This is a genomic window from Burkholderia lata, from assembly GCF_902499335.1.
GTDB lineage: Bacteria > Pseudomonadota > Gammaproteobacteria > Burkholderiales > Burkholderiaceae > Burkholderia > Burkholderia lata_B.
This window is the reverse complement of sequence record NZ_CABVQK010000025.1, coordinates 1-55,700: the sequence shown is the minus strand read 5'-3', so window position 1 is coordinate 55,700 and position 55,700 is coordinate 1. Positions and strand designations below refer to the sequence as shown.

Here is a 55,700-nt window from a genome sequence, read left to right as displayed (position 1 = left end):
TCCATGCCATCCCGCCCGTACGGCAGCGTACCGACTTCAGACGCTCGCACGAGCAGGCTGACACATGACGCACAGACTGCAGATCGGCCGCAGACTTCATCGAGATGTAAACGCCGTGATCGAAGTGGGCCGTCGCGATCCGTATCGCTTGCGCAGTTTTATCTCGACTCGGGCGGCGCGAGCCAATCAATGACGAAACTGGGGTTGTGGAGGGAGCATGTTGATGAACGATTACCCGAAATGGGAAAAAAATGTGAAGGACGAGCAACAAGAACAGGCGGAGGCACGCGCGACCGACGATGGAATGCCCGTGGTTCACCCGGAGCGGCAGAGAAGCCATGCCCATTCGTGGAAAGCCGTTACACCCAAGCAACGTATTTCCGATGCAAGGAAACGTCTGGGCATGGGTTTTCTGCCGAACCTATAGCGCATGTGTAGCAAAACTCCTCGCTCTCAAACAGAACGTGGAGCCGCCCCAGCAAGGCGGAACTCGAAGCCGGCCAAGCGCCGGCTTTTTACTTTGGCGCGTCGCTTGTGACGACAAACGGCGCATGCATCACTTTCTCGCATCGGTGAAGCGACGCAACCCGGGCAGATGAATTCGCTGAGTCGCGTTCGGCAGCTACGCCAAGACAAGTTCGTGGCAGGAGGACCGCAACGCTGGGTGGCCAATTCCTTCCGTACACTCGGCCACCAACGCTTCGCGGCTCATATGGCGCGATTTCGCCACTGCATCGATCTTTTCGACGAGCTGCTTGGGGAGGCATAGCAAGACCAGCACCGAACACGACGTCGGCCGGGCGATATCAATGAACCTCCAGATTCCCTCGCCGTCGTCGATGCACGACGCATGCAATGCCGCCATGTCCGTTGTCGGGGACGGAATTAGGCGCGCACATTGGTCATACAGTTCATTGACCCGGTCGTTTGCGGTGTTTGCCAACTCGCTGTATGTGTGGCCCTCCACGTGCGCGCCGGGAAAATCCGGCAGCCATCCGCGATAGCCTGAGCCTTCCTGTCGGGTGATAAAGATGGGGTATTCCACGATCAACTCCGGATTCCTGTGTGACGTCGATCATTGTCGCTCCCAGGGGTGGGTGTGTCGGTACGCTAGAGAACGATCTCCAGGGATCCGATCTCATGCAGGTAGGTTCGGATCCGGGTATGGGGTGGGCACGCCGGACGACTGGCTCGAACGCCACGTCTATGCTCGCTATCCGAGTCTCGGCGTCGGGCTGTCCGGGCTGCCCGGCGTGTCGGCGTGGGCGATCCAGATGATGTGGATTCCGTTCTGGGCCGGCGGCGTGGTCAATGGTGGCGGCCACTTCGGCGGTTATCGGAATATCGCCACGTCCGATGCGAGCACCAACTTCTTCCCGCTGGGCATCCTGATCGGCGGAGAAGAGTTGCATAACAATCACCACGCGTACGTGACGTCCGCTAGGCTGTCGAACCGATGGTTCGAGTTCGACATCGGCTGGCTGTACATTCGCCTGCTGGCAGCATTGAGATTGGCGACCATTCGGCGGGTAGCAACGAAGCCGCGCCTGCTCTCGAACAAGGCTGTGGTCGACGACGCGACGCTGCAAGCGATCATCCGCAACCGACATGAAGTCATGGCCGCCTATGCGCGCATGTTCGAGCGCGCCTGCCGGTGGGAGCTGCGCCGCATCAAGGACATGAGCCGCGACGACAAGCGCGCGTTCGTGCTTGGTATGAAACGGTGGCTGCGCCAGGCCTGGGGCTATCGGGACAAGCCCGACCAGCAGGCGCTGACGAGCCGCAATGCCAGCCGGCGAATACGCGTGTACGTGGAGCGGTATGAGGCTTTGCTCGAGCTATGGGCGTGGTCACACGCATCGCGCGAACAATTGCTGGTCCAGTTGCAAAATTGGTGCCGCTACGCGGAGCAAAACGATGTCACCGCGATCGCCGATTTTTCGATACGCCTGCGGCGGTATACCTGATCCCGGAACGTCCGCGACGCGTCATGCGGGATCGGCGCGCAACAACGCGAGGGGCGAGCGCCATCCTCTGGCGGTATCGGGAGCAACGCTGCACCACTACTTCACCTGACGGTCGGAATCGGAATAGCGCCACTTGCTCGCATTGGAATCGATGCCGGCATAGTCGCGGGTACGCTTTTCGGCCCGTTCGATATCGGCTCGGGCCAGATCGTCGCGGTCCTTTTGTCGGGTCACCTGGTCGTGTCGATCGGGTAATGTGCTTGGATAATATTTCATAGATCCTCCGAAGTGAGGTGTGCTCGCGTAGCGAGGGGCCGCATCGAGTCGGATCGCTCGAACAGGATCGCGGTCAGATATCGCGGTCAGATGCACGGGTGTTGAGTACAGGATGGGCGAGTGGGAAGGGGAAGTCGGTACGTTGCCGTGCAGTGGCTGCTAGAGCCGTTTCGGTCAATCAAGTGGTGATGCGCCTAAAGGCTGCTTCCAAATGTCGAGCGGCCACCCAAAAGCCTGCTGCGCTACGACGCATGGACGACGCTCGGACCGGATCCCGAAGCAGTAGCCCACAACGCAACCTGCGGGTCATGAGCTCCGGATCAGCAGATGGCCAACCCATCGGGCTGTAGAACGGCGCGAGATTGTGGCGCAGATCACGCAGATCCAGGAAGTGATCGATACTTCTCGACAGGTGTTCACGAGGGGCGTGACTATAGCGGTTGATTTACCGCTCGGCATGAGGCTGCCATAACCATGCCCACCCGGGTTGATCGATCGAAGATGTGCGTACCTCCAGTCACGCTGCCATCGACGATTTTTCGGACTGAATGCCTTCGCAAACAGACCTCGTTTCGAATAGGCCGCTGAGCTCGCCGTCCGCAAGGAATGCGCAGGTTGGTGCAGTCAGAGAGCAGCAAGTAACCGGAGTTGATGTTCGCTTTCGGCCCCGCGAACCAGTGCATAGGCCCGCATCTCCGTGCGCTCAAGGAGCGAAATGGATTCCGAGCCGGAAAAGTCGCTCCATGCGTCGTCCGCGATCGAGGTCGGCGCGCCGCGGGCTCTCGCGAACGCTCGCAGGAGAGGGCTTGCCTCGCGGCGCAGCACGTGGCGGTCAGCGTTCAGAACATACGGTGGACAGTCAGTCCGTAAGACAAGGTAGTACGGAATCGCATTGCGATCACTTTGCATGGTGGCGATACCGGTGAGGAAGAATGCGTGCGTTCAGCTTCTCGCGTCGTCGTGGCCGACCGCTGCGTTTGACCGAACTACATGTCGATGACCGAAGCTCCACTCACCTTTCCGTCGATGATGTCCTTTCCCTGCTGCCGGGCGGCACGCCTTGCTATACCAAAGTCGGAGTATGCATGCGATTGGTCCAGCCTGAAAATACGGCTCGCGGCGGAGGTTGCTATCGCGCCCGGGCGGCATATCCGTACCGCGATGTCATACCCTTCGGCGTAACGGGAATGTCCGTCAAAGCGACTGAATGTACGGGCGAAGACGAGGGGATGAAGTTCGTACCCCTTGTAGAGAAGAAGCAGGTGTGTCGACATGTTGGCCACTCCACAGGGGGCGACTCGCTATACGCTCGAACGCGCTTTTCATTTCCGCTGCCGCAGCCGGCTTAGCAGCTCAAGCGCCACCGTGTCAGCGTCGTTGTTGATCATTTCCGCTTGCAACAACAGGCCGCCAACACGGACGGCTGCATCCCAACCATCTTCTGTCATTGCCCGATGGTTGCGTGCAAGCTGCTCGGCAAGAGCCAGGAGCGCCGCCATCCTTGCTGACTCGCCGGAAGTCCGGCGCTCCTCCCTCCCGGCAATGAGCCGGAACAGGCCCAGGACCGACTCGGCGGTAACGGAGGGGATAGTCATTCGGACTTTATACGCCCTTTCGGTCCGCCCCGCCCATATCTTCACGCTGGCCCCCGAGCCTGCCTAGTACCGCCTCGCATACCCCTCGCGATACAGCGAGGCGCCGATCGACGTCAGAACTGCGATCTCATCCTCATTCAATCGACTCCATGCCTCCGCCAACCAGCCAGCGAATCCGGCACAAGCATGGTCCAGATCGGCGGCCGCCTTTCCCTCTGCGTTCATCCGCTCGAAGATCATCATCACGTCATGTGGCGTCATAGTCCGCTCCTCGTGAGCTTCCAGCATAGGCGATCGGTGGCGTCCGCCCCTACTCCTTCGCACGCTCGATGTTCGCTCTCTGGCGTGCCCGCAGCCACAAGCCGAAGCCGGCCAGTAGCGGGTCGACCTGGTGTCCTGTTCCGTTGACGTCAACATACTACGCACATATGGATCGGTTAAGGCCTACGCGAGCCATGTCATTGCCCGCATCGCCGATGCATCCCGTGAACCGCGTCGGTCAGTTACAGCCATGGGCCGTCGCTGGTCAGCTTCGCTCCAATATCGTCTGAGTGTATGGTCATATCAATTCGTATTCCTATGTGATCGGTCGGTCATGAACGGACGGAATGTCCTTTGACTGACGGAATCGGCCGATCGAATGTCATGGTGACGTAGGCAGCCAACGACTGCTGATGGCCAGCTGTTGCCTGCCGCAGCGACGCACGGCATTTGATTCGACGAATGAGCGCTTCGGTCACGACTCTCATGGTCGCAACGGGACTACACTGAAGACGCTATAGCAGGAGGAGACAGCGATGACAAACTCTGACCCCCAAAGTACCTTCCAGGGGCTGCCGTTAACCGCGGAGCAGGACGCGGAAGTGAAACACTACATAAAGGTCCGAACCAGGCGTGGCCTGCCATGGGACACGCCGGAGCTGAGCGCGATGCTCAAGGACATGCTGCTACCCCCGGGTGACGGCAACAGCGATGTCGACTCCCCGGAGGACGAAACTAAAGCGGCCGCCGAGCGTGCAACGGCGTCGGTTGACGAAGCGATGGACCCTGTCGAGGCGAGCGAGGAGCGGAATGCAGCCATGGAGTCGGAAAGCATGAAAGGACCCAGACGATAAAACCGCAGGCGATGACGCTTGCTTCCCGGTGGCGCCGTATGTGGGGGATCGTAAGGTATTCCGCATGAGTTGGGTGTGTATGATTTCAACGCTCGAACGCGTGCCGTCGGCCCCGTGACATCGAGCCGCGCGACATCTCCGCTGAACACGAGGGGGCCGGATATGCGGCTGATCGAACCGGATGAACACAGAGACTTTCTGGCGACCTTGGAGTGCCGTGGCTTGGCAGAGGGCGATTTCGATCTTCAGGAAACGGATACGACCGACCCGAAGGGTGATGAGAACCTCGGTCTACAGGGCTATGTCACCATCACCAGGCTCTCGACGCAGATTACGAAGGAATACGTGATCGGCGACGAAAGCGACTGGCTACAGCATTTCAGGAAAGATCTCGAAGCGGGTGCCTTCGACCGACTGGAATGATATCCCGACGCGACGCGCCGCACTTGGGAGGAAGTTCGGCTCACGAGAGTCGCGGACTTCGAGGATGCGGAACGCATGCGGCCCGATCTGGCGGTGATGAGCCCGTTGGAGGGAGTGCTTGCTGCCTTGGTCTGTGGCCCTCCAAGGATGGCCATTCTCTCGACCGACCTTCGACACCGCGTCAGCCTGCTTTGGCAGCAGCATGTATTGCCGTCGGCCTCGATCCCGGCGACGCCCTGATTGCTCGGGCGGCTGGCGTGCCACCCGAATTTCAATTCATCGACGCGGGGAGATCGTCGACCAAATTCGCGTCGAGCCATTCGAGCGCCCAGTTTTTCGCAAAGGCAATCGCATCCTCGCGCACGTCGAAGCCAGCCAGATCTCCGCTCAGTTGAACGTCGCACTCACTGCCGTCTGCACGATCGATGCTGATCCGCGCGTGTGCCATGTATTCCCCGTCGGCCCTGCGCGGTGTCGGGTCGATATGGAATCGGGTTGAGTCGAGTTGCATTTTCCTTCCTCCTTCAGTTGCTGCGGGGCCCGTGGCCACCGCGAAGCGTATCGTCGCGACCAGAACAGTCAAAGCTTGAGGAGTGCCATGATCTGGCCTGCTTCCTGGTCCGATTCGTAGCTCGCCATTCCGCCTTTGCGCAACAGCGCGCGGATCGAGAAAAACATCAGGAAGGCATCCTCATCGATTTCATGACGACGATCGAGAATGACGCCGTCCATCTCGGCACGAGCGTCATACGGCAGGAACTGTTCGATGACACCAGAACCATCGCGTCGAATCCATTTCAACAGGTCTTTCCTGTTCATATCCAGCCTCCCGACGTTGCCGGCGCGCCATGCGCCAGGCGTGTTTGAGTCTGTGGCGGCGCCGCGGACGCAGAAACAGGATGGACCGAGGAAGAGATCAGGACGCGTTATCCAACACGCTCGTGTCCTGTAGACATGCATCGATCAGGCGCTTCGCATACGCAGCCGATACGCGGCGCGCTCGTCCGCATTGCGCGGTTTCGATGAGAGGCCCGATCACGTTCGGAGGGGGGCGCCTTGAGTGGCGCGGGAATCGGTAGCGAGTCAGTCAACAAATCCATCCTACGCCCATTGGCGAACTTGTACAGCGAAAGTTCTGCGCGAACCGCCGCATGGCATGCCGCCCCGATTGGGCGCGGCACGGACCGGCTCAGCCGCGTGTGAACAATCGCCGATACGCGGGGAGATGGTGCCCTGACGGTATCGTCGAAATTTCAATTAGACATTCGAAGCAAATCAAAACCGAGGAGCCAAGGGTATACAACCGGGGCGAGCCTCGCCGATCGCGGCGTGTTCTTGCGATGCCACCCGAAATGCTCCGACCGAAACAGCTTGACAGGGTGTTTGGTCCCCCGTAGGGTGGGTGTCTGAAGCCTTCAAGAAGCGCGATTGCTGGTCATCACTGACCGCGGAACGCGGTATTCGTTGTCCTCTCCCTCCTTGATCCTTTTTCGTGCCCCCCTATCGGGGCGCATACATTTGTCCAATATCAGGAGAATTTCCGTGGATACCGGTACCGTCAAGTGGTTCAACGACAACAAGGGTTTTGGCTTCATCACGCCTGACAGCGGCGGCGACGATCTGTTCGCGCACTTCTCGGAGATTCGCGGCGATGGCTTCAAGACGCTGGCCGAAGGTCAAAAGGTCAGCTACGAGACGAAGCCCGGGCCCAAGGGCCTGCAGGCGTCGAACATCATTCCTCAGTAATCCACATCATTCGTCGGTCCTGCGTGCAGGATCGGCCACGCAGTCATCGTCGGGGATCTTTCGCATCTGCCGCAGGCGCCCACAGTCCTGCTGCGGCTACCGTTTCGCCTCAAGACGTACACCCCAAGGAAGAAAGTGGGGGATGCCGCGCATCCGGCGGCGAACAATCGGGCGCTCATTCATCGTGAGTTCGCGATCGACGCATATGGAGGTGACTTCGACCATGAGTCAGTTGCGCAACAAGAAGTCACTCGCGAGACCACGGCGCTCCAAGGATTTGCCGGTGCTCGGCGCGGCGCTGAACTGGGTGCCACCGAAGGCACCCTCTGCGCCCGCCAAATCGAGCGGGAAGAAGCGCTCCACCGAGACGCGATAACGAGACACGTTAACGCCGGACGAGGTGCGGCCCGCATGTCGCGTTGGTACGCGCCCCCCACGCATGGGCGTTTTCGATATTTGCACTGAAACCGCTCCCTGTCGGGGACCGGATATCCGCACGCCGCTGTGATTGCGGCGCGTCACATTGATTGGAGAAATTGATTTGGCAAAGGAAGAATTGCCGGAATTGGACGGCGTCGTGGATGAGGTGCTCCCGGACAGCAGGTTTCGCGTTACCCTGGAAAACGGCGCGGTCGTTGCGGCGTACGCATCGGGCCGCATGCGCAAACACCGCATCCGTATTCTCGCCGGCGACCGGGTTAGGCTGGAATTGTCGGTCTATGACCTTACCAAAGGGCGTATCAATTTCCGGCACAAAGACGAACGGGCTTCGCCCGGTGTGCCTTGAAACCGATTTGTTCGACGCTAACCATGTAGCGCCGATACAGGATTGATTGCACTCGTCTACGCAATTCGTAGCCATCAATCACCAGGAGTTCATCATGAGTATGCGTACCTATCGCGGATTCGAAATATATCCGCTGATTTATCCTCACTTTCACACAGGCGCTGGCCGTACTCACAACCACGAAGCCGGTTTCGACGCGGCGGTCAAGGTTTGCCTGCGCGGTACTGACACCACGCTGACCCGGAGCCAGACCTTCAAGCTTGTAGACGGTTCGCCGTTTGCCAGTGCCGGTGACGCACGCCGGGCTTCGCAACGTTACGCAGAAGACATCGTCGATCAGAACCGAGGCGAACATTGGATGTTCGACGCAGTTCTTTGATACGGCTCTCTGTTGAACAGCAGCGCGCGTCAATCGGAGACGCGCGTCCCGATCTGAAATTGCGCGAGCCGACGCCATGCTGCCGGTCAACGGGAAACTCGCGTCGTAACACCGACATTCCTTTCTGTCCCGTGCTCTCAAGGCAGATCAACGGACGAGCGGCCGCATTGTGCGACTGGCGCGCTACGCGCTGATGGACGTCGCGTTGCCGATCGACGTTGCGTAACGACCAGGCCGCCGACGCAGATTCAATCGATGCCTTGCGCCTTTTCGTGCCCTTGGATTTGCTCTTCGAGCAATCTGCGCGCGAGCGTTCGCGCGGCGTCACGGGCCTCCACGTCCGATGCAAAATCCCCTTCGGTATCGTATTGCTCAGAGGTGCCGGGATCCTCTCCGATGCGGTGCAAGTGGACGATTCCGCGATAGCGCTCAGACGTGGTCTGCATCACGCGAGGGCGTGCCACGTGCGTGTGGGTTGTACACACTTCATCATCCATGATGTCTTCCTTGCCACGCCCCCTGGTGAGACAACCAAATGGTCGACTTCATGCGCCCGCCTGCATCGGTGCGTTTGGTCCCCGGTAAACTTCGGCAAGGCGGGGTTATCGCCGCCAGCGCGGAGATGTCAATGTTTGCGGTGTATCCACCCCAAGTGATGGGAATCCAACCACTGAACGACTTCCATACTTGAATGTTCGCTCTGGTAACGGCGCGCCAACGCGACTGCAACCACCGCGACCACCGCAAAACCAACCACCCAACCAATCATCGACTGAGTCATGACAGTCTCCTTGCGGAATGCAGCCATGACTGAATTCTAGGCGTCTTGGGGGAAGGATTCACAAGTCCTGCGCCACGCCGCGCGGACGAAGCGCCTCCACATGCACGATCGTGGGGAAGGTACGCTCGACCTCCACCTGATCGGTCGCGCCCCATATCCAAGGATCTGGGGCGCAAGCGATTAAGCAGGTCATACACTGGAAAATGGTCGCGTCGGAAAGCGAACCTCTGCTGTCTCGGCACCAGGATGTCGGCAAACGCGCGCTCATGCGTCGTGCGACAGGCTGCGTTTGATCAGCCGCCGGGCCAACAGGCGCCATCCGATCGCTTCAACGCCGCCGACATCCAGAACGGATCGCTGCTCTCAGGTCGCCCGGGCGATAGGGGCGCATGCTCGGTCGAATCCGAGATATCTGTCGCCATGCGTCTCAGGGGTCGAGGCGGAAATCCTGTTGACGTACGAGCCGCGGTGAGGCCTGACCGTCACGCGGCCCACACATCAAATGATCATAGAACTGTACTCATTGCGTGAAGCGCTCGAAGCCAAGGCGGCGAGCCTGGCAGCGCAGCATGCGTATCTGCTCGATACAGACGCCGTTCGCGACGCCGTCCCAATTGTGCGCTACACCCGATGTTGAGGTCCGCAAACTACCGTTCGTTGTGTGCGAGCGGGTGCGAAATACACACTTTCGCGCGGACATACGGACGAACGGGAGCGAAAAAGAAAATGCCCGCTCATCAAGCGGGCATTTGAAGAGGTGGGGCGAGAACATGCCGCGGAACCACGTCCAAGCCGGTAAGCCCCGCTCCCTGTTTTCTTTCGCCGAACATAGCTGGCTACGACGTGAGAGTAGCCGCTATTTTGCAGACCCGCAACGGGTGTACCCGACCCTATCCGGCCGCACCGGCCTCGAGCGATGTAACGTAACGCAGCAGGTCTTCAGTGCGCCCTTCTGAAACGAGCTGCTCAGCAGTCTTGTAATCAAAGGTCGGCAACGGTTCATTGCGATACCAGAAGAGCGCCCTCTGAACGTCGCCGGAGATATCGGTAGCCGCTCGGATGATCCGAAGTGCGTCCCGAAGGAACTTCTGCACGCTTTCGGAGCCCGCCAGTCGGCTCAAGGTATTGCGATGGACATGGGCCAGCCGTGAGAGCGTTTGCATATCGATATGCAAGGCGGCCGCGAACCGGCGAGCTGAGACGATCGGCGCGCCGCTATCACGGTCCCTCAACGACTCCATGAACTGGTCGAAACCACCGGATGGCGTTGGGTCGTAGTCGACGTTTGGATCCATAGCAGATTGATCAACGCACACGATATGCACATTTATAGCACATGCCGATCAGCACGATCGGATTCTGATGCGCACTTCTGCGCCGATGCTTGTTGCCAAGCTCCGCCGAGACGCGTAGTCGGAAGTGGGCAGCATCCCGAAGACGACTTTTCTGAGAATTCCCGTGCCCAAGGACACTTTTTCTGAGATGTGCGCCATGCGGTTGTCTCAAAAAAGATGTCCAAGTCCTTGATCTGTCTAGGGGGCCAAAGACACCTTTTCTGAGAGCCCACAGGTTTGTTGAGAGCCCACATTTGGGGCTGTCTCTCGGAAGAGATTTCCCGGTCGGAATATGTTGTCGTTGAAGAAAGGGGAGCGATCACCGGTCTCTGCCAGATGTTCCAGGTCGGAACTTGCACGGTCGCGGCACCCGTGGTGCCTGGCGGCGCGCTGACCGAGATAGAGATACCGGATTTCGCGCCGCACCTAGATGATTCGGTTCCATGAACCGCCTTCCGCTTTCTCAGGCTCGACGAATGCCCAGATCGAGCAGCAGCAGGTGCAGCGACAGTACGTGACAGAACCTGCCGAATCGGCTCCTTCGGAAGCAAAACGAGGCTGAGAAATTTCGGACAGGACGCCGTTTGCAACCGCTGCGTCACGGCGCTGGGTGTATTGCTGATACTCCTGACGTGATACGAAGACTTTGGGCTCGCCGACACCGAGGCAGCGTATGCAGGCCGGAAGCAGACGCGCGATCGCGCCGTTGCTTTGCGCTTCACACCCTCGCTTGAGTTTCAGCAATTCGCCGCGCGGGATTTGTGCATCCACACGCATTCTTTCGCCGTCAAGCCACACGCGCAACTGATGCAGGTCGATATCTCGTTCGCGATAGCGGCGGAGCATGGTCTGAATATCTTGGTCCATTGCGATCACGCACCTGATTTTCGACGGGTATCGTTCGGCTGAAACACCATTGAAGATGTGTTCATGAACGTCAAGAATGCGATACGTCGCGCTTGTTTCAGGAATTCGCTTCCCTGGCCTTGCCGCGCTCGGCCGGTGTCACGCCGAGCCCACTCTGGACGGCCTCGAAGCGCGAACCGACCTTGAGCTTCTCGAAGATGTTCTTCAAATGCCACTTGATGGTCTCGGGCGCGACGCGCAGCGCCCGTCCGATTTCCTTGTTCGACATGCCGCGGGCGATGTGATTGAGGATCTCGATCTCACGCGCGCTGAGCAGGTGTCGGGCGTCGCGCGCGTCGCCGTCGTCCGCCAGAGTGCGGCGCGGGTCGAACGCGGCGAGCAGCCGGTCCATGAAGGCCGGTTGAACGCCGTCGCGATCGGACACTTCGCGGCGCAACTTCGTCAGCAGGCGCAGCATCGGTTCACCTTCATCGACGAAACTGCCGATCATGCCGTTCGGCTGCGCGTAGCGCAGCGCGTCCGTCAGTGCGTCCGACGCTGCTTCATGCGCGTGTTCCTGCTGGAGCGCCACCGCGTACAACAGCGACATCCGTGCTTCCAGGTAGGTCATCCCGGCACGGGAGAGCGTGGTCCTCAACTCGCGCAGCCGTTCGGCGGCGCGATCCGGCCGGCCTGTCGCGACGTCGATCCGTGCCTTGATCTCGCACCCGCTTGCCCACGTCTCGATGAAGCTGCCCATCGGCGTCGGGATCTGCTCGGGCATCAGCGCGTCCAGTGCGTCGGCGGTTTCCTTCGCGCGATCGATCCAGCCCTGCTGCAGACACAACCGCACGATTTCCGCGTCGCACGACGCACGCATGCGCAACCAGTGTCGGGAGGCGGCGATTTCGCTGGCCTGCTTCAGGCACAGCAGCGCGGACGCGATATCGTCGTTGCGCGCATGGAGCCTCGCCGCGGTGCGGCAGTAGCTTGACAGGGAGCCGAGCGGGCACGCTTCCGCCGTGATAGCCGAGCGATCGTTGATCAGTTGCCGCGCGCGGGACAAATCATTCTGCTCGTAGCAGAGTGCCGCCAGGTAGCCCGCCGGAACCGCCGCCGCCGCCGAATGGCGTAACACGTTCGCTTCCGCATGCGAGATCGCGGACTCCATCAGCACCATCGCTTCCGGTAGACGGCCGTTCACCAGCAGGTTCAGCCCGAACATGCATTCGCGGTAGACGTTGGCGTAGATGAAGTCGTGATCGTCGGCCGGGACGGCGGCCGCGCCGTGCCTGAGTCGTTCGACCTCGTCGAAGCGGCTGTCGTAGATCAGGCCGAAGATGTGCGCCGTTTCCCCGAGCCGCCTGACCCACGCGGAGGCGGGCAACGACGAGAGGACGACTTCGCGCCCCAGCTCGAGCGACCGGTAGCTGTCGTCGTCGAAGCCGGAGATGGCCGCGTCGACGGCAATCATTTCGATCGGCAGCGCCGTGTCGGGTTCGCCTTCTGTCCGCGTGCGATCCGCATGATGACGTGCAAAGTCGGATTGCGCGTGTCGCAGCACGTCGCCGGCCTCCGGCATGCGCATCAGGAACGCGAGTGCCCATGCATTCGCCAGTCGCAAGCGCAGCCGCGACTTCACCAGTTGGCGCGGCAGCTTGCCGATCAGGCTCAACAGCGTGTTCACGTCGCTGCGATCCATCAATGCGGTCGCGCAGTTCTCGACCCAGATCGCGGCCTGCAGAGCGTCACCGGCGGCGAGCGCGTGACGCACGGCGTCCGGCCATTGCCGAGCGTTCGCGAACCACTCGCCGGCGCGTTGGTGAAGCCGCGGCAATTCATCGGCCAGTTGGCGAGCGGCCCGCCGCCTCAGCGCGTCGGACAGCAGGGCGTGATAGCGGAACCATTGCCGCTCGTCGTCGAGCGCGCGGATAAACAGGTTGTGACGCTCGAGCCAGTCGAGCTTCTCCCAACTGCGTGCGCCGGCACCCATGATGGCGTCGCAGAGGCCGGGGCTCAGGTGATCGGCGATCGATGTCCGCAGCAGAAACTGATACACGGGACGCGGCAGGTGCGACAGCACGGCGTCGTCGAGATACGCGTCGATGCCGAATCGATTGCCGGCGAGATCGCGCGCGACCTTGGCGGCATCGGTTTCTTCCTTCAGCGATAGCGACGCGAGTTGCAGGCCCGTGATCCATCCTTCGGTCGCGTCATTCAGCATTTCGACGGCGCCGCGGTCGAGCGGTGCGGTGCCGGTGCGCGCGAAGAACGCCTGCGCATCGTCCGCGGAGAAGCGCAGATCCGATTCGTCGATCCGCAGAAGCTGGCCATGCGTGCGGAACTGGGCCAGCGCCAGTCTCGGCTCCCCGCGCGCGCCAAGCAGCACGTGGAAATTGGCGGGCGCGTAGCGCAACAGGCGCGACACCACCGCACATACCGGAGGCGACGTGAGCCGGTCGAAGTCGTCGAGGATCAGAAAGACCGGCTTGCCGCACGCGGCGATCTCGTTGAGCAGCACGGAGATGACGGTCTTGCCGGGCGTCATCGGATCGCCGCGCAGCAGCTTTTCGGCCTGCTGACCGATGCCGCCCGTGCCATGGTTCAACGAAGCGACGAGGTAAGCGCCGAGCTGGTCGGGATTGTCGTCGTCATGGTCGAGGCTCAGCCACGCGACGAGCTGATGGCGGGTGCGGAGCACTTCGCACCATTCGGACAGCGTCGTCGTCTTGCCGAACCCTGCCGGTGCGATCACCAGCGTGACCGCGTGTTCGGCCGCGGCAGCCAGCTTCTTCGACAGCGTCCGCCGCGCGACTCGGAACCGGGGCGGGCGCGGTGGCGCCATTTTCGTCTGTATCAGCGAGAGATTCCAAAGAGGCTCATCGGATTCGGACGGCAAGTTCATGGGGGAAAGTCCGGAATGCACCACATCATGATAATAATAGTCGCCCCCACGACGATGAGGGTTTTCCCACGGTAGGGGGGTGATCGCGTGGTGCCCCCCCGTCGCCAGCCTCCTGCCTCCCCTTTGGAGGGGGGCAAATCCCCCCGGCCTGCTCTTAGTCTTGCATTCAGTCCACGTCGGTCCGGCGCTGCGATACGGTCATCACCGTTTCGCATGAGGTCGTGAACGATGTGCTTCGTCGAATCAAGCCCTACCGGCAGTACGTCAAGGAGTCCTTTGTGCCTACCGCATCGCCGATCGGTCAGACGTCATCGACTTGTACCTGCCTGCTGCCGATCACGCCTGCGGGCCCGACAAGGTTCGCCCCCTGACGCAGGTGCGCCATCGCGAGCGTTGCCGTCAGTCGACGCGATTTGCGCGCGCCATTCCCACCTTCAGCCGCATCGGCCCGTTGTGGCCGCAACCGCGACGTTGACCCGCGCGGGTCGTCGTGGGCAGTGACGGCTCGGTCGCCTCGGTAGCGAATGCCGGATGGCCCGCGACGATTGCCTGTCGTTCGACATTCAATGCCGTCGATGAGGGCCACGTACGTGTCGTCGATCGCGTCGACGCGTGTTCAGTTTCTGCCGGACGTGACGAGTCCGGATCGGGAAGTCTCCGCGCGGTGCGAGAACCGGCCGCGACGGACGTGTTGTGACGTGTAGCGAAAGCGCCGATCGGCATCCCGCCGTGACGCGACATTGAAAATAAAGATCTGGGTTTGGAGGATAGACATGAAATCGACATGGCGTCAGGGAACGCTCGGCCTGGCCATTGCTGCGTCGCTGGGCGCGACGTCCGGCGTGGCGCATGCGCAGAGCAGCGTCACGCTCTACGGGGTGCTCGATGCCGCCGTGCTCTACACGAACAAGTCGCTGAATACGAAGACCGGCGCGAACGACGGCCACACGTTCGCGATGGTCGACGGTGCCGCGGCGGCATCGCGATTCGGCTTGCGGGGCGTGGAGGATCTGGGCGGCGGGATGAAGGCGACGTTCGTCCTCGAGAGCGGCATCGACATCCCGAGCGGCGGGTTCGGCAATTCGAACGGCAACATGTTCGGCCGTCAGGCATGGATCGGGTTGAGCGGCGATTTCGGGTCGGTCAAGGCCGGCCTGCAATACTCGCCGTTCGTGCTGTCGCTGATCGGAACCGACCCGCGCGACGTGGCCTATTTCGGCAGCGGCGCCGTCATCTATGTCGACAGCGTGCTGGTGACCGGGCTGTTCAACCAGAACGCCGTGTCCTACACGAGCCCGGACATCGCCGGCTTCCAGGGCAGCGCGATGTTCGGACTGGGCGGGAAGGCGGGTGATTTCCAGGCGGGGCGGCAGTATTCGGCGAGCCTGAAATACCAGCGAGGCGGGTTCCTCGTTACGGCAGCGCTCTACAACGGCAACGCGGGCGGTACGGCGGGGACGCCGATTCCGAGCACCGTGCCGTTTACCGGCCGCACCATCGGCGCGGCATACAGTTTCGGCAACCTGACCGTCAAGGGTTCCTACGCGCTCTACAAGGTGAGCGGCGGGTTCGACAGCCGCGTGTACGGCGCCGGGGCAAGTTACTTGATCACGCCTGCCGTCGAAGCCGATGCGGGCGCCTGGCTGACGAGCGACGGCAACGACACCGCCAATCGGTCGGTGCTGACGGCGATCGGGTTGAGGTACTTCCTGTCGAAAGCGACGACGGTCTACGGGCAGGTCGGGCTGGTCCACAACCATGGCCTGATGAATACCGGGCTCGCGATCAACGGTGCGCTGCACGAGGGGGCCGGTACGACCGTCGGTACGGTGGTTGGCCTTCGGCACACGTTCTAGCCGGCACGGCACGTATTCCCGAAGACGGGTCATTCGGGATACGTGCTTGCGACACCGTTCCGCGACGGGCGACGTGCGGCCCTTCCGGAAAGGTGCTCCGGTTGATGGTCACGCCCCGTCACGCACCGCCATCGCGAGCGGCATCATCGCCGGCCCGATGGAGGCGAGCAGGCGCTCCTTCGATACCCCGTCGCGGGATTGAACGGAAATGCCGTGCAGCTGCGTCGCATAGAAATCGGCCAGCGCGTTGATGTCGGTGCCCCGCTTGAGTTGCCCCTGCTCGGCTGCGAGCTGCAGGCGCTCGGCGATCGACTGCGTGCGTGCGCGCCGATGGGCGGCCAGCCATTCCATCACACCTTCGTTTTCGGCCGAGTAGTTGGTCGCGGCGGAGACCACCATGCAGCCGTGTGGCTGGCCACGCCGGGTATAGGCGGCGACTGCATCTCGCAGCATCCGTTCGACGGCCGCGCGGACATCGGCTTCCTCGCCGAGCGCACGATCGGCGAAGCCGCCTTCACCTTGCTCGTAGAGCGCAATGGCCTCCTGGAACAGGGCTTCCTTGCTGCCGAAGGCGGCATAGATGCGCGCTGACGCGATGCCCATCGCTTCGACCAGGTCGGACATCGACGTGCCTTCGTAGCCGCGTCGCCAGAACGCAAGCATCGCGCGTTTCAGCGCCATGTCGCGATCAAATTCTCTCGGTCGTCCCGCCATATCCCATTCGTCCGTCGTCACATCGTGCGCCGATTTTATCGCGCGTCGTGTTGACACGCGCCGTTCCGCTATTCTATTCTTTGTCGATCAACAAACAATAGGAGTTGACCATGCGTACCCTCAAGGGCCCCAGTCTTCATCTCGCGCAGTTCGCCGACGATGCGGTGCCGTTCGACAGCTTGCCGAATATCGCGCAATGGGCGGCCGGCGTCGGCTTCAAGGCGCTGCAGATTCCCGCGTGGGACGGCCGGCTGTTCGACGTGGAGACCGCCGCGGAGAGCCAGGCCTATTGCGACGACGTGAAGGGCATGCTGGCTGAGCATGGGCTGGAGATCAGCGAGCTGACGACCCACATCTTCGGGCAACTGGTCGCCGTGCATCCGGCGTACGACGCGATGTGCGACACCTTCGCGCCCGAGGCCGTGCGCGGCAACCCGGCTGCGCGCACCGCATGGGCGCTGGATCGGCTCACGCTGGCGGCACGGGCTTCACGCCGCCTGGGGCTGACCGACATGGGCACCTTCTCGGGCTCGTTCGCGTGGCCTTACCTGTTTCCGTTCCCGCAACGTCCCGCCGGCCTGATCGAGACGGCGTTCGACGAGCTGGCGCGCCGCTGGCGGCCGATTCTCGACGTCTGCGACGAAAACGGCGTCAACCTTTGCTACGAGATCCACCCCAGCGAAGACTTGCACGACGGCGTTAGTTTCGAGCGTTTCCATGCGCTGGTCGGCCAGCACGCGCGCTGCAAGATGCTGTTCGATCCCAGCCATTTCGTGCTGCAGCAACTGGACTATCTGGCATACATCGATATTTACCGCGACTTCATCCGCATGTTCCATGTGAAGGATGCCGAGTTTCTGCCTTCGGGCCGTCAGGGCATTTACGGTGGCTACAGTTCGTGGCTCGAGCGTGCCGGCCGTTTCCGGTCGCTCGGCGACGGTCAGGTCGACTTCAAGGCGATTTTTTCGAAATTTGCTCAGTACGACTACACAGGATGGGCCACCCTCGAATGGGAGTGCTGCCTCAAGGACCAGGAGGACGGCGCGCGCGAAGGCGTCGCGTTCATCAACGACCACATCATCCGGGTGACGGAGCGCATCTTCGACGACTTCGCCGGTGCCGCGGTCGATCAACGGCAAATCCACGACATGCTCGGCATCGCCTGAGCCGGCCCCCCTTACGAGGAACAATCGATATGTCCGCTCAACTTCAGTCGTCGTCAGCCGACGCTCAAAACTTTGCTCATCAATACGTGCGCATCGACGGCCAGCGCGTCCATTGCGTCACGGCCGGCGCAGGCACCCCGGTCCTGCTGATTCCAGGATGGCCGCAAACCTGGTACGCATGGCGTCATGTGATGCAGGCGCTCGCCGCGCACGGCTTCATGGCCGTCGCAGTCGATCCGCCCGGCACCGGCTATTCCGACCGGCCGCATGCGGGTTACGACACGGGCCACACGGCGGCCACGCTGCATCGCGTGATGGCGCAGCTTGGCTTCGATGTGTATCAGGTGGTGGGCCACGATGTCGGCATGTGGGTGGCCTATGCGCTGGCGAGCGATCGGCCCGACGCGGTGAAGTCGCTGGCGCTCACGGAAGCGGTGATTCCCGGGCTGGCGCCCGCGCCGTCGATTTTCGCTCCGCCGGAAGAGAACATCTTCCTGTGGCATTTCATGTTCAACCAGCTGGCCGATCTGCCCGAGACGCTGATTGCCGGACGTGAGCGGGCCTATCTGGAGTTCATGTTCAACCGCTGGTCGTTCCGGCGCGATTGCGTGGCCGTCGATGTCTATATCGACGCCTATGCGGCACCGGGCGGCTTGCGCGGCGGCTTCTCCTATTACCGCGCGATTCCGGAGACGATCCGGCAGAACCAGGAACGGGCGCAGCGCAAGCTGACGATGCCGGTGCTCGCGATCGGTGCCGAACACGCCACCGGTGATGCGCCGCTGGTCACGATGCGCGACAACGCGACGGATCTGCAGGGCGCTGTCGTGCCCGATTGCGGCCACTTCATCATGGAAGAGGCGCCCGACGCGTTCATGGGCCATCTGCTGCCGTTCCTGGAACGGAGCCGCTGAACATGCCGATCGACGACAACATCGCCGCGCTGCTGGCGCGCCTGGCCCTTGCCGAGCCGCCTTCGTCGCTGGATGCGTTGCGCCAGGCGACCGACACGACACTGCGGGGCTGGCATGGACCGCTGGAAGCGGTCGACCGTACGGAAACCTTCGAGGTGCCCACTCGCGACGGGCGGCAGATTCGTGTGCGGGCCTATTGGCCATCGGTCGCTTCGGCGCGCGCGGCACCGCGGCCGGCGATCGTTTATGCGCACGGCGGCGGGTGGTGCCTCGGCACGCTCGAGCTTTACGACAATCCTTGCCGCGCGCTGGCCAACGCGACGCAATGCGTCGTGCTGTCGGTCGATTACCGGCTTGCGCCGGAGCACCGGTTTCCGGTGCCGCTGGAAGATTTCTGCGATGCGCTGGACTGGGTATTCGGCGCGGCGGCCAACCTGGGGCTGGACCCGGCGCGCATCGCCGTCGGCGGCGACAGTGCTGGAGGAAACCTTGCGGCCGCTGCCTGTCTGGTCGCACGGGAGCGGGGCGGGCCGTCGATCGCGCATCAGCTGTTGCTGTACCCGCCGCTGGATGCGTCGATGAGCGCGACGTCCTATCGGACTTTCGGGCAGGGCTACTACCTGACGCAAGAGATCATGCGGGTTTGCTTCGACCTGTACCTGACCGATCCGGCCGACGGCAGCTCACCCTGCGTGTCGCCGCTGCGGGCGGCTTCGCTCGAGGGTTTGCCGCCGGCCAGGTTGCTGGCGTGCGAGTACGATCCGGTGCGCGACGACGCGCAGGCGTATGCGGAGCGATTGCGGGAGGCCGGTGTGCCGGTCGATTGCGTCGTGCTGCCGGGGATGATCCATGCGTGCATCCATATGGTCGGCGTGACGGCGGCAGCCCGTCAGGTATTCGATGTGGCTGGGGCGCAGATGCGCAGGGCCTTTCAGCGGTGAGTGCATGGCCGTGCGTGGATGGTCGTCCGGTCCGGCGGCCGCACGACCTCGGGAAGGCCGGCGCGTTTTCCGTGATGTCGACGGACTTCCTGTGTGACGGGCTACGCAGTCGACGTATTGACGTCGGACAGCAGGTTGACTAGATTCGTCACATGAACGCACTTTTCGTCACGACCACGACTACCACCACGACCGCCAATGGCGGGCCGGGAGGAGGTTGCGCGTCGTAGGTCAGTGTGTCGAACCCACCCCAAGCCCCGCCGGAAACGGACGGGGCTTTTTTCATGCTCCGTCTGGCCGGCATCGAACGTCAGCGGAGAACATGATGGATGATTGCGATCGCCGAGTGTCCGGCGACAGAGTCGACCCGTTTCGCCAGAAGGGCAGCAAGCCGGTCGCATGGCTCACCGGAATCGCGGAAGGCGTGCCGGCGTCGACACGGATCCTGCTGATCTTCCAGTTCCTCGTGAATCTGTCGGTGTTCGGGTCGCTGCCGCTGCTTGCCGCATTCCTCGACATGGAGCGCCATCTGGACGCGAGCAGCGTCGCCAGCGTCCTGACGGTGAATCTGCTGGCGAGCCGGCTGCTGCCGCTGGTGCTGGGTGCGTCGACGGATCGCTTCAGCAGTCGTGTGCTGACCACGCTCGGCCTGCTGTGCCGCGCTGCGGGGTTTGCCGGATTCGCGTTTGCGCTATCGCTGCCGGGCCTGTTGATGTGGGCGTGCCTGTCCGGGCTTGGGGCCGCGCTTTACGAAACGACCGCGTATTCGATTTTCGGTTCGCTCGACGGCGCCGTGCGTCCAAAAGTGTTCGCGCTGAACAACCTGGCGCTCAATCTCGGCGCGTTGATCGGTCCGGCGCTGCTGCTCGTCGTGCCGAACACGAACGGGGCGCTGCCGTTTCTCGTGAGCGGCGCGGTGTTCACGGCGCTCGCGCTGATTGCACCGTGGATCGCGGGGCGAAGAAGGCGCAACGCGGGCGCGGTGCATCCGCTGCGCGGCGTGCTGGTCGCGTTTGGCGACAGGCGGTTTCGCCGGCTCTGCTGGGCGCTTGTCCCGTTCTGGACCGTGTACACGCAGATTTACGTATTCATCCCGTTGACCTTTGCGCATGGCGCCCACGGCTATAGCGGCGTGAGACCGTTCTACATCACGAATGCGCTGATCGGAATCGCTACCGCCTGGCTCGGCATGGGCTGGTTTCAGCGTACGAACTGGCGCTCGATGATGGTGATCGGGCATGCCGCGTTGTGCGGCTGTTTTGCGATTGCGGCACTGCTGTTCGCCCGCGATCGGGGCGCGGATGCGTCGCTCGTGATCCTGATCGTGATCGCGATCGTCTTCACGTTGGGGGAAAGCCTGATTCTTCCCGCGTCGAATATTGCGCTTGCCGACCTGACGACGGATGGCAATGCCGGCAGCTATTTCGGCGCATCGGCGATTTCGTGGGCGATCGGCGGGATGCTCGGCAACTTCATCGGCAGCGTCGCCGCAGGCTGGACGGTGCTCGCGCCGGGGTGGGTCATGTTCATGGGGATTGCGCTGGCCGGCCTGCTGGCATTCTGCGGCGGGCGGCCGGAATAGCCATGGCGATGGTCGATGCCGCGTGAACTACCGGCGCCCCTGAACCCGCGCTTTTGCGCACTTGAACCAAAGCCGCATCGCACCGACACCGCCCGCCACCGGAATCCGCGGCAACAGGAACGGATCGTCGGACGCATCGGCGCAGCCGCGCCGGGTCGTCGTCGCGTTGCGGTAGCCGGCGGCGGCGACCTGGTCGCGGACGCGCGGGTCCAGGTCGCCGTACGGGTAGCAGAACGATTCGACGCGCTGGCCGCACAACGCTTCGAGCCGCCGCTTCGATTCTGAGACTTGAACCTCCGACACGTGCGGCGGCACGTACGACAGCGCGACATGATCGAGCGTATGCGAGCCGATTTCATGGCCGTGATCGCGCCATGCGAGCATGTCCGCGCACGTCATGAGCGGCGAGCGTGCGGTATCGGCACCCGCATCCCAGTCGTTCTCGCCGCCGAACCGGCCGGCGACGAAGTAGCAGGTTGCGGTGAAGCCGAGCTCGTCCAGCACGGGCATCGCATGCGTCAGCACGTTGAGAAAGCCGTCGTCGAACGAAATGCCGAACACCTTCCCGCGGCGCTCGCCGCGCAGGTACGGCTGCAGTTCGCGCACGCTCAGGCCACGGTAGCCGAGCCGCCGGAACAGCGTCATCTGGCGGCGGAACGCATCGGGCGCGACGCTCAGGCCGCGCAGCCGGTCGGGCGGCGGCGGAAGCGTGCGGATCTGGTGATACATCAGGATCGGGTAGCGCGTGGCTGACAGCGGCATGAGCGGGTCGCGAGAACGGGGAATTACGCGGCCTTGCGGAAAATCCGCAGGGTCTTGAAGTCGCCGATTTCGACGAAATCGGCATTCGCGGCCCATTGCTCGATGATCGGCTCGGCCTTCCGGTACGCCGACGAGCCCTTGTAGAACAGCAGGTGGCCGTCGCGCGCGGTATGGCGAGCGAACAGCTCGAGCACTTCGGCGTCGGTCTTCGCGCCGTAGCGGCTGTTCGTCTCGTCGCGGAATTCGCACAGATGGAACAGCGTGACGACGTCGAACGCCGGCAGCAGGTCCGAATTGCTCGTATAGATGTCGCCGAAATAGGCCAGGTAGGTCTTGCTCACCTCCGGCTGCCGCGTGACGAGATCGACATACGACTTGTATTCCTTCGGCGATGCGGTCACGCCGAAGACGGTGTTGTTCAGGTGCGGCCGCGCGCATTCCACGCCGACATGATGGTGGCCGCCGGTGCCGAAGTGATAGATGCGGATGCTGTTGAGGCGCTCGGTTTCCAGCCATTCGACGAAGTGCACGTCACACGGGCACTCCTGCGTGCGCAGGTCCCAGTACTTCTTCCAGATGTTCATTGCCATTAAACGGACCTCAAGGATGTCACCCAACGATTGGGGTTGTGTCGAATGGAGTTCTGATAGACGGACAGCGTCGCGTCCACGAAGCGTTCGAACGAGAACTCGCGCTTGCCTTTCAGCCGTGCGCTGCGCCCCATCGCACGCACGCACGCGGGCTCGCGCACGATCGCGCGCAGGATTTCCCCGATCGCTTCGGGTTCGCGCGGCGGAACGACCCAGCCGTCCACGCCCGGCTCGACGTTCTCGGGCAGCCCGCCCACGCGCGTCACGATCGCGGGGCAGCCGAGCGACATCGCTTCGCGGCACGCGTACGACAGGCTCTCGTGGTACGACAGCACGAACGACACGTCGATGATCGAGAACGGCGTCCGCACGTCGTCGAGTCGTCCGGTGAAAGCGGTGCGCGCGGCCATGCGGTGGTGCGCGATCTGCTCGCGTTGCTCGCCGGTCGGCTCCGCGCCGACCAGCAGCACGCGAAACCGCTCGCGCTCGTGTTCGGGCAGGCGGCCCAGCGCCGCGATCAGGTCCATCCAGCCCTTTTCCGGCGCGGTGCCGGCGCTGCTGCCCAGCACGATCGCGTCTGCGGCGGACGGCCCGAACAGCGCGGCCTTGCGGCGCCGGATTTCGTCGCCAGCCAGGCGTTCCGCGTCCTGCCGGCGCACGCCATGCTTGACGACCGTGACGTTGCCGTACGGCGACCGGAGCGCGAGCATGCCCGCCACGTAGTCGCTCACCGCGATGGTGTGGTCGGTTGCCAGCCGGGCGCGCAGCACGTTGCCGAAACTGTCGGCGCGATAGGTGTTGTGCTTGGTGAGCACGACCGCGGGCCGATACCGGCAGCCGAGCAGCGCGAGCATCACCTGCCGGTGATCGGCGGACCCGTTGACGTGGATGACGTCGAAGCGCTCGGCGACGATCCGCTGGCGCAGCCGGACGATTTCCTGGCACAGCCGGTTCCAGCGCGGCTTGAATTCCATGTCGAAGATCGCCACGTCGGGGCTGTCCTGCAACAGTCGCGACAGGCGGCTGCCTTCCGGCGACGCGACGGTCACGCGATGATGCCGGCTCATCGCGGCGGCGAGATCGCGGACGTAGGTGTCCTGGCCGCCGCCGTAGTCGCCGTGGAAGTTGGTATACAGAATGTTCATCACGATGCCGCCTTTCCTCGATCATTCATTTGAAAGGACTGCTGAGAAAATGAATGCGTCAGCCTGTTGAAAGCAATGACTCGAACCCGGTTCCATGGGTGTTGCCGATGCGCGATTGCGCATCGACGCCCGGGCGTGGCGTCACCGCGAATCATTTCCAAATATTACAGACGCATTACGTACCGTAGTGTCAAGGTCTGCGCATCTTTGTGTGAATGTGTCGTGATCGCTTGCGGTGTCGTCACGCAGTGCGACGCGGCCGGGGAGGACGGGGGAAGATCCGGCGACGCGGTTTCCTGCCGCCTGTGTGTGAACCGGGGCGATCCCGGCGCGAACGGCGATGTGGCCCGATTACCGTCCTGGTCGCGCAGGAAGCGGGCAGGATCGCGACAAATCGCGCCATTTCGGCGGCATCCGGACGCAGATCAACCCCGCCGACTTTCAGAATTGAAAGCAGGGGGGCCATTTGCGTTAGAATGCCCCCCCTGTCCGCCATGGCGACAGCCAAAGGCGGACTTGTCGCACCCAGAGAGACGTGGGTTTCGATTCGTAGCCGGGCGCGAAAGATGTGCCAGCCGTTAGCAACATAAGCTTTGTGATTTGGATTACTAATGAAGAAGAAGCACAACATCACCAAGTACATCGTTGTCGCGATGATTCTTGGTATCGCAGTGGGTTATGCCTGTCATAGCGCGTTTCCCGACCCGAACATGGCGAAGGAGGTTGCCGGCTACGTGTCGTTGCTGTCCGACATTTTCCTGCGCCTGATCAAGATGATCATCGCGCCGCTGGTATTTGCGACGCTGACCGTCGGCATCGCGCAGATGGGTGACGGCAGCGCGGTGGGCCGCGTCGGCGTCAAGGCGTTCGGCTGGTTTTTCATCGCGTCGTTCACGTCGTTGCTGCTCGGCCTGCTGACCGCAACGATCCTGCAACCGGGCAGCCATCTTAGCCTGCCGCTGCCGGCGTCCGATGCGGCCCTCGGCCTGAAGACGGGCGCGTTCACGCTGAAGGACTTCGTGGTCCACCTGGTGCCGAAGTCGATCGCGGAAGCGATGGCGAACAACGAAATCCTGCAGATCGTCGTCTTCTCGATCTTCTTCGGCACCGCGCTGTCCGCGCTCGGCGAGTCGGGCAAGCGCCTGACCGGCGTGATCGACGATCTCGCGCAGGTGATGCTGAAGGTGACGGGCGCGGTGATGTGGTTTGCGCCGGTCGCGGTGTTCGCGGCGCTGGCGTCGACGATCACGACCCAGGGGCTCGGCATCCTGCTCACGTTCGCGAAGTTCATGGCGAGCTTCTATCTGGCGCTGGCGCTGCTGTGGGGCGTGCTGACGCTCGCCGGCGTGACGTTCCTCGGCAAGCGTGCGTTCACGCTGATCCGGCTGATCCGCGAGCCGTTCCTGCTGTCGTTCGCGACGGCGAGCTCCGAAGCCGCGTATCCGAAGCTGCTGGACGCGCTCGACCGCTTCGGCGTGAACCGCAAGATCTCGAGCTTCGTGCTGCCGATCGGCTATTCGTTCAACCTCGACGGCTCGATGATGTACTGCACGTTCGCGGTGCTGTTCATCGCGCAGGTGTACGGCATTCATCTGCCGCTGGGCACGCAGATCACGATGCTGCTGATGCTGATGGTCACGTCGAAGGGGATGGCGGGCGTGCCGCGCGCGTCGCTGGTCGTGATCGCGGCAACGCTCAACCAGTTCAACATGCCCGAAGCCGGGTTGCTGCTGATCATGGGCGTCGACATGTTCCTCGACATGGGCCGCTCGGCCACCAACGCGGTCGGCAACTCGATCGCGGCGGCCGTGGTCGCGAAGTGGGAAGGGCAGCTTGACGACCCGCGCGACGACAACGATCCGGACAACGGACGCGTGATGAAAGTGAAGGTGCCGGAGACCTCGGCATCGGCATGATGGACGGCAGTGCGGCAGCGGAGCGATAGTCGCGCGTCGCCTGCCCCGCGGTAATGGACGATCGCCGGCCTGGATTCGATATGGATTCAGGCCGGCGATTTTGTTTTTGGGACAATGATTCCGTCTTGAATGCGGCGGATTTCCCCGATTCTCTGATTGATACCGGCGCTCGCCGTTTCAATCCGTCGTCGTTGAACACGCGGCGATATTCCCGCAGGCACGAGCCTGATTTTCCCGATCCACGATTCGACGTGTAAGTGACCATTCACTGTCGCGCAGTCGCGCTCGCAGTCAGCACGCATGGGCGCCACCGGCATTGCCATCAAAGCCGAACCCGTGAAAAGCGCAACAGCACGAACGATCCGCAATTTTTTTCGATTTATATAACGCTATTCTCGCGCTGCGCATTATCGAATGCATGCTGCACGTAATACCGACTGCGCCGGATGATTCAGGGGAACAATTTACGCATCGCGGCTTTCAAGCCATCCGGCCGGCCCTTCATGTGAGTGTTCGCACCATTCAGGAGAGCATCCGTCATGGTCGCCAGACAACGGTTTCAGGCTGCGCTTCTCGCCGCAGCGATCGCCGCGATTACCCCTCCCGTTCACGCAAGCAACACCACCGACTGGCTCGCGAACACGTACGGCACGCTCGCGGCCCACGTCGGCAACGTTGCGCGCGCGATGTGGGTCGCACCCGAAGGCGTGATCTATACGGCGTCGATGTGGGACGAGGATGAGGGCGGTGTCGCGATCTACCAGAACGGCAAGAGCGCAGGCTCGATCGGTACGCACTCGGAGTTCCAGGGCAGCGCGATCACGGGCAACGCGACGTCGCTGTTCGTCGCGTTGCAGCCCGGCAAGACGTACGGCAGCGGCGCGGTGGGGCGCTACAACCGCGCGACGAAGTATCGCGACCGCGTCATCCAGGTCAGCGCGGCGACCAACCAGCCGCGCATCGACGTCGTCACCGGGCTCGCGACGGCCGGCTCGCTGCTCTATGCAAGCGACTTCTACGGCAATCGCGTGCGCGTGTTCACCACCGACGGCGTGTGGCAGCGCGACATCAACGTGGCGGGGCCGGGCGCGCTCGCGGTGGACGGTGCGGGCAACGTGTGGGTCGCGCAGAAGAGCGCCGGCTCGATCGTCGGCTTCAGCCCGGCCGGCGCGCTGCTGGACACGATCCGGATGCCGGCCGGGTCGCAGCCGTCGGCGCTGTATTTCGATGCGGCAGCCGGGCAGCTGCTGGCGGGCGACGAAGGCCCCGACCAGAACATCAAGCGCTATACGGTGTCGGGCCGGCCCGCGCTGGCCGGCACGTTCGGCGTACGCGGCGGCTATCTCGACACGACGACGGGTATCAAGGGGCAGGTCGGTGCGCAGCGCTTCACGCGCATCGTCGGGATCGGCAAGGACACCGGGGGCAATCTCTATGTGCTCAACAATCCGTGGGGCGGCAGCTGGGATCTCGGCCGCAACGGCGCGACCGACATTCATGCGTACAGCAGTACCGGCAACCTGCGGTGGACGCTGCAGTCGCTGAACTTCGAAGGGATCGCCGCGCCGGACCCGGTCACCGACGGCGCGCTGTTCTATGGCGGCACGCACGTGTACAGCGGCAGCGCGGGCGGCAAGTTCGTCGCGAACACGGTCGATCCGTTCACGTATCCGGCCGATCCGCGCATCAACATGAGCGACACGCAGCGCGACGAGCATTTCGGGCTGCTCACGTCGGTGGGCGCGAACCGGATTCTCGTCGCGGCGGGCCAGAATCCGCCGGTCTTCTACTTCTTCCATTTCAACGCGGCGAACGGCTACATCGCGATTCCGGACGGCTCGATCCCGGGCCCCGCGTTCAACACGACGCGGCGCGTGACGAGCGGCTTCAGCATCGACAGCAAGGGCGGCGTGTGGGCCGGCCTCGACAAGACCGGCGCGATTACCCATTACCCGCTGACCGGCTTCGACGCGAGCGGCAAGCCGTCGTGGGGGCCGGGCGTCGCGACCCGCGTGCCCGACAGCATCCAGCCGCTCACGCGCATCGTCTATCTTGCGGACAGCGACACGATGGTGCTCGCGCAGGGCGCGATCGGGACCAACGACTGGACGTCGATCGGCACGCGTATCGAGGTGTATCACGGCTGGAGCGCGGGCAACACGACGAAGCCGGACCCGGTGATCACGCTGCCGCACAGCGGCGCGAAATCGATCGACGCGGTGGGCAACCATCTGTTCGTCGGCTACTGGTTCAGCAGCAGCGGGCCGCTGTGGCCGAACGTCGACGCATTCAACCTCACCACCGGCAATCTCGACACCACGCTGGTCAACGCGAGCCCCGCGACCGTGGATACCAGCAGCGCGATCGATGCGATGTACAGCATCCGCGCGTACCGCCGGTCGAACGGCGAGTACGTGGTGATGAAGAACAACGTGAAGGGCAACAGCATCACCGTGTATCGCTGGACGCCTTGACCTTGATGGTGCACGCGCGGCCGCCTCGACCTCGGTCGGCGGCCGGGCTCGCGAAGCCATGATGTGATTCATTGCGATTTCGCGGGATTTCCATCGCGTTTCCACACAATTTCCACATCACGCGTTCGTAATGACCGGCGTGCGCAACGCGCGCCGCACCGCCCGCCGGGCGGCTGTCCCCAACCACACGACGCGAAAAATCGCTTCCGGGCACAATGACAGCGGCACCGGCAGGCACTGCGCGTGCCCATGACGATGAACCGAATCGACTGACTGGTTGCACCGGCGCATTGCCGCGCCGGTGAATTTGCGCGGCAGCCCCATGCCGCGTTTCTTGAGCCGAAGTGACGAAACAATGAAGATGAAAACGACACCGAACCGCCTGTTGCTGATCGCTGCGCTGGCCGGCGCACTGAGCGGGTCTGTCCACGCAGAGACGGCGGCGACCACGGCGACCGTTGCGACGGTCAACGGCACGCCGATCACGCAGGCCGACGTCGATACGCTGCTGCGCGCGTCCGGGCAACCCGACTCGCCGCAGATCCGCCAGGCGATCAAGAATCAGCTGATCACGCGCGTGCTGGTTCAGCAGGCCGCCGAGAAGGCGAACTATGCCGACAAGCCCGAGGTCAAGGCGGCGGTGCAGCAGGCGAAAGCGAATGCCGAAGTGCAGCTTTACCTGCGCGACAACGTGAAGCCCGAGCCGGTGACCGAAGAACAGGTCAAGGCGCGCTACGACGAACTCGTGGCCACGCTCGGCAAGAACGAGTACAAGCCGCGCCTGATCATCGTCCAGGATCCGGTGACGGCCGCGACGGTGCTGAGCGAGTTGAAGGCGGGCAAGTCGTTCGAAGGGCTGGCGCGTCAGTACAGCATGGCGCCGAGCCGCGATGCCGGTGGCGAGCTGCCGTGGGTGAGCTTCCACACGCCGGCGGCGGAAGGCAAGACGTCCGGCTTGCCGTTGCCGGTCGCGCAGGCGCTCGAGAAACTGAAGGTCGGTGCCGCGACGAGCGATTCGATCCCCGTCGATGGCGTGCGGGCAATCGTGAAGCTGGATGCGAAGCGACCGACGCAGGTGCCGGGCTTCGCGACAGCGAAGCCGGGGCTTCAGCAGCAACTGCAGGCGGCTGCGGTGGAGAAGGCGAGTGCGCAGATGATCGGCAACTTGCTGAAGGACGCGAAGATCACGCAGTAATGCGGCGGCGTTGAAACGCCGGACGTCACGCGCGCCAGATCATGCTCGCGCTCGTTTCGGTTTCCGACTCGCTGCGGAAGCCGAGCCGTTCGTAGAGCCGCCGCGCCGGGTTGCCGTGCAGCACGCTGAGCGACACCGGCACGTGCGCGCGTGCCGCGTCGTTCAGCAATGCGTTCAGCACGGCTTCGCCGATGCCCCGGCCCTGGTGCGCGGGGAGGATCTGGATCTGGTGTACGTGCCACTCATCGGTGGCGCGTGTCACCTTCAGCAAGCCGATGGCGTCATCGCCTTCGCAGACGATCATCGCATCGTCGAAATGCGCGCGGACGCGCCGGTCGTGCGTGTCGTCGTCGGTCGGCATTCCAGCGCGTTGCAGGTGTTCGGTCATCGTGAGGCGACGCAGGTTCAACAGGAACGGCAGGTCGGCGGCAGACGCCGGGCGCAGGCGGATTGCGTGTGTCATCGTGCGGACTCGTTCGTTCGGGAATTCGGGATCGTCGACGGGAAGACCGAACCCGGTAGCGAATGATTGCCGATGGCGGGCAGCCGGTCAAAGCCCCGGCAACTGAATCTGCAGGCCGGCCGGACGATGTTCGAGGACATCCGTCACTTCGTATTCGGTTTTTGCTCCGTCCGAGGTTTGCCACTGCTGCATGCGGACATTGCACACGAGCACGTCACCCTTGCTGAAGCTGATCTGACTGTTGTTCACGCGCGACAGGAAGCCGGCATCCGAGATCGCCGCATGAATCGTCGACGTGCCGTCGTACAGCCGCCACTTGTTGTCGTCCTTGAACGCGAGCGACACGATCGAGAACGCCATCTTTCGATGCTCGTCGAGGATGAGCGAGTCGGCGGGTTCCGGCGCGTGAAACCACGCGATTTCGCGACGATCGACCGTTTCGACTATCTCGGTATCGGTGCCGATCGCAAACACCACGATGCCTTCGCGTGCGAGCGGTGCAAGCACTTGCTCGATAGCGTGGCGCACGCTGACGTCGCGCAGCAGGGTGAGGACGGGCAGGTCGATTTCGAGTGTGTCGCCTTCGACGTGCAGGATCGCGGTGTGGTCCTGCATTTGCACCTGCAGGATCTCGCGCCCGCGCAGCCATTTGAGAACGGCGAAGAGCCCCTTTCCCGCCCTGGGCACGGCGATGCCGAGCGCGGTCAGGATCGTGACCGCATTGGCGAGCGCCGTGCCTTCGTTGCCGCTCAGCATGTCGCGCATGCGGCCGAGCAGCGAGGTCGCGAGCGTGAAGTCGATGCCGAAGCTGCCGGTCTTGAAGCTGCCGCGCACGTTCACCTGCGGCCGAACCTGATTGCCGCACAGCGCGCGGGTCGATGCGTCGAGCAGATCCCCGATGGCGAGCAGCGCGGGCGCGAGTTCGCGCACGTCCATCTCGGACGATTCGAGCGCGGGCCCGTCGTATGTGACGCGAAATCGGCTCATGGTGTCGAGGGGGCCGGGATCGGCCGGGCCGGTACTGTTTTCATGGCGTGCGGTCATGTGGAAAGTCGGCTGATGACGTGGACGATACCGGAAGCGCATGCTTTCGGATGCCTTTCATTCTGGATGCGAACCACCGGCTGCGGGCGTTTTTGGCCATCCGGCCAAGACGACGCTCTGACGTGTCCTGACCGTACCCGGCACACACCGAACTTTTCCGATCCTTTCCCGGTCACAACCGCCAGCTTGCGGGCGCGCCGGTGCCCCGCACGCGCGTCCGGCCCCCGGTATTCCCCGGCCCGCCCCGTCCGCATATCATTCGCACATCGCGCACCTGCCGACCGCAGGCGCAGCACACAGGGATTCTCGATGGACACCAAACGATCGCGGCCGGGCCTCGTCGCCGCGCTGCTCTGGGCGGCGCTGTATCTCGCGACCGGCTACATCTCGCACCAGTTCAACGGCCCCGTCCGGCTGACGGGCTACATCTGGCTGCCGGCCGGCGTGACGGTCGGTGCGTTCATGCTGCGGCCGATGCGCGAATGGCTGACGCTGGCAGGCGCGTTCCTGGTCGGGCAGCTCGCGCTGAGCGGCATCGAACACGGCAGCCTGGTCAACGCGGTGCTGTTCACGGTCGACGAGGTCGGCGCGGCCGCGCTCGCGGTGTGGCTCGTCCAGCGCGTGCGCTTCTCGCTCGAAGGGCTGTATTTCCTGCGCTCGGTGATCCTCGCCGGCCTGATCGCGGGCGTGGTCGGCGCGATCGGCGGCGCGGCCTGGTACACGGTGGTCAAGGGCGCGCCGTTCTTCGACGTGTGGTCGGTGTGGGCCGCGTCCGATTTCGTCGGCGTGCTGCTGGTCACGCCGGTGCTCGCGTCATGGTCGCGCTTTCGCGCGCACCGCTCGGGCGATCACGAGCGCTTCGACCTGGTGCTCGGCATGATCTCGTTCGTGCTGGTCGTGGCCGTCGCGCTCGTGATCTTCGACGGCGACACGTCGCAGAGATTCGGCACCGGCGCCGGCTTCGCACTGACGTATATCCCGTTGTTCCTCACCGTCGCGGTGACGCTGCTGCTCGGCGGCCGCGCGGGCTCGTCGTCGGTGCTGGTGCTCGCGCTGATCGTGATCGAGCAGACCGCGCAGGGCGACGGCCCGTTCGCGTCGTTTCACGAGCACTACGGCAGTGCGCTGCTCGAGGCGCAGCTTTATCTGGCGGTCGCGTCGCTGCTGGTGCTGACGGTGAGTACGCTGAAGACCACGCGCGAACGCGTGCACGAGCACGCGGCGGTCCTGCAGAACAACATGGAACTCGCGCTCGCGAGCGCCGGCCAGATCGCGTACGTGCTCGATCCGGAATCGGGGCGGATCGAGTGGAGCGGCGACGTCGAGCGCGTGTTCGGCGTCGGCGTCGCTGCGGCCGAGATCGCAAGCGTGCCGCTCGTCCTCGAACGCGTGCAGCCGGGCGACCGCGCTGCGCTGCGCGACTACTGGGATGCGGAGATCGAGGGCGAGGATCGCGCGTCGCTGTCGCTGCGTATCGTGCAGCGCGACGGCGGCACGCAGACGATCACCGATCACGGCGCGCCGTTGCTCGATTCGAACGTCGACGTGACGGTGGTGGCGGGCGTCTGGCAACTCGAGCGCGTGTGGCCGGCGGCGGACGAATGAGCGGACGCGCGTCATGACAGGCCGCACGGGCGTCCTGCTGATCCACGGGCTCGGCGGCACGCAATACGATCTCGGCTCGCTGCACAAGGCGATGCGGCGCGCGGGCGGCGATACGCACATGATCACGCTGCCGGGGCACGGCACGCGCCCCGAGGATCTGGTCGGCGTGCGCGCGGAGGCGTGGCTCGACGCGGTGACCGAGCAGTATCGCGCGCTGGAAAACGAGTACGACACGCTGCATGTCGTCGGCATGTGCATGGGCGCGCTGGTCGCGCTGCTGCTGTGCCACCGCGTGCAGCATGCGCGCGGCCGGCTTGCGCTGCTGGCCACGCCGGTGTTCATCGACGGGTGGTCGACGCCGTGGTACCGGGCGTTGCGGCACGTGCTGTACCGCGTGCCGGGTGTGGCGGAGCGGATGCGCGTCGAGGAAGGCGATCCGTTCGGCATCAAGAACGCGACGATCCGCGCGATCGTGAAGAAGAAGTTCGAGCGCGAGGACAGTTTCCACTATGCGTGGGTGCCGCTCGCGTGCGTGCGGCAGGTCGACCGGATGCGCGACTGGGCGCTCGAGGCCGCGGCCGGCACGCCGTGTCCGACGCTCGTGCTGCATGCGCGCGAGGACGAACTGACGAGCCTGCGCTCGGCCGATTTCCTGCTGGAAAAGATGCCCGACGCGCGCGGGATCGTGCTGGAAAACAGCTACCACATGATCTGCGCGGACAACGATCGCGACGACGTCGCGCGCCACGTGCTCGAATTCTTCGGGTTCGATCCGGTGCACGCGGTGAGCCCGGCGATGGCGCGCAGGATGGGGCGGCTGGAATCCTGACAACCTGATGGCGGGTCACGCCGCTTCAGGCCGGCGCGCGAGCCGCTCGCGGATCTCGGGCGACGCCAGGCAGGTCGCCACCGCTTCGTAGCCGGGCGCACCGGGGTAAGGCGCCACGCGCGAAGGCGGGCTGTGATTGGCCGGGCACAGCAGGATGGTTTCGTCGGGGCCGACCGCCGTCAGATCGAGGATCGCCGACGAGCGCGTCAGGAGGAACAGCGGACGCATGCCGGCGGCGGCGCGTTCTCGCAGATGGGCAATCAGTGCCTGTTGCGTGGGCCGGTCGAGATCCTGTTCGATCATGTCGACGACGAGCGCGCGCGGGCCTTCGGCTTCGAGGCTGGCGAGCAGCGCGGTCAGCGCCGCCGATGGCTTCGCGCCCCCTTCGGCCAGCAACGCCGATGTTCGGTCGATACGCGACTTCAATGATGGATCGGCGCGTAGCGCGGCAAAGGCATCGGCACGGTCGTTTTCCAGCCGGTCGAGGCCGACGAACACGGCACCGGGCAGTGCGTCGGCGAGCCGCAACGCCAGCCGCGTCTTGCCGCTGCCCAACGAGCCGATGATGTAGTTCAACGGCCGGATATCACGGCACTCGAACCATTCGCCGCCCCACGGCCACGGCAGGCTGAATGCCACGCCGGCGCCGCTGTCGTCGACGAGCCGCGTCAGTTCGCCGTCGGCCGGCATCCGGCCGCGCGCAAGGCCGGCGCGAATCGCGCGCACGCGGTCGACCTTGCGCACGAGATCCTGAATGCCGTGATCGAGCGCCGCTTCGTGAGCGGCCAGCGCGTCGTCCAGGCTGCGCGCGTCACCGTCGAGCACGCTCGCCACCTGCGCGAGACTGAGGCCGAGCGCCCGCAGCGCAGCGATATCGGCCGCGCGGGCGAGATCGTCCGGGCCATACGCGCGGTAGCCGGCCGGCGTGCGTTCCGGCGTGACGAGGCCGTGCCGCTCGTACAGCCGCAGCGCCTTGATCGATACGCCAAGCCGTGCGGCGGCCGCCGATGCGTTCAAACGGGGCGTGGACGTGCCCATCCGTCACCTCTCTGCTGTCGATTCGTTGCGCTCAGCATAAAGGCGATCCCAAGGGCCAGGTCAAGCGCGATCACGCGTGAATCGACGAAGACGCCGGCCGCGCTGCGCGTCAGTCGGCGGCCGCGAACTCCTCTCGCAGCGCCCGATACAGCCGCCGATACCGCGCGAGCCGGCCAGCCAGCAGATCGACCGTGGCGGAATCGGGCCCGACCGTCTCCGTGACGGGCGGCGCGACGCAGACGTCCGCGAGCGTATCGTCCGTTGCGGCCAGGCGCGCAAGCCGCGCGGCGCCGAGTGCCGCACCGACCGCACCGTCCGCATGACGCCGCATCGCGAGCCCGGTCGCATTCGCGCACAGCCGCGCCCAGAATGCGCTCTTCGAGCCGCCGCCGATGAACGACACCGCGTCGAGCGTCGTGCCGGCCGCGCGCAGCGCGTCGTAGCCGTCGGCCATCGCGAACGCGACGCCTTCCATCACTGCATATGCGAGATCGTACGCATCGTGTTCGTTGGACAGCCCGAAGAACACGCCGCGCGCATGCGCGTCGTTGTGCGGGGTGCGCTCGCCACCGAGATACGGCAGGAACAGCGGCGCACGCGCCGGCTCCGCGCGTTCGGCACGCGCGGCCAGCACGCCGGCAGTCGTGCCGTGCGCGCGCGCAAGCCAGTCGAGGCTCGCGGCGGCCGACAGGATCACGCTCATCTGGTGCCAGCGCCCTTCGACGCAGTGGCAGAACGCATGCACGGCGGCATCCGGGTTCGGCGCGAAGCGGTCGTTGCCGGCGAACAGCACGCCCGACGTGCCGAGCGACAGGAAGCCGCTGCCGGCGCCCGTCACGCCCATGCCGATCGCGGAGGCCGCGTTGTCGCCGGCGCCGCCGGCGATCGTCACGGGCCCCGCGATGCCCCATTCGCGCCGCAGCGTGTCGCGCAGCTGCGCGGCGGGGGCATTGCCTTCGACGAGGCGCGGCATCTGCGCGCGCGACAGCTCGGTCGCGGCGAGCATCCGGTCGGACCAGTCGCGGCGCGCGCAGTCGAGCCACAGCGTCCCCGACGCATCGGACATCTCGGACACGAATTCGCCGGACAGGCGCCAGATCAGGTAATCCTTCGGCAGCAGCACCTTGTGCACCGCGCGGAACACGGCGGGCTCGTATTTCGCGAGCCACATCAGCTTCGGCGCGGTGAAGCCGGGCATCGCCATGTTGCCGGTGATCGCGCGCGATTCCGGCACCAGCGCCTCGAGCTCGACGCACTCGGTGCCGGCGCGCGTGTCGTTCCACAGGATCGCGGGGCGCAGCACCTGGTCCGCGCGATCGATCAGCGTCGCGCCGTGCATCTGCCCCGAGAGCGCGATGCCGCGCAGCGCGGCGAAGCCGGCCGGATGCGCGGCGCGCACCGCCGCGATCGCATCGAGCATCGCGTGCCACCACGCCTGCGGGCTCTGTTCCGACCAGTGCGGATGCGGGCGGCTGATCGACAGCGCGGCCGAGCCGGTCGCGAGCGGGACCGAACGGGAATCGGTGAGGAGAACCTTGACCTCGGACGTGCCGAGATCGATGCCGAGAAAAGTCACGTGTGAAGCATCCTGTCTGGGGCGCGCGGCGGCGCACGCCGAAGCGGCGGCGTGTCGTCGCGGCCGTGCGGTTCGTTGAGCCGGTGCAGCGCGCGGAACCTCGACGGCGGCACCTGCTTCATCGCGAGAAACTGACGGTTGAAATTCGACAGGTTGTTGAAGCCAACCCGGTAGCAGATGTCGGTCACCGTCAGGTCGGAAAACATCAGCAGCTCGCACGCCTCGTTGATGCGCAGCCGGTTCAGGTAGCGCACGAACGACGAGCCGGTATGGCGGCGGAAAAAGCGCGTGAAGGTGCTGACGCTCATGCCGGCGAACGCGGCGACATCGGTTTCGCGCAGCATGCCGGGCAGGTTCTGCTGCAGGTACGACAGCACCTGGTTGATGGTCGACGACATGTAGTGCTGCGCGTCGCTGCGGTAGCCGGGGCCCGCGAGCACGCGCCGCTCGCGGCACGACGATAGCCGGTCGAACAGCGACATCAGGATCTCGACGCGCCGGCAGCCGTGCGCGTTCGCGAGTTCGAGCATCAGCGGCGCGACGTCGAGGCCGACGCGGTCGGGAAACTGCACGCCGCGCGCCGCATCGTCGATCAGGTCGATCACCGGCTGCAGCTCGCTGAACGCGCCGACCATCTTCTCGATCGCATCGCGCGAGAACTGCAGCACGACGTCGCGCGACGGCACGCGTTCGCCGTCGGGGAGTTCGCTGACCCAGTTGTGCGGCAGGTTCGGCCCGGTGACGATCAGGTTGCCGGGGCCGAAATCGCCGATGTGATCGCCGACGAACATCTTGCCGTGCGACGACTGGATCAGATGGATCTCGTACTCGGGATGGAAGTGCCACTTCGCGACCGAATGCGGATAGTCGTGGATCCACGCGCGGAACGATTCGTCGCGGTGGGTGGGAACGATCTCGAGATCCGGGTTCATCGTGTGCTCCGTCGGGGGCGTGCCGGCGTGCTACGAACGGGACATCGACCAGCCCGTCGCGGCGGGCGGCGTGGTGCGCGACGCGGCGGCCGGCGGCGCCGCGTGCGCGATCGGGTTCGCGTCCGGCAGCGTGACGTTGCGCTCGGTGCCGGCGTCGAACAGATGCAGGGCTTCTTCGTCGAAGCGGAACGCTACCACGGCCCCCGGCGCCGGGGCCATCGGTGCCGGTACGAGGGCCGCGCACGGCTGGCCGTGCCAGTCCAGCGTGACGAGCGCCTCGGCGCCGAGCAGCTCGACGAGTTCGACCGTGCCGGTCAGCGCGAGCATGCCCGGGGTCGGATCCGGTTCGGTGACGAGCCGCAGGTGGTTCGGGCGGATCGCGGCCTTCACCTGCTGGCCGTCGTGCAGCCGCGCGAAGCGCGGCGACGCGAGCGGCCAGCGCGCGCCGTTGCAGTCGAGCAGCACGTTCGCGCCGAGGCGCTCGATCGTGCCGTCCGCGAAGTTCATCGCCGGGGTGCCGACGAAGCCGGCGGCGAAGAGCGTGTGCGGCTGCCCGTACAGCTCGGCCGGCGCGCCGATCTGCTCGATGTGGCCGCCGCGCATCAGCACGACGCGGTCGGCGAGCGTCATCGCCTCGAGCTGGTCGTGCGTGACGTACAGCGTGGTCGTCTTCAGCCGCTGATGCAGCCGCTTGATGTCGCCGCGCAGTTGCGTGCGCAGCTTCGCGTCGAGGTTCGACAACGGCTCGTCGAACAGGAACACGGCGGGCGTCTTGATCATCGCGCGCGCGATCGCCGCGCGCTGCTGCTGGCCGCCCGACATCGCACGCGGGCGGCGGTCGAGCAGCGCGTCGAGGCTCAGGATGCGCGCGACGTCGCGCACGCGGCGGTCGATCTCGCCGGCCGGCACCTTCAGGCGCCGCAGGCCGAACGCGATGTTGTCGTACACCGTCATGTGCGGGTACAGCGCGTAGTTCTGGAACACCATCGCGACATTGCGCTCGCGCGACGGCAGGTCGTTGACGACCGCATCGCCGATCACGAGCTCGCCGCCGGTGATCGCCTCGAGGCCCGCGATCATCCGCAGCATCGTCGACTTGCCGCAGCCGGACGGGCCGAGCAGCACGATGAATTCGCCGTCGGCGATCTCGAGGTCGAGCGGGTGCAGCACGGCGGGGCCGCCGTCGTAGTGCTTCGACAAAGCCTTGCAGGTGATCTGGGCCATGGCTCAATCCATTTCGATCTGAATCTTGACGTCGCGCGGGTGGCCGCTCGCCGCTTCCTCGAACGCGCGCACGCCTTCGGAAAACGGGAACGTGCGCGAGATGAACGGCTTCACGTCGATCGCGCCGGACGCGATCAGCGCAAGCGCGCGCGGAAAGATGTTCGCGTAGCGGAACACCGATTCGATGCGGCCTTCCTTCGCCTGCAGCGCGACCACGTCGAGCGGCACCGGGGCGACCGGCATCCCGATCAGCACCGCGCAGCCGCCCGGGCACATCAGGTCGACGAGGCCCGCGTACGCGTTCGCGCTGCCGCTGGCCTCGAACACGACGTCCGTGCCCCAGCCGCCGGTGGCTTCCGCCACGGCTTCGGCGAGCGGCTGCGTGCGCACGTCGACGGTGGTGACGGCCGGGTTGTCGGTGAACAGCGCGAGCTTGTCGGGCACGACGTCGGCGAGGATCACGCGCGCGGCGCCGCCGGCGAGCGCGGCAAGCGCCGTCATCGCGCCGATCGTGCCGGCGCCGATCACGACCGCGAGGTCGCCCGGCTTCATCGCCGCCTTCTTCGCGGCCTGCAGGCCGATCGACAGCGGCTCGACGATCGCGCCTTCGGCGAATGACACGTTGTCGGGCAGCCGGTACGTGAACGCGGCCGGATGCACGACGTACGGCGTCAGGCAGCCGTGTATGGGAGGCGTCGCCCAGAAGCGCACGTCGGGATCGAGGTTGTAGAGCCCGCGCAGCGTCGCGGGCGAATCGAAGCGCGGCACGCCGGGCTCCATGCACACGCGGTCGCCGACGCGCAGGTGCGTGACGCCGGCGCCGGTCTCGACGACGGTGCCGGACGCCTCGTGGCCGAGCACCATCGGCGCGTCGACGCGGAACGGGCCGATCCCGCCGTGAACGTAGTAGTGCACGTCGCTGCCGCAGACGCCGACCGTATGCACCTTGATCCGGACGTCGCCGGGGCCGACCGCCTGCGGCAGGTCGATGTCGCGCAGCGCGAGCTCGCGCGTGCGTTCGAGTACGAGCGCTTTCAACACATCCTCCTTATTTTCCCTTGACCATCGAATTGAGCAGGCGGCTCAGCATGCCGACGAACACGAGCGGCGGCAGCGCGAGCAGCACCGTCGACGCATTGATCACGCCCCACGGCACTTCCTGGCCGAGCGACGTGAACGCGGATGCGACCACCGGCAGCGTCGCGCTGCGCGACGACGTCAGCGCGAGCGCGATCATCAGTTCGTTCCACACCAGCACGAAGCTGAACACGATGCCGCCGAGCAGCGTGCTCGCGCACACCGGCAGCGCGATATGCCAGAACACCGCGTACGGGCCGTAGCCGTCGAGCGCGGCGGCTTCCTCGATCTCGCGCGGCAGACGGCGGAACACGGGGATCGACAGCCACGTGATGGTCGACAGCGTGACGAGCAGGTACGTGACGATCATCGACAGCTTCGTGTCGTACAGCCCGAGATCGACCCAGATCGCGATCAGCGGCAGCGCGACCGCGACCGGCGGCAGGAAGCGCAGCGACAGCAGGAAGAACTGGATGTCGCGCTTGCCGCGTATCGGGTACCGTGCGATCGCATACGCGGCCGGCACGCCGAGCACCGCGCCGATCAGCACGGCCGCGCCGACGATCGCGATGCTGTTGCCGAGCCCGATCAGCACCTCGGGGCTCGACAGCACCTGCTCGTAGTTCGCGAGCGTCGGCGTGAAGATGAAGCGCGGCGTGGGCGTGACGATGTCGAGCAGGTGCTTGAGCGAATTGAGCACGGCCCAGAACAGCGGGAACGCGGCGACGAGCAGGATCGCGCCGGCGATCATGACGGTCGACAGGTGCGAAACGGTCGCGGCGGTGCCGCGGCGGGCCATCAGTCGTCCCATTTGTTGACCCTCTTCCAGATGAGCGTGAAGACGAGCGTGGTCGCGACCATCATCAGCACGGCCATGCCCGACGCATAGGACACCTTGCCGGCCAGGCCGATGCCCTGCTGGTACGCGTACAGGTCGAGCGTCTCGGTCGCGATGCCGGGGCCGCCCTTGGTCATCACGTAGATCAGGTCGAACGAGCGCAGCGACTCGACCATCTTGATGAATACGAGGCTCACGAGCGGCGCCTTCAGCATCGGCAGCGCGATGTACGCATGGACCTGCCACGTCGTCGCGTAGTCGAGCCGCGCGGCTTCGAGCGGCTCGGGCGGCAGCGTCTCCAGCAGCTTCAGGATCACGACTGCGAAGAACAGCCCCCATTGCCATACGTCGACCAGCGCGACCGCGTACAGCGCGAGATGCGGATCGGCGAGGAACGCGGTGTTCTCGATACCGAGCATGCCGAGGAGCCAGCTCAGGATGCCGGTGAGCGGCGCGTACATGAACTTCCAGATGAACGCGGCCGATACGCGCGGCAGCAGCACCGGCATGATCAGTACCAGCGATGCGAGGCGGCGCCAGCGGCCGTGCACGCGCTCGAACAGGAACACGGCCAGCGCGATCCCGACGAGCACCGCGCCGGCCACCGTGACGACTTCCCACAGCACCGACACCTCGATCGCGTTCAGGAAGCGCCGGTCGGACGCGAGCCGGATAAAGTTGCGCAGGCCGACGTATTCGCTGTCCGGGTAGCGCAGCACGCGGTTGCGCAGCGCGAGGTTGATTGCGGCGACCGTCGGGACGAGGCTCAGGACCGCGAGCAGCGCGAGCGTCGGCGCGAGGAACACCCACGGCAGGCTCGTGCGGTCGCGGCGCGCGCGGCCGCGCCGGGCGGACGGTGTGGAAGGGGCCGGCCGGACGCCGAGCGCGCGTCCGCCGGCGCCGTCATTTGCGAGCGCCATGTTCGAGCGCATCCTTCGCGTACTGGGCCGCGTCGTCGAGCGTGCCGCGGCTATCCGTCTGCGTGCCGGTGAACACCTGCTCGAGCGCGATGCCGAGGTTGTCGCCGATGTCGGGCCACTGCGGCGTGCGCCAGATCGTCACCTGCGTGACCGGGTTGGTGTCGTTCAACCCGGCCTGGATCTGCGGCGCGACGTGCTGCTTGAAGTAGGGGCTCGCGATCGTGCTCGTGCGGTTGTAGTCGCTGAACACGCCGTTGCGCAGCCGTGCCTGCTCCTGGTCCTTGCTGGTCGCCCACGCGATGAAGCGGCCGGCGGCCATCCGCGTGCAGTCGTCCTTAGCACCGACCGCCGAGATCGCGAAGCCGTGCCCGTAGGCGGCCGACGGCAGCGGCGCGGGCGGGCGCGTGTAGCCGACCTTGCCGGCCACGCTCGACTTGCTCGCATCCTCCATCCAGTCCGCGAACGGCGTCGATTCGATCATGAACGCGACCTTGCCCGAGCGGAACGCTTCGAGCGCGTTGCTCCAGTCGTAGGTCGCGGCACCCGGCGGCGCGTACTTGAACAGGTCGCTGTAGAGCTGCGTGGCCTTCACGGCGGCCGGCGAGTTGAACGCGGGCTGGCCGCCCTTGTCGGTCCAGGCGCCGCCCATCCCGAGCATGAACGGCGACCAGCGCCACACGTTCATCCCCGAGCCGCGCTGGCCGCGCGCGACCCAGCCGTACAGCTTCGGCGGCGCGTTGAGCTTCTTGATCGCGGCGACGAGCTGGTCGAGCGTCTTCGGCACCGGGATGTGCGCGGCGTCGAGCAGGTCGCGGCGGTAGAACAGGAAGTCGCCGCCGCCGATCAGCGGCGCGAAGTACGCGACGCCGTTGTAGCTCGCGACCGCGCGGCGGCCGGGCAGGAAGTCGTCGTAGTCGTATTCCTTCGGGTAGTACTTGAGGAGCGGCACGATCCAGTTGGCCGACGCGAATTCGGCGACGTTCGCCTCATCGACGTAGTAGATCTGGTACGAGCCCGCGCCGGTCGACGCGTCGAGCCGCGATTTCGCGCGGCGGTCGTTCTCGCCGAAATAGCTGATCTCGACCTTGGTGCCGCTCTTCTTCTCGTAGTCGGCCAGCGATTTCTCCATCACCGACAGGCCGAGGCTCTTCTGCGCGAGCACCCGAAGGGTCGGCACCTTGCAGACCTGCGCGGTCACGACGCCCGGCAGACAGGCGCCGAGCAGCACGCCGGCTGCGACGATTCGCATCTTGTTCACCCGTGTCTCCTTGATTCTGCTTGTTCGAATGCCGTCGATGACGGCAGGAACAATGGTGTGACGGGGGCGATGCGATCACCACATCAAAAGAATTCGCCGACCGATACTTTTTGCTCAGGGTCGGTCGTGCGATGCACAAAATGTGGTGGTGGGGCGAGAGGCGGGCCGGCGGCGGCGTGACCGAGCACGTTCGGCCCGCGCGTGGCACCATCGCCGGCATTGCGCCTGCGCCCAGTCGAAACGGATGATGAACAAATTTTCCGACATGAGTACGTTCGTGGCCGTGGTCGAGGCGGGAAGCTTCTCCGAAGCCGCCCGTCGCCTCGGCACCACCAAGTCGATCGTCAGTGCCCGTATCCAGAAGCTCGAGCGGCGCCTGGCCTGCACGTTGCTCAAGCGAGGCCGTTCGCTGCAGCTGACCGATCCGGGGCAGCGGTTCTTCGAGCAATCCCGGCAGCTGCTGCAGGAACTCGAGCGCATCGAGGGCGAAGTGAACGAGGCCGGCTCGAGCTTGAGCGGCAGCCTGAAGCTTTCCGTGCCCGTGACCTTCGTCGCGCGCTATCTTGCGCCGCTGCTGTCGCGATTCGCGGACATGTATCCGGCGCTGTGCCTCGACGTCGAAGCGGACGACCGGCTGTCGAATCTTCAGGATGGGCACTTCGATGCGGCGATCCGTCTCGGTCCGCTCGCCGATTCCAGCCTGATCGCCCGCCCTGTTACCGTCAACCGGCACTTGATCTGTGCGAGCCCGGGCTATCTCGAGCGGCGCGGCATGCCGGTGCATCCCGACGACCTGCCGCATCACGACGGCCTGCTCTATCTGAATCGCGAACCGCATGGGATGTGGAGCCTGCCGCTCGAGTACGAAAAGCAGTCGTTTCGCGTCAGGGTGCGGATGCGGACCGATTCGGGGTTTCAACTGCTTGCCGGTGCGACCGCCGGGCTGGGGCTCGCGATCCTGCCGACCTTCCTGGCGTCCGAAGCGCTGGTGTCCGGCGAACTCGTGTCGGTGCTGCCGGAATATGCGCCGTCCGGCGGGCAGGTCAACGTCGTCTATCGCAAGACGGTTCGCACGTCGCCCAAGATCCAGGCGCTGGTCCGGTTCCTGGAGGACGAGATCGGCCATCCGGCCCGCTGGGACGTGCCGCTGATCGAACGCGGCCTGCTTCCGCATCCTTCGCATACTTGAGCATGCAGCCGCCTCGCCGGCGGGGGCGGCGCGCATGACGGGCAGACGCGCGCGTTCGGAAAAAGCGAACCACCGGTTCGGTTTCCGCTAGCTATCCGGTCGCGGGGCCCGACCGTACTGTGGCACACGCATTCAATGGAGAAAGCGTCTGCCATGAAGAACACCACGCTGCATCATCCTGCGCGCCGCGTCATGCTCGCGCAAACCCTCGCCCATTCGGCCACGCTCGCCGTCGGTTCGCTGCTCGGCGCCGACGCGATCGCGGCCAGTGCGGCAAGCTCGTCGAGTTCGTCGAACGCGTCCGGCTCGGGCGCTGCTGACACATCGCCCCGCACCAGGACCGGAAGCGGCCCGCGAACCGTCGATGTGCTGGTCGTCGGCGGCGGCTCAGCCGGTGCCGTGATGGCGGCCCGCCTGAGCGAGAAGGCCAGCCGCCACGTCCTGCTGCTCGAGGCCGGGCACAACTATGCTGCGTGGGACTACCCGCACGTGATCGCCAGCAGCGATATCGTCGGTGGCGATGCGCGGCATGAATGGGGCTATCGCACGCAGGCCGGCTACATCGATCACCCGATCAACGCGCTGCGCGGCAAGGTGCTCGGCGGCAGTTCGGCGATCAACGGGGCCGTCGCCATTCGCGCGCGGCCGCAGGATCTGAAAAACTGGAATCTCCCTGGCTGGTCGTACGAGGAGATGTTGCCGTCGTTCCGGCGGCTCGAGCATCGCGACAACGACAGCGTGTCGCATGGCCAGGCGGGGCCGCTGCCGGTGCGTCAGCTGACGCGCGAGGACATCACGCCGATGCAGCGCGCGTTCGTCGATGCGACGATCGCGAACGGTTATCGCGCGATCGAGGATTTCGACGGCGCGGACGCCAACGGCGTCGGCCCGTATCCGATGAATATCGTCAACGGTGTGCGCGTCAACACGGGCATGGCCTACCTGACCAATGAGGTTCGGGCGCGGTCGAACCTGACGATTCGCGGCGGTGCGCTGGTCGATCGCGTGCTGTTTGCGCACGGGCGGGCCGTCGGCGTTCGGCTCGACAACGGCGAGGAGATCCACGCGAACGAGGTGATCCTCAGTGCGGGTGCGTACGGCAGTGCAGCCATTCTGCTTCGTTCGGGCATCGGGCCGGGTGCCGACCTGCGTGCGCTGTCGATTCCCGAAGTGGCCGCGTTGCCGGTGGGCCAGCGCCTGAAAGATCATCCGTTCTACTACAACGCGTATGCGGCACGCCCCGACCGGATCGGCGATCAGTCGCCGTCGATCGGTGCGTTCCTGTGGACGAACAGCTCGACCGCGCAGCACGGCGATCTCGACCTGCACATCACCGCGACGCACCTGTTCCCGCACGACCAGAGCCCGACCAAGGTCGGCTTCGTGCTCGCGGTCGCGCTCACGCGGCCGTTGTCGGTCGGCAGCCTGAAACTCGCGAGCCGGCAGGCAGGCGATGCGCCCGTGATCGACCTGAATTTCCTCGGCGAAGCGCAGGATCGCGCGCGGCTGCTCGAAGGCATCAAGCTGGCGCGCCGCATCGGCCGCACCGCGCCGCTGTCCGGCCTCATTCATTCCGAACTGAATCCGGGGCCGGGTGCGGAATCGGACGAACGGATCCTGGCGTCGGCGCGATCGACACTCGACACGTACCACCATCCGACTTCGACCGCGCCGATGGGCGTCATCAACGATCCGCATGCCGTCGTCGATCTCGAAGGGCAGGTGCACGGCGTGAGCGGCCTGCGTGTCGTCGACGCATCGATTTTTCCGGATGCGATTTCGGTCGCGACCAACATCACCACCATCGCGACGGCCGAGCATATCGCCCGCCGCTACAGCTGACCGGAGAACGTCATGAATGTTGCTGCTCCCGTATTGCACTGGATCGACGGCGAGTGGGTGGATTCGCCCGCGCATCGCGATTCCGTCGACCCCGCGACCGGCTCGGTGATCGGCCGTTATGCCGACGGCGGCGAGCCCGAAGCGCGCGCGGCGATCGACGCGGCGCTGCGCGCGTTTCGCGAGACGCCGTGGAAACGTGATGCCGCACTGCGCGCACGCGTGCTGGACGAACTGGCCGCCGCGTTCGAGCGGCATGCCGACGCGCTGATCGACCTGCTGGCGCTGGAGAACGGCAAGATCAAGCCCGAAGCGCATTTCGAAGTGTCGATGGTGCCGTCGAAGCTGCGCTACTACGCGGCGCTGGCACGGGCCGAAACGGGCCGCAGCGGAACGCCGCGCCCGGACGTCGTTTCGCTCGTGCTGCGCGAGCCGATGGGTGTCGCCGGCATCATCGTGCCGTGGAATTCCCCCGTCGTGCTGATGGTGCGTTCGCTCGCGCCGGCGCTGGCGGCGGGGACGACCACGGTCGTCAAGATGCCGGGCCAGACCGCGCAGACCAATGCGCTCGTGTCCCGGATCCTGTCCGAAGCGCCGTCGCTGCCGCGCGGCGTCATCAATCTGTTCAGCGAATCGGGCGCGGACGGATCGAAGACCCTGATCGCCTCTCCCGATGTGCCCGTCATCAGCTTCACGGGCTCGACCGCGACAGGGCGTGCGATTTCCGCCGTCGGCGCTCAGCGGCTCAAGCGCTTCGGTCTCGAGCTCGGCGGAAAGACGCCGCACCTGGTGTTCGACGACACGGATCTCGACGCGGCATTGCCCGTCATCGAAAAATCGCTGACGGTGTTTGCCGGGCAGTTCTGCATGACCGGCTCGCGCCTGCTGGTACAACGCGGCATCGCCGACGCGGTGCGCACGCGTCTCGCGCAACGCCTGACCGCGGTGCGGGTCGGCCCCGCCGCCGATCCGCTCAGCGACATGGGGCCGCTCATCGACAAGCCCAACGTCGAGCGCGTGAATCGCGAGGTCGAAGAGGCGATCGCGGCGGGTGCGAACGTGGTCGTGCGCGGCGGCCCGGTGACTGAGGGCGAACTGGCGCGCGGCGCGTTCTATCGCCCGACGTTGCTCGAAGTCGATAGCGCCCGGCTCGATATCGTCCAGAAGGAAACCTTCGGGCCTGTCATGACGATGCAGGTGTTCGATACCGAGGCGGAAGCCGTCGCGCTGGCCAACGACAGCGAATATGGCCTGGCCGCGGCGGTCTGGACGCGTGACGTGCAGCGTCCGATGCGGGTTGCGCGGTCGCTTCAGGCCGGCACGATCTGGATCAACGACTGGGCGAAGGTCTACGACGAATTCGAGGAGGGCGGGTATCGGCAATCCGGCCTGGGTCGCCTCAACGGCGCCGCCGCGATCGACGACTTCATCGAATACAAGCACATCACGCTGACGACCGGAGAAGCGCCGTGAAAGCCAAGATCGTACTGGAAGAGCACCTGTCCACCGCGCTCAACAACAGCATGTGGGACGCGTCCGGCGAAGCCGCGCGCAACGGGAAAGCCTATATGGACGACGTCGACGCGCGGCTGCTCGACGCGGACAGGCGGATCGACGAGATGGACCGGTGCGGGATCGACGTCGCGGTGCTGTCGCTCACGTCACCCGGTGCGCAATCGATTCTCGATCGCGCGGCGGCTGTCGATTTCGCGAAGCGGACCAACGACGAGATCGTCGAGCGCTACACGTCCGTGCATCCCGGGCGCCTGCAGGCGTTCGCGACGGTCGCGCTGCAGTCGCCGAAGGATGCGGCTGACGAACTCGAACGGGCCGTCGTCGAACTCGGCATGCGGGGCGCGCTGGTGAACGGCTATACGAATATCGGCGACGCCGACACCGCGCAGTATCTCGACGAGGCGCCGGTCTGGGAATTCTGGGAGCGCGCTGCCACGCTCGACGTGCCCGTCTATCTGCATCCGCGCGAGGCGTTGCCGAGCCAGCAGCGGATCTACGAAGGCTATTCGTCGCTCGTCGGTTCGGCATGGGGGTTCGCGCACGAGACGGCCACGCATGCGATTCGCCTGATGCTGAGCGGCCTGTTCGATCGCTATCCGAACCTGACGGTCATCCTGGGGCATCTCGGTGAAGGGTTGCCGTTGATGCTGCCGCGCCTCGAGCATCGACTTCGCATGCAGCGGGACGGTGCCGGGCTGGGGCAGGCGAAACGCCCGGTCGGCGAGTATTTCAGCAACAACTTCTACGTCACGACGAGCGGCCACTTTCATACGAAGGGGCTGCTCAACACGATCAGTGAAGTCGGCGTCGACCGCGTGCTGTTTTCCGCCGATTACCCGTACGAGAGCATGCAGACCGCCAGCGAGTGGTTCGACCACGCATTGCTGAGCGAAAACGATCGGGTCAAGATCGGCCGCACGAATGCGGCGCGCTTGTTCGGCTTCTGATCCCGGCGGCATCTGAAAGCGCGGCACGTTCCGCTTTCGTGACGGCACGCGGCGCGTTCATGGGCGTCGCGTGCCGTTTCTCGTCGTGGGGTTGGGTGCGTGAGCGTCAGTTTGCGTGCCCGTCGGCGGTAGCCGTACCGACGTCGATCCGGTACACCCGCAGCGCGTTGTCATGCCAGATCGCGCGGCGCGCAGCGTCGTCGAGGTGCGTCATCGCATGAGCGAACGTGCGCAGCAGCGCGGGATACGACACACGCAGGCCGGCCACCGGAAAGTTGCTGGCGAACAGGCAGCGCCGCGCGCCGAAGATCGCGATCGTGTCGCGGATGATTCGCGCGTTATCTGCTTCGTTCCACACCGCGTCGCGCAAGCCGAGTTCGGAAATCTTCACGACGACACGTGGCGACGCGGCCAGCGCCTCCATGCCGCGCCGCCAGCGCACGAGCCCTGCATCCGAGCGATCCCACGGCAGCCCCGCATGTTCGAGCACGACGTCGACATCGGGCGCATCTGCCAGCAGCGCGGCCGCGTCTTCGAGATGCCAGAACGGGACGCGCAGATCCCAGCACAGGCCGTGCGCGGCGAGGCACTCCAGCGCGGCCGGCCAACGCGGGTCGCGCAGCGTGCCCGGCCCGTCGACGGCGGCATCCGGCGCGGCCGCGGTGCGCGGCTTGAAGCGCACGCCGCGCACGCGCGGCCATGCGGCCTGCTCGGCGAGCCGTTCATCCGCATCGCCGGCCAGCAGGTCGACCCATGCGACGATCGCCGACGGCAGTCCGTGCGACTGCGCGACCTCATGCAGCCAGCGCGTTTCCGCCAGCGCCTCGTCGCGCGCCCGCTCGGCCTCGACGTGCACGCTCGCGACGATCGGTGCACCTTGCGCCGCGTGCCGGAGATCGTCCACCCCGAAATCGCTGCACAGTGCCGCGTAGTCGCCGAACATGAAGCGCGCCGGATCGTAGTGCTCTTGCAGCCACGGATAGTGCGCGCCCGCATCGAGCCGCCACAGGTGGTGATGCGCATCGACGAGCGCATCCGGCATGCCGTCGAGCGGCGACGCGTCGCGCATGTCAGCGTGCCCCGACGAGCACGTACGACGCATCGGGCTCGCGCAGCGTCGCCATTGCGCCGACGAAACGCCACGTATCGAGATCGAGCTCGCGCACGTAGTCGTCCTGGAACGACACATACGCGACGCGCCGCGACGGATGGAACGACAGCGCGGTCGGGTTCGCGGGCAGCGCGATGCGCTCGATCTCCTCGAGCTGCCGCGCATCGAACACGGAGATCGACCGCTCGCCCGAATTGGTCAGCAGCAGCAGGTCGCGGCCGTCCGGCGCGCTCGTGCGGTAGATGCGGTTCGGATCGCTGCGCGTCTTCACGCGGCGGCCGCAGGTCATCGTGTCGGTATCGATCTCGACCAGCGTATCGTCGCCGCGGTTCGCGACGAACAGCGTGCGCTCGTCGCTCGACAGCGCGTTGCCTTCCGGGCGCGGGCCGGGCATCACCGCGCGCGGCGCGACCGTCGCGTCGCGCGGATGGAATTGCGTGACCGTATTCGACAGCAGGTGCACGCCGTACGCACGGCTTGCATCGCGCGTGAGCGTGACGAGGTGCGTCTTCACGCCGCCGGACGGCACGGCCATGTTCGGCACGGGCTGTTTGGTCGGCTCGTCGAACACGAGCAGCATGTCGTGCGCCTCGCTCATCGCGTACAGCCGGCCGTCGCGGTCGCTCGCCATCCCGTGCGGCCGGTAGTACGGCCACAGGTCGAGCATGCGCGTGTGCGTGCGTGCGACGAGATCGATCTCGGCGATCCGGTGATCGCCTTCATGGCCGCGCGACCACGCGGTCTCGATCCCGAAGATGCCGACGTACGCAAAGCGCTCGTTCACGTCGACGGTGAACTCGTGCGGGAAGTTCGGCAGCACGACGTGCTTGAGCGCGGTTTTCGTGTCGAGGTCGTAGAAGCTGAAGGTATGGGCGCATTTCTGCACCAGCAACAGGATGTCGTTCATGGTGAGTCTCCGTAATTTCGTTCGCTGTCCCGCGTATCCGGTAACCGTTGTCGTATCAGTCCTCGCAGCGTTTCGGCAGCGTCAGCGCGAGCAGGCCGGCCACCGCGAGCGTGATCGCGAGGCTGTACACGCCGGCCGCCGCGCTCACGTGCTGGGTCAGCACGCCGACCGCGTACGGGCCGCAGAAGCCGCCGAGATTGCCGAGCGCGTTGATCAGGCCGCGCGCGCTGCCGGCCGTCTCGACGCTGCAGAGCTTCGGCGGAATCGCCCAGAACACGCCGGCAGCCGCCTGCAGGAAGAAGCCGCAGCCGATCAGGAACGCGAACGACACGGCCATCGATGCATGCGTGAGCACCGACAGCGCGAGGCACGCGGCGAAGCCGACAAGCGGCAGCAGCACGAACAGGCGGCGCTTGCCGGTTCGGTCAGACAAATACGACGTGACGAACATCCCGATCACCATCGCGACGTACGGCAGCATCGCGAGCAGGCCGATCTTGCCCATCCCGGTGTGCGTGAGGTTTTTCAGCAGGGTCGGCAACCACATCGTATAGCCGTAGATGCCGACCTGATAGCAGAAGTTGATGGCGATCAGCAGCCAGATCGTCGGGTTGCGCAGCAGCTCGCCGAACGATGCGGCAGCGGGCGTGCCGGCCGCGCGCTTGCGTTCCTGTTCTTCGCGCAGCGCGTCGAGGATGTAGGCCTTCTCGCGCGGCGACACCCAGCGCGCGGTCTCCGGGCCGTCGTCGGCGAACATCAGCCACACGACGAGGCACAGCAGCGACAGCGCGCCAGCACTGAAGAACAGGTGATGCCAGTCGTACGCGGCGAGGATGAAGCCGGACAGCGGCGCGGTGATCATGCCGGCGAGCGGCACGAACATGATGACCATCGCATTCGCACGGCCGCGTTCGCGGTCGGGAAACCAGTGGCTGACCATCGTCAGCACGACGGGCAGCATCCCGCCCTCGGCCACGCCGAGCAGGAAGCGCAGCGTCAGCAGTTGCCAGGTATGCGTGACGAGCCCGGTCAGCACCGACAGCACGGCCCAGCTCACGAGCGACCACGCGATGAAGGTCTTGCCGCTGCCGAGCGCCGCGCGCCGGCCGCCGGGAATCTGCAGGAACAGGTAGCCGAAGAAGAAGATGCCGCCGGCGAGGCCGGCCATCGTCGCGTCCATGCCGAGATCGGCATTCATCCCGCCGGGCATCGCGAACGCGATGTTCACGCGGTCCATGTAGGAAATGATGCACGCGAGCAGCAGCGGCGGAATCACGCGCAGCCAGCGGCGGCGCGGAATGGCTTCACCGGCTTCGTATGCCGGGGTGGCCGGGTTCAACAGGGTCATGGTGTCTCCGATCTTGGTGATGGCGGCGGCGGTCTTCTGATGAACCGCTGTCACGCCGTGACGCGCCGGTGTCGCACCGGCCGCCGATGCGCAACGCCCTGCGGCGTTGCACGGGTAAACCGATGTCTAGCGCCCCCAGCGCAGCACGAGCGGATCGAGCCGCCGTGCCGCGTCGAACAGGCCAGCACGCACCTGCGGATGCAGTTCGGGCCACGGCGAGCGCGGCTGGTCGCACGCGATCACGCCGCCTTCGCGCATCAGCGCTTTCGCGGTCAGGAAGCCGGACTGGCGGTTCTCGTAGTTGATCAGCGGCAGCCAGCGCGCGTACTGCTCGACCGCTTCGTCGCGGCGGCCGGCGAAATACGCGTCGGTGATCCGGCGAATCCCGTCCGGATAGCCGCCGCCCGTCATCGCGCCGGTCGCGCCGGCATCGAGATCGGCGAGCAGCGTGATGCCTTCCTCGCCGTCCCACGGCCCCTCGATCGCATCGCCGCCGAGCGCGATCAGCTCGCGCAGCTTCGACGCGGCGCCGGCCGTCTCGATCTTGAAGTACGACACCGCGTCGATCTCGCGGGCGAGCGCGGCGAGGAACGGCGCGGACAGCGCGACGCCGCTCGCGGGCGCGTCCTGGATCATCAGCGGAATGTCGAGGCCGTCGGCGACTTCGCGGAAGAACGCGCGCACCTGCGCTTCGGGTACGCGGAACGTCGCGCCGTGATACGGCGGCATCACCATCACCATCGCCGCACCCATTGCCTGAGCGTTCCGGTTGCGTTCCGCGCAGATCCGCGCGCTGAAGTGCGACGTCGTGACGATCACCGGCACGCGGCCCGCCACATGCTCGAGCGTGGTGCGCGTGATCAGGTCGCGTTCGTCGTCGCCGAGCGCGAATTGCTCGGAGTAGTTCGCGTGGATGCAGATGCCCTGCGAACCGGCATCGATCATGAAGTCGAGGCAGCGGCGCTGGCCGTCGAGATCGAGCGCGCCGTGCGCGTCGAAGATCGTCGGCGCGACCGGAAAGACGCCCTGGTAGCGTGCGTTCATGGTGTGCCTCACTCGACGATGTCGAACTGGTCGAGGAACTCGGTCTTCAGCGTGAGGCCGAGGCCCGGCACGTCGTCGCGCAGCTGCACGAAGCCGTTCTCGGCCACCGGCTCGCCGTCGAAGATGTAATAGAACAGCTCGTTGCCGACTTCGACGTCGAACATCGGGAAGTACTCGCTCATCGGCGACGCGAGCGTGCTCATCGTCAGGTGATAGTTGTGCATCTGGCCCGCATGCGGAATCACCGGCACGCTGTACGCCTCGCACAGCGCGTTGATCTTGTGCGCCATCGTGATCCCGCCGACGCGGTTCGTGTCGTACTGGACGACCGACACGGCCTTGCGGTCGAGCAACTGCTTGAAGCCGTACAGCGAGAATTCGTGCTCGCCGCCGGAGATCGGAATGCGCGTCAGCTGGTTCAGCTCCGCATAGCCGTCGATGTCGTCGGCGATCACCGGTTCTTCCAGCCAGCGCGGCTGGTATTTCTCGAGCTTCGGCAGGATGCGCTTCGCGTACTCGAGGTTCCAGCCCATGTAGCACTCGAGCATCAGGTCGTTGTCGTAGCCGATCACCTCGCGGATCGCCGCGACCGATTTCAGGTTTTCGGTCACGCCTTGCTGCCCGTGCGCGGGCCCGTAGCCGAAGCGCATCTTGAACGCGCGGAAGCCTTCCTTCAGGTAGCGCTGCGCCTCGTCCTGCATCTCCCTCAGGTCGGTGCGGTAGAGCTTCGAGTAATAGCAGGGGATCTTTTCCTTGGTGCGGCCGCCGAGCAGCTTGAACACGGGCTTGCCGACGCTCTTGCCGAGGATGTCCCAGATCGCGATGTCGACCGCCGAGATCGCCGCCATGCCGATGCCTTTGCGGCCCCACGCGTGGGTCGCGCGATACATCCGCTGGTTCAGGTATTCGTAGTCCCACGGGTCCTGGCCGATCACGAGCGGCGCGAGGTACTGGTCGATGATCACCTTCGCGACATGCGGCGCGAGCGCGACGTTGCCGAGGCCGACGATGCCGTCGTCGGTCTCGACTTCGACGACTGTCCACGAATGGAAGCGGAACGTGCTCATCGTTTCCTGCGGCGCGTACAGCAGGTCCATCGCGTTCGAGCAGAAGTTGCCCTGGGGCGGAACGGTCTTGCCTTTCCACTGGAATACGCGTGCACGTACGGAACGGATCTTCATGATGGTGTCTCCGGTAATCGATGTTGTCGTGTGTGTGAGGCGCGCGAACGTCACGCCGAAACGGTGTTGGTGCGGCGCGCGGCGCCCATCCGGCAGGCGATCTGCAGCGCCTGCCAGGTCGCGCCGACGTCGGCCGTGCCGCGGCCCGCGATGTCGTACGCGGTGCCGTGAGCGGGCGTCGTGATCGGCACGGGCAGCCCGCCCTGCACGGTCACGCCGCGCGAGAAGCCGAGCAGCTTGATCGCGATCTGCCCCTGGTCGTGGTACATCGTGACGATCGCCTGGTAGTCGCCGGCCTGCGCCTTCAGGAAGATCGTGTCGGCGGGGAACGGGCCGTGGAACGGTGTGTCGGTCGGCCAGTCGCGCGACTGCAGCTTGCGCACGGCCGGCTCGATGATGTCGACTTCCTCGCGGCCGCAGCTGCCGCCGTCGCCGCCGTGCGGGTTGAATGCGGCGATCGCCACCTTCGGCGCCGCGACACCGTTCGCGAGCAGCGACCGGTAGATCAGTTCGGAGGCCTGTTCGATCCGCTCGATGCTCAGGTAGCCGGGCGCATCCTTCAGCGGAATGTGCGACGAGATGCGCGCGGTCCACAGCTCTCCGAGCGTGTTGAATTCGCAGAAGTAGCCGGTCACGCCGAGCGCCTCGGCGAAGTGGTGCAGTTCGTCCTCGTGCTTCAGCCCGCCGAGCTTCATCGCGTACTTGTTGAGCGGCGCGAAGCAGATCGCGTCGATGTCGCCGGCGAGCGCGGCGTCGAGGCACAGGTCGAGCACGGTCAGCGTCGAGCGGCCGCCGGCCGCGCCGGGCTGCCCGACCGTGACGTCGGCCGGATCGATCGTGTCGATGGCGACGAACGCGGCGCGCGCGGTCGACGGCCGGCCGCGCGCGGCGGCGAGCGAGGCGACGGGCTCGACGTCGACCGTCACGCCGGCAACGCGCTGGCCGGCTTCCCACAGCCAGCGATCGCCGATCAGCACGAGGTTCGCGCGGGAAGTTGCGTCGGGGCGCGCGAGCAGTTTCGCGATCAGCTCGGCGCCGATGCCGGCAGGGTCGCCGAGCGTCAGCGCGACGACGGGCAGGGCGGCGGTGGACAAGGGGGTGTTCATGCGGTGTCTCCGGTGGCGGCGCGTGGCCGTTTGTCTATGGGGTTGATGCTAGGTAGACGGAATGAGTCGGTAAATTGAAAACTCTTGATGAATCGATAACCTGGAGTAATCAAAGATGGGCTCGATCGACCGACGAGACTCGACGCCGCAGTTGCTGAACCGGCTGCGCATGCGGCAGATCGCGCTGCTGCTGGCCGTGGACGAATGCTCGACGCTGCGCGCGGCAGCCGACCAGATGGGCCTCACGCAGCCGGCCGCGACGAAGATGCTGGCGGAACTGGAGAGCGCGCTCGGGCAGCGGCTGTTCGATCGCGTCGGGCGCGGGCTCGTGCTGAATCCGGCCGGCGAACGCGTGCTCGGCTATTTCCGTGGCATTCGCGGCAGCGTGGAGGCGCTGAACCGCGAACTCGGCGAGTTGCAGCTCGGCAGCGCGGGGCGGCTCGCGATCGGCAGCATCATGGCGGCGTCGCCGGGGCGGCTCACCGAAGCGCTGGTGCAGTTGAAGGCGCGTTACCCGCTGCTGGCGATCGACATCGCCGTGGATACGAGCGACCGGCTGATGCCGCAGCTTCTCGAAGGCGTGCTCGAAGTGGTGATAGGGCGCCACGTGGGGACCGATTGCGATTTCCGCGTGGTGGACGACGAGGCGCTCGCGATCATCGCGGGCCGCGACCATCCGCTCGCGGGCGCGGGGCCCGTGGAATTCGATGCGCTGCTCGATTACGCGTGGATCCTGCAGCCGGCCGGCAGCCCGGCGCGCGAGGTCGTCGAGCGCGAGTTCAGCGCGCGGCACCAGCCGATGCCGCGTGGGCTGGTCGAAACGGGGTCGATCCTGACCACGATGAACCTCGTCGACCGTTCGCCGATGCTCGGCGTGATTCCGCTGACGGTGGCGCAGCGCAATGCGGAACACGGGCTCGTCGCGATCGTCGATTACACGCTCGAACAGAAGCTGCCGTCGTACGGCAGCCTCGTGCGGCGTGACCGGCCGCTGAGCATCCCTGCGCAGCAGTTTCTTGCGCTGTTTCACGGGACCGGGGCCGGAGATGATGACGGTGCTTAATGGGGCGGTTTGCCAGCCAAGGCGGCCGAGCCAGCCGCGCCAACCGCGTTGGCCGAATCAGCCGCGTCGGCCGAACCAGCCTGGCAGGCCGAATCAGCCAAGCCGGCCGAACCAGCCGCGCCGGCCGATCCCGCCGATCCCGCCGATCCCGCCGATCCCGCCGAGCCAACCGAGCCAACCGAGCCAACCGAGCCAACCGAGCCAACCGAGCCAACCGAGCCAACCGAGCCAACCGAG

Annotated in this window: 56 protein-coding genes and 3 pseudogenes; 22 read left to right on the top strand and 37 right to left on the bottom strand. The window is 65.3% G+C overall.

Annotated elements, in window-relative coordinates; translation table 11 throughout:
- Positions 1-217: 217 nt before the first annotated feature.
- Positions 218-427, top strand: a complete 210-nt coding sequence (locus BCO18175_RS39035; RefSeq protein WP_226217510.1) for a hypothetical protein — start codon at positions 218-220, stop codon at positions 425-427.
- A gap of 195 nt (positions 428-622) precedes the next feature.
- On the opposite strand, the gene BCO18175_RS39030 is transcribed toward BCO18175_RS39035, so the two are convergent.
- The gene (locus BCO18175_RS39030; protein ID WP_089486753.1) at positions 623-1,045 is read right to left on the bottom strand and encodes a type II toxin-antitoxin system HicB family antitoxin; all 423 of its coding nucleotides are present in this window, start codon (positions 1,043-1,045) and stop codon (positions 623-625) included.
- Between the two features lie 118 nt (positions 1,046-1,163).
- On the opposite strand from BCO18175_RS39030, the pseudogene BCO18175_RS39025 reads away from it, so the two are divergent.
- Positions 1,164-1,967, top strand: a pseudogene (locus tag BCO18175_RS39025) (DesA/ISL3 alpha bundle tail domain-containing protein); the annotation flags it as partial.
- A 96-nt stretch (positions 1,968-2,063) separates the two neighbouring features.
- On the opposite strand, the gene BCO18175_RS39020 reads toward BCO18175_RS39025, so the two are convergent.
- From BCO18175_RS39020 to BCO18175_RS40745, 7 genes and pseudogenes are all read right to left on the bottom strand, one after another.
- Complete coding sequence (locus BCO18175_RS39020; protein ID WP_029227485.1) at positions 2,064-2,243, bottom strand: hypothetical protein; 180 nt, start codon at positions 2,241-2,243, stop codon at positions 2,064-2,066.
- Between the two features lie 222 nt (positions 2,244-2,465).
- A pseudogene (locus tag BCO18175_RS40750) lies at positions 2,466-2,688 on the bottom strand (IS5/IS1182 family transposase); the annotation flags it as partial.
- A gap of 179 nt (positions 2,689-2,867) precedes the next feature.
- Positions 2,868-3,152, bottom strand: coding sequence for a hypothetical protein (locus BCO18175_RS41080; protein WP_009907029.1), 285 nt, complete (start codon positions 3,150-3,152; stop codon positions 2,868-2,870).
- A gap of 77 nt (positions 3,153-3,229) precedes the next feature.
- The gene (locus tag BCO18175_RS39015; protein WP_009907030.1) at positions 3,230-3,517 is read right to left on the bottom strand and encodes a hypothetical protein; all 288 of its coding nucleotides are present in this window, start codon (positions 3,515-3,517) and stop codon (positions 3,230-3,232) included.
- A 48-nt stretch (positions 3,518-3,565) separates the two neighbouring features.
- A complete protein-coding gene (locus BCO18175_RS39010; RefSeq protein ID WP_009907031.1) occupies positions 3,566-3,838 on the bottom strand; it encodes a hypothetical protein in 273 nt (90 codons plus the stop codon).
- A gap of 63 nt (positions 3,839-3,901) precedes the next feature.
- Positions 3,902-4,099: a hypothetical protein gene (locus BCO18175_RS39005; protein ID WP_012339007.1), complete on the bottom strand. Its 198-nt coding sequence runs from the start codon at positions 4,097-4,099 to the stop codon at positions 3,902-3,904.
- A 52-nt stretch (positions 4,100-4,151) separates the two neighbouring features.
- A pseudogene (locus BCO18175_RS40745) lies at positions 4,152-4,214 on the bottom strand (SOS response-associated peptidase family protein); the annotation flags it as partial.
- A gap of 421 nt (positions 4,215-4,635) precedes the next feature.
- Here BCO18175_RS40745 and BCO18175_RS39000 point away from each other — a divergent pair.
- Together BCO18175_RS39000 and BCO18175_RS38995 are read left to right on the top strand one after the other, a co-directional pair.
- Positions 4,636-4,953: a hypothetical protein gene (locus tag BCO18175_RS39000; protein ID WP_009907033.1), complete on the top strand. Its 318-nt coding sequence runs from the start codon at positions 4,636-4,638 to the stop codon at positions 4,951-4,953.
- A 162-nt stretch (positions 4,954-5,115) separates the two neighbouring features.
- Positions 5,116-5,376, top strand: coding sequence for a hypothetical protein (locus BCO18175_RS38995; protein WP_009907034.1), 261 nt, complete (start codon positions 5,116-5,118; stop codon positions 5,374-5,376).
- Between the two features lie 271 nt (positions 5,377-5,647).
- Here the strand turns inward: BCO18175_RS38995 and BCO18175_RS38990 are convergent, their stop codons facing one another.
- On the bottom strand, positions 5,648-5,887 hold the full coding sequence (locus tag BCO18175_RS38990) for a hypothetical protein (RefSeq protein ID WP_174956778.1): 240 nt from the start codon (positions 5,885-5,887) through the stop codon (positions 5,648-5,650).
- Between the two features lie 68 nt (positions 5,888-5,955).
- Positions 5,956-6,195: a hypothetical protein gene (locus BCO18175_RS38985; RefSeq protein WP_012339005.1), complete on the bottom strand. Its 240-nt coding sequence runs from the start codon at positions 6,193-6,195 to the stop codon at positions 5,956-5,958.
- Positions 6,196-6,918: 723 nt separating this feature from the next.
- On the opposite strand from BCO18175_RS38985, the gene BCO18175_RS38980 reads away from it, so the two are divergent.
- On the top strand, positions 6,919-7,122 hold the full coding sequence (locus BCO18175_RS38980) for a cold-shock protein (RefSeq protein WP_174956579.1): 204 nt from the start codon (positions 6,919-6,921) through the stop codon (positions 7,120-7,122).
- 228 nt (positions 7,123-7,350) lie between these two features.
- Here BCO18175_RS38980 and BCO18175_RS38975 read toward each other — a convergent pair whose 3' ends face one another.
- The gene (locus BCO18175_RS38975) at positions 7,351-7,506 is read right to left on the bottom strand and encodes a hypothetical protein (RefSeq protein WP_155772935.1); all 156 of its coding nucleotides are present in this window, start codon (positions 7,504-7,506) and stop codon (positions 7,351-7,353) included.
- Positions 7,507-7,663: 157 nt separating this feature from the next.
- On the opposite strand from BCO18175_RS38975, the gene infA reads away from it, so the two are divergent.
- The gene (gene infA, locus BCO18175_RS38970; protein WP_122948221.1) at positions 7,664-7,909 is read left to right on the top strand and encodes a translation initiation factor IF-1; all 246 of its coding nucleotides are present in this window, start codon (positions 7,664-7,666) and stop codon (positions 7,907-7,909) included.
- Between the two features lie 94 nt (positions 7,910-8,003).
- A complete protein-coding gene (locus tag BCO18175_RS38965) occupies positions 8,004-8,288 on the top strand; it encodes a hypothetical protein (RefSeq protein ID WP_038711778.1) in 285 nt (94 codons plus the stop codon).
- 248 nt (positions 8,289-8,536) lie between these two features.
- On the opposite strand, the gene BCO18175_RS38960 is transcribed toward BCO18175_RS38965, so the two are convergent.
- The 5 genes from BCO18175_RS38960 to BCO18175_RS38940 form a co-directional block, all read right to left on the bottom strand.
- A complete protein-coding gene (locus BCO18175_RS38960; protein ID WP_240202650.1) occupies positions 8,537-8,785 on the bottom strand; it encodes a hypothetical protein in 249 nt (82 codons plus the stop codon).
- Between the two features lie 128 nt (positions 8,786-8,913).
- On the bottom strand, positions 8,914-9,069 hold the full coding sequence (locus BCO18175_RS38955; protein WP_165940524.1) for a hypothetical protein: 156 nt from the start codon (positions 9,067-9,069) through the stop codon (positions 8,914-8,916).
- Between the two features lie 890 nt (positions 9,070-9,959).
- A complete protein-coding gene (locus BCO18175_RS38950) occupies positions 9,960-10,364 on the bottom strand; it encodes a DUF2384 domain-containing protein (protein ID WP_009898182.1) in 405 nt (134 codons plus the stop codon).
- A 465-nt stretch (positions 10,365-10,829) separates the two neighbouring features.
- Positions 10,830-11,270 (bottom strand): hypothetical protein, encoded by a 441-nt coding sequence (locus BCO18175_RS38945; RefSeq protein ID WP_174989005.1) that lies wholly within the window; start codon positions 11,268-11,270, stop codon positions 10,830-10,832.
- A 97-nt stretch (positions 11,271-11,367) separates the two neighbouring features.
- Complete coding sequence (locus BCO18175_RS38940; RefSeq protein ID WP_174989003.1) at positions 11,368-14,094, bottom strand: LuxR C-terminal-related transcriptional regulator; 2,727 nt, start codon at positions 14,092-14,094, stop codon at positions 11,368-11,370.
- Between the two features lie 833 nt (positions 14,095-14,927).
- Between BCO18175_RS38940 and BCO18175_RS38935 the strand changes: the two genes are divergently transcribed.
- Positions 14,928-16,010, top strand: coding sequence for a porin (locus BCO18175_RS38935; protein ID WP_174989000.1), 1,083 nt, complete (start codon positions 14,928-14,930; stop codon positions 16,008-16,010).
- A gap of 108 nt (positions 16,011-16,118) precedes the next feature.
- Here the strand turns inward: BCO18175_RS38935 and BCO18175_RS38930 are convergent, their stop codons facing one another.
- Positions 16,119-16,724 (bottom strand): TetR/AcrR family transcriptional regulator, encoded by a 606-nt coding sequence (locus BCO18175_RS38930; RefSeq protein WP_174988999.1) that lies wholly within the window; start codon positions 16,722-16,724, stop codon positions 16,119-16,121.
- Between the two features lie 110 nt (positions 16,725-16,834).
- Here BCO18175_RS38930 and BCO18175_RS38925 point away from each other — a divergent pair, with 110 nt between their 5' ends.
- From BCO18175_RS38925 to BCO18175_RS38910, 4 genes are all read left to right on the top strand, one after another.
- The gene (locus BCO18175_RS38925) at positions 16,835-17,890 is read left to right on the top strand and encodes a sugar phosphate isomerase/epimerase family protein (RefSeq protein ID WP_174988997.1); all 1,056 of its coding nucleotides are present in this window, start codon (positions 16,835-16,837) and stop codon (positions 17,888-17,890) included.
- Positions 17,891-17,919: 29 nt separating this feature from the next.
- On the top strand, positions 17,920-18,804 hold the full coding sequence (locus BCO18175_RS38920) for an alpha/beta fold hydrolase (protein WP_174988996.1): 885 nt from the start codon (positions 17,920-17,922) through the stop codon (positions 18,802-18,804).
- A 2-nt stretch (positions 18,805-18,806) separates the two neighbouring features.
- Positions 18,807-19,745 carry an alpha/beta hydrolase gene (locus BCO18175_RS38915; RefSeq protein WP_174988993.1) on the top strand — a complete coding sequence of 313 codons (939 nt, stop codon included), beginning with the start codon at positions 18,807-18,809 and terminating at the stop codon, positions 19,743-19,745.
- Positions 19,746-20,091: 346 nt separating this feature from the next.
- A complete protein-coding gene (locus BCO18175_RS38910; RefSeq protein ID WP_174988991.1) occupies positions 20,092-21,327 on the top strand; it encodes an MFS transporter in 1,236 nt (411 codons plus the stop codon).
- A gap of 27 nt (positions 21,328-21,354) precedes the next feature.
- Here the strand turns inward: BCO18175_RS38910 and BCO18175_RS38905 are convergent, their stop codons facing one another.
- Genes BCO18175_RS38905 through BCO18175_RS38895 form a run of 3 tightly spaced genes read right to left on the bottom strand, consistent with a single transcriptional unit; the run spans position 21,355 to position 23,824 of the window.
- Positions 21,355-22,089 (bottom strand): polysaccharide deacetylase family protein, encoded by a 735-nt coding sequence (locus BCO18175_RS38905; protein WP_174988990.1) that lies wholly within the window; start codon positions 22,087-22,089, stop codon positions 21,355-21,357.
- A gap of 23 nt (positions 22,090-22,112) precedes the next feature.
- Complete coding sequence (locus BCO18175_RS38900) at positions 22,113-22,679, bottom strand: hypothetical protein (RefSeq protein WP_254599355.1); 567 nt, start codon at positions 22,677-22,679, stop codon at positions 22,113-22,115.
- The gene (locus BCO18175_RS38895; RefSeq protein ID WP_174989009.1) at positions 22,679-23,824 is read right to left on the bottom strand and encodes a glycosyltransferase family 4 protein; all 1,146 of its coding nucleotides are present in this window, start codon (positions 23,822-23,824) and stop codon (positions 22,679-22,681) included. Before BCO18175_RS38895 ends, BCO18175_RS38900 begins: the two co-directional genes overlap by 1 nt.
- Positions 23,825-24,435: 611 nt before the next feature.
- Between BCO18175_RS38895 and BCO18175_RS38890 the strand changes: the two genes are divergently transcribed.
- Positions 24,436-25,740, top strand: a complete 1,305-nt coding sequence (locus BCO18175_RS38890; RefSeq protein WP_174967871.1) for a dicarboxylate/amino acid:cation symporter — start codon at positions 24,436-24,438, stop codon at positions 25,738-25,740.
- A gap of 539 nt (positions 25,741-26,279) precedes the next feature.
- Positions 26,280-28,214, top strand: coding sequence for an SMP-30/gluconolactonase/LRE family protein (locus BCO18175_RS38885; protein WP_174988988.1), 1,935 nt, complete (start codon positions 26,280-26,282; stop codon positions 28,212-28,214).
- Between the two features lie 117 nt (positions 28,215-28,331).
- On the opposite strand, the gene BCO18175_RS38880 is transcribed toward BCO18175_RS38885, so the two are convergent.
- Complete coding sequence (locus tag BCO18175_RS38880; RefSeq protein ID WP_174917824.1) at positions 28,332-28,538, bottom strand: hypothetical protein; 207 nt, start codon at positions 28,536-28,538, stop codon at positions 28,332-28,334.
- A 31-nt stretch (positions 28,539-28,569) separates the two neighbouring features.
- On the opposite strand from BCO18175_RS38880, the gene BCO18175_RS38875 reads away from it, so the two are divergent.
- On the top strand, positions 28,570-29,409 hold the full coding sequence (locus tag BCO18175_RS38875) for a peptidylprolyl isomerase (RefSeq protein WP_174988986.1): 840 nt from the start codon (positions 28,570-28,572) through the stop codon (positions 29,407-29,409).
- A gap of 25 nt (positions 29,410-29,434) precedes the next feature.
- Here the strand turns inward: BCO18175_RS38875 and BCO18175_RS38870 are convergent, their stop codons facing one another.
- On the bottom strand, positions 29,435-29,872 hold the full coding sequence (locus BCO18175_RS38870) for a GNAT family N-acetyltransferase (protein ID WP_174988985.1): 438 nt from the start codon (positions 29,870-29,872) through the stop codon (positions 29,435-29,437).
- Between the two features lie 87 nt (positions 29,873-29,959).
- Complete coding sequence (locus tag BCO18175_RS38865; RefSeq protein ID WP_174988983.1) at positions 29,960-30,916, bottom strand: hypothetical protein; 957 nt, start codon at positions 30,914-30,916, stop codon at positions 29,960-29,962.
- 309 nt (positions 30,917-31,225) lie between these two features.
- Here BCO18175_RS38865 and BCO18175_RS38860 point away from each other — a divergent pair, with 309 nt between their 5' ends.
- Both BCO18175_RS38860 and BCO18175_RS38855 read left to right on the top strand, forming a co-directional pair.
- Positions 31,226-32,521 carry an MASE1 domain-containing protein gene (locus BCO18175_RS38860; RefSeq protein ID WP_174988981.1) on the top strand — a complete coding sequence of 432 codons (1,296 nt, stop codon included), beginning with the start codon at positions 31,226-31,228 and terminating at the stop codon, positions 32,519-32,521.
- A 13-nt stretch (positions 32,522-32,534) separates the two neighbouring features.
- A complete protein-coding gene (locus BCO18175_RS38855) occupies positions 32,535-33,350 on the top strand; it encodes an alpha/beta hydrolase (RefSeq protein WP_174988979.1) in 816 nt (271 codons plus the stop codon).
- A 15-nt stretch (positions 33,351-33,365) separates the two neighbouring features.
- Here BCO18175_RS38855 and BCO18175_RS38850 read toward each other — a convergent pair whose 3' ends face one another.
- From BCO18175_RS38850 to BCO18175_RS38815, 8 genes are all read right to left on the bottom strand, one after another.
- Positions 33,366-34,388, bottom strand: coding sequence for a MerR family transcriptional regulator (locus tag BCO18175_RS38850; RefSeq protein WP_174988977.1), 1,023 nt, complete (start codon positions 34,386-34,388; stop codon positions 33,366-33,368).
- 109 nt (positions 34,389-34,497) lie between these two features.
- Positions 34,498-35,964 (bottom strand): xylulokinase, encoded by a 1,467-nt coding sequence (xylB, locus tag BCO18175_RS38845; RefSeq protein ID WP_174988975.1) that lies wholly within the window; start codon positions 35,962-35,964, stop codon positions 34,498-34,500.
- Positions 35,961-36,896 carry an AraC family transcriptional regulator gene (locus tag BCO18175_RS38840; protein WP_174988973.1) on the bottom strand — a complete coding sequence of 312 codons (936 nt, stop codon included), beginning with the start codon at positions 36,894-36,896 and terminating at the stop codon, positions 35,961-35,963. Before BCO18175_RS38840 ends, xylB begins: the two co-directional genes overlap by 4 nt.
- Positions 36,897-36,926: 30 nt before the next feature.
- Entirely contained in the window at positions 36,927-38,120 is a 1,194-nt protein-coding gene (locus BCO18175_RS38835; RefSeq protein WP_174988971.1) for an ABC transporter ATP-binding protein, read from the bottom strand.
- A gap of 3 nt (positions 38,121-38,123) precedes the next feature.
- Entirely contained in the window at positions 38,124-39,158 is a 1,035-nt protein-coding gene (locus BCO18175_RS38830) for an NAD(P)-dependent alcohol dehydrogenase (protein ID WP_174988969.1), read from the bottom strand.
- A gap of 10 nt (positions 39,159-39,168) precedes the next feature.
- The gene (locus tag BCO18175_RS38825) at positions 39,169-40,008 is read right to left on the bottom strand and encodes a carbohydrate ABC transporter permease (protein WP_174988967.1); all 840 of its coding nucleotides are present in this window, start codon (positions 40,006-40,008) and stop codon (positions 39,169-39,171) included.
- Positions 39,996-40,955: a carbohydrate ABC transporter permease gene (locus tag BCO18175_RS38820; RefSeq protein WP_254599353.1), complete on the bottom strand. Its 960-nt coding sequence runs from the start codon at positions 40,953-40,955 to the stop codon at positions 39,996-39,998. The genes BCO18175_RS38825 and BCO18175_RS38820 overlap by 13 nt, the downstream gene beginning before the upstream one ends.
- Entirely contained in the window at positions 40,939-42,204 is a 1,266-nt protein-coding gene (locus tag BCO18175_RS38815; protein ID WP_438820314.1) for an ABC transporter substrate-binding protein, read from the bottom strand. The genes BCO18175_RS38820 and BCO18175_RS38815 overlap by 17 nt, the downstream gene beginning before the upstream one ends.
- Before the next feature lie 256 nt (positions 42,205-42,460).
- Between BCO18175_RS38815 and BCO18175_RS38810 the strand changes: the two genes are divergently transcribed.
- From BCO18175_RS38810 to BCO18175_RS38795, 4 genes are all read left to right on the top strand, one after another.
- Positions 42,461-43,402 carry a LysR family transcriptional regulator gene (locus BCO18175_RS38810; protein ID WP_174988965.1) on the top strand — a complete coding sequence of 314 codons (942 nt, stop codon included), beginning with the start codon at positions 42,461-42,463 and terminating at the stop codon, positions 43,400-43,402.
- 153 nt (positions 43,403-43,555) lie between these two features.
- Positions 43,556-45,244 carry a GMC family oxidoreductase gene (locus BCO18175_RS38805; protein ID WP_174988963.1) on the top strand — a complete coding sequence of 563 codons (1,689 nt, stop codon included), beginning with the start codon at positions 43,556-43,558 and terminating at the stop codon, positions 45,242-45,244.
- Positions 45,245-45,256: 12 nt separating this feature from the next.
- Complete coding sequence (locus BCO18175_RS38800; RefSeq protein WP_174988961.1) at positions 45,257-46,714, top strand: aldehyde dehydrogenase family protein; 1,458 nt, start codon at positions 45,257-45,259, stop codon at positions 46,712-46,714.
- Positions 46,711-47,703: an amidohydrolase family protein gene (locus BCO18175_RS38795; protein ID WP_174988959.1), complete on the top strand. Its 993-nt coding sequence runs from the start codon at positions 46,711-46,713 to the stop codon at positions 47,701-47,703. The genes BCO18175_RS38800 and BCO18175_RS38795 overlap by 4 nt, the downstream gene beginning before the upstream one ends.
- A 106-nt stretch (positions 47,704-47,809) precedes the next feature.
- Here the strand turns inward: BCO18175_RS38795 and BCO18175_RS38790 are convergent, their stop codons facing one another.
- The 6 genes from BCO18175_RS38790 to BCO18175_RS38765 form a co-directional block, all read right to left on the bottom strand.
- Positions 47,810-48,772, bottom strand: a complete 963-nt coding sequence (locus BCO18175_RS38790; protein WP_174988957.1) for an amidohydrolase family protein — start codon at positions 48,770-48,772, stop codon at positions 47,810-47,812.
- A gap of 1 nt (position 48,773) precedes the next feature.
- A complete protein-coding gene (locus BCO18175_RS38785; protein WP_174988955.1) occupies positions 48,774-49,721 on the bottom strand; it encodes a YncE family protein in 948 nt (315 codons plus the stop codon).
- A gap of 55 nt (positions 49,722-49,776) precedes the next feature.
- On the bottom strand, positions 49,777-51,069 hold the full coding sequence (locus tag BCO18175_RS38780) for an MFS transporter (RefSeq protein ID WP_039344369.1): 1,293 nt from the start codon (positions 51,067-51,069) through the stop codon (positions 49,777-49,779).
- A gap of 126 nt (positions 51,070-51,195) precedes the next feature.
- Entirely contained in the window at positions 51,196-52,113 is a 918-nt protein-coding gene (locus BCO18175_RS38775) for a dihydrodipicolinate synthase family protein (RefSeq protein WP_174988953.1), read from the bottom strand.
- A gap of 8 nt (positions 52,114-52,121) precedes the next feature.
- The gene (locus tag BCO18175_RS38770) at positions 52,122-53,294 is read right to left on the bottom strand and encodes an L-rhamnonate dehydratase (protein ID WP_011356645.1); all 1,173 of its coding nucleotides are present in this window, start codon (positions 53,292-53,294) and stop codon (positions 52,122-52,124) included.
- Positions 53,295-53,344: 50 nt separating this feature from the next.
- Complete coding sequence (locus BCO18175_RS38765) at positions 53,345-54,400, bottom strand: 4-hydroxythreonine-4-phosphate dehydrogenase PdxA (RefSeq protein WP_174988951.1); 1,056 nt, start codon at positions 54,398-54,400, stop codon at positions 53,345-53,347.
- 115 nt (positions 54,401-54,515) lie between these two features.
- Between BCO18175_RS38765 and BCO18175_RS38760 the strand changes: the two genes are divergently transcribed.
- Positions 54,516-55,463, top strand: a complete 948-nt coding sequence (locus BCO18175_RS38760) for a LysR family transcriptional regulator (RefSeq protein ID WP_174988949.1) — start codon at positions 54,516-54,518, stop codon at positions 55,461-55,463.
- The last annotated feature ends 237 nt before the right edge of the window (positions 55,464-55,700 follow it).

Bases quoted from the DNA above. Each gene is read 5' to 3' on its own strand.
- BCO18175_RS39035 (WP_226217510.1), top strand. From the start codon at position 218: ATGTTGATGAACGATTACCCGAAATGGGAAAAAAATGTGAAGGACGAG.
- BCO18175_RS39020 (WP_029227485.1), bottom strand. From the start codon at position 2,243: ATGAAATATTATCCAAGCACATTACCCGATCGACACGACCAGGTGACC.
- BCO18175_RS41080 (WP_009907029.1), bottom strand. From the start codon at position 3,152: ATGCAAAGTGATCGCAATGCGATTCCGTACTACCTTGTCTTACGGACT.
- BCO18175_RS39015 (WP_009907030.1), bottom strand. From the start codon at position 3,517: ATGTCGACACACCTGCTTCTTCTCTACAAGGGGTACGAACTTCATCCC.
- BCO18175_RS39010 (WP_009907031.1), bottom strand. From the start codon at position 3,838: ATGACTATCCCCTCCGTTACCGCCGAGTCGGTCCTGGGCCTGTTCCGG.
- BCO18175_RS39005 (WP_012339007.1), bottom strand. From the start codon at position 4,099: ATGACGCCACATGACGTGATGATGATCTTCGAGCGGATGAACGCAGAG.
- BCO18175_RS39000 (WP_009907033.1), top strand. From the start codon at position 4,636: ATGACAAACTCTGACCCCCAAAGTACCTTCCAGGGGCTGCCGTTAACC.
- BCO18175_RS38995 (WP_009907034.1), top strand. From the start codon at position 5,116: ATGCGGCTGATCGAACCGGATGAACACAGAGACTTTCTGGCGACCTTG.
- BCO18175_RS38990 (WP_174956778.1), bottom strand. From the start codon at position 5,887: ATGCAACTCGACTCAACCCGATTCCATATCGACCCGACACCGCGCAGG.
- BCO18175_RS38985 (WP_012339005.1), bottom strand. From the start codon at position 6,195: ATGAACAGGAAAGACCTGTTGAAATGGATTCGACGCGATGGTTCTGGT.
- BCO18175_RS38965 (WP_038711778.1), top strand. From the start codon at position 8,004: ATGAGTATGCGTACCTATCGCGGATTCGAAATATATCCGCTGATTTAT.
- BCO18175_RS38960 (WP_240202650.1), bottom strand. From the start codon at position 8,785: ATGGATGATGAAGTGTGTACAACCCACACGCACGTGGCACGCCCTCGC.
- BCO18175_RS38955 (WP_165940524.1), bottom strand. From the start codon at position 9,069: ATGACTCAGTCGATGATTGGTTGGGTGGTTGGTTTTGCGGTGGTCGCG.
- BCO18175_RS38950 (WP_009898182.1), bottom strand. From the start codon at position 10,364: ATGGATCCAAACGTCGACTACGACCCAACGCCATCCGGTGGTTTCGAC.
- BCO18175_RS38945 (WP_174989005.1), bottom strand. From the start codon at position 11,270: ATGGACCAAGATATTCAGACCATGCTCCGCCGCTATCGCGAACGAGAT.
- BCO18175_RS38940 (WP_174989003.1), bottom strand. From the start codon at position 14,094: ATGGCGCCACCGCGCCCGCCCCGGTTCCGAGTCGCGCGGCGGACGCTG.
- BCO18175_RS38935 (WP_174989000.1), top strand. From the start codon at position 14,928: ATGAAATCGACATGGCGTCAGGGAACGCTCGGCCTGGCCATTGCTGCG.
- BCO18175_RS38930 (WP_174988999.1), bottom strand. From the start codon at position 16,724: ATGGCGGGACGACCGAGAGAATTTGATCGCGACATGGCGCTGAAACGC.
- BCO18175_RS38925 (WP_174988997.1), top strand. From the start codon at position 16,835: ATGCGTACCCTCAAGGGCCCCAGTCTTCATCTCGCGCAGTTCGCCGAC.
- BCO18175_RS38920 (WP_174988996.1), top strand. From the start codon at position 17,920: ATGTCCGCTCAACTTCAGTCGTCGTCAGCCGACGCTCAAAACTTTGCT.
- BCO18175_RS38915 (WP_174988993.1), top strand. From the start codon at position 18,807: ATGCCGATCGACGACAACATCGCCGCGCTGCTGGCGCGCCTGGCCCTT.
- BCO18175_RS38905 (WP_174988990.1), bottom strand. From the start codon at position 22,089: ATGCCGCTGTCAGCCACGCGCTACCCGATCCTGATGTATCACCAGATC.
- BCO18175_RS38900 (WP_254599355.1), bottom strand. From the start codon at position 22,679: ATGGCAATGAACATCTGGAAGAAGTACTGGGACCTGCGCACGCAGGAG.
- BCO18175_RS38895 (WP_174989009.1), bottom strand. From the start codon at position 23,824: ATGAACATTCTGTATACCAACTTCCACGGCGACTACGGCGGCGGCCAG.
- BCO18175_RS38890 (WP_174967871.1), top strand. From the start codon at position 24,436: ATGAAGAAGAAGCACAACATCACCAAGTACATCGTTGTCGCGATGATT.
- BCO18175_RS38885 (WP_174988988.1), top strand. From the start codon at position 26,280: ATGGTCGCCAGACAACGGTTTCAGGCTGCGCTTCTCGCCGCAGCGATC.
- BCO18175_RS38880 (WP_174917824.1), bottom strand. From the start codon at position 28,538: ATGGGGCTGCCGCGCAAATTCACCGGCGCGGCAATGCGCCGGTGCAAC.
- BCO18175_RS38875 (WP_174988986.1), top strand. From the start codon at position 28,570: ATGAAGATGAAAACGACACCGAACCGCCTGTTGCTGATCGCTGCGCTG.
- BCO18175_RS38870 (WP_174988985.1), bottom strand. From the start codon at position 29,872: ATGACACACGCAATCCGCCTGCGCCCGGCGTCTGCCGCCGACCTGCCG.
- BCO18175_RS38865 (WP_174988983.1), bottom strand. From the start codon at position 30,916: ATGACCGCACGCCATGAAAACAGTACCGGCCCGGCCGATCCCGGCCCC.
- BCO18175_RS38860 (WP_174988981.1), top strand. From the start codon at position 31,226: ATGGACACCAAACGATCGCGGCCGGGCCTCGTCGCCGCGCTGCTCTGG.
- BCO18175_RS38855 (WP_174988979.1), top strand. From the start codon at position 32,535: ATGACAGGCCGCACGGGCGTCCTGCTGATCCACGGGCTCGGCGGCACG.
- BCO18175_RS38850 (WP_174988977.1), bottom strand. From the start codon at position 34,388: ATGGGCACGTCCACGCCCCGTTTGAACGCATCGGCGGCCGCCGCACGG.
- BCO18175_RS38840 (WP_174988973.1), bottom strand. From the start codon at position 36,896: ATGAACCCGGATCTCGAGATCGTTCCCACCCACCGCGACGAATCGTTC.
- BCO18175_RS38835 (WP_174988971.1), bottom strand. From the start codon at position 38,120: ATGGCCCAGATCACCTGCAAGGCTTTGTCGAAGCACTACGACGGCGGC.
- BCO18175_RS38825 (WP_174988967.1), bottom strand. From the start codon at position 40,008: ATGGGACGACTGATGGCCCGCCGCGGCACCGCCGCGACCGTTTCGCAC.
- BCO18175_RS38820 (WP_254599353.1), bottom strand. From the start codon at position 40,955: ATGGCGCTCGCAAATGACGGCGCCGGCGGACGCGCGCTCGGCGTCCGG.
- BCO18175_RS38815 (WP_438820314.1), bottom strand. From the start codon at position 42,204: ATGCGAATCGTCGCAGCCGGCGTGCTGCTCGGCGCCTGTCTGCCGGGC.
- BCO18175_RS38810 (WP_174988965.1), top strand. From the start codon at position 42,461: ATGAACAAATTTTCCGACATGAGTACGTTCGTGGCCGTGGTCGAGGCG.
- BCO18175_RS38805 (WP_174988963.1), top strand. From the start codon at position 43,556: ATGAAGAACACCACGCTGCATCATCCTGCGCGCCGCGTCATGCTCGCG.
- BCO18175_RS38800 (WP_174988961.1), top strand. From the start codon at position 45,257: ATGAATGTTGCTGCTCCCGTATTGCACTGGATCGACGGCGAGTGGGTG.
- BCO18175_RS38790 (WP_174988957.1), bottom strand. From the start codon at position 48,772: ATGCGCGACGCGTCGCCGCTCGACGGCATGCCGGATGCGCTCGTCGAT.
- BCO18175_RS38785 (WP_174988955.1), bottom strand. From the start codon at position 49,721: ATGAACGACATCCTGTTGCTGGTGCAGAAATGCGCCCATACCTTCAGC.
- BCO18175_RS38780 (WP_039344369.1), bottom strand. From the start codon at position 51,069: ATGACCCTGTTGAACCCGGCCACCCCGGCATACGAAGCCGGTGAAGCC.
- BCO18175_RS38775 (WP_174988953.1), bottom strand. From the start codon at position 52,113: ATGAACGCACGCTACCAGGGCGTCTTTCCGGTCGCGCCGACGATCTTC.
- BCO18175_RS38770 (WP_011356645.1), bottom strand. From the start codon at position 53,294: ATGAAGATCCGTTCCGTACGTGCACGCGTATTCCAGTGGAAAGGCAAG.
- BCO18175_RS38765 (WP_174988951.1), bottom strand. From the start codon at position 54,400: ATGAACACCCCCTTGTCCACCGCCGCCCTGCCCGTCGTCGCGCTGACG.
- BCO18175_RS38760 (WP_174988949.1), top strand. From the start codon at position 54,516: ATGGGCTCGATCGACCGACGAGACTCGACGCCGCAGTTGCTGAACCGG.